A 57,186-nucleotide genomic window follows, 5' to 3' on the forward strand; every position below is an offset into this window, starting at 1 on the left:
GGGGTGCGAGGCGACCTGCGACTTCAGACATTGGCGCGAGTAACGGCAATCCGCCACGGTCGTCAGTTACGGTTTCGTAGGCAATACAGGTTGAGCCGGAAGCCAACAGATCGTTCGTCTGCTCGGGGTCTGGTGCGAGGTGCAAGTATGTGAAGAGCAATTGTCCCTCACGCAACATTTTGCGTTCACCGGACTGGGGTTCTTTTACTTTCACAATCATGTCCGAAGCGTCAAAAACATCGTCAGCGGTTTCGAAGATGCGTGCGCCGGCAGCAACATAGCTCGCGTCATCAAACCCCGCTCCAACCCCTGCGCCAGTCTGAACAACAACCTCGTGGCCGTGATTGACGGCTTCTTGTGCGGCATTGGGCGTGACGCCTACGCGGAACTCTTGCGGTTTGATCTCCGTTGGACAACCAATGATCATATGTTCTCTCCTCCAAAATACTAGTCGAATGGATACAGGAAACAGCGCGCAATATAGTATCAAAGGCACCTCGCAATTTGTGGAATTGTTCGGATATAGTTGCGCAAGTTTTGAGATTCTTCGAAGGATTTTGCACACGTGAGCTTGGACGCAACAGATCGTCGTATTCTTCAGCAATTGCAGCGCAAGGGCCGAATGGCAAACGCTGAATTGAGCGATTCCGTTAATCTTTCGCCCTCAGCATGTCATCGCAGAGTTCAGAGATTGGAAAAAGACGGCTACATACGCGACTACGTGGCGCTTCTTGACGCGCGTAAGATGCGGGTGCCAACGACCGTTTTTGTCGAAATTACTTTGCAAGGCCAAACAGACGAAGTGCTGGACGCCTTCGAAAAGGCAGTACGTCGCATTCCGGATGTATTGGAATGTCACCTAATGGCAGGAAGCGCCGATTACCTTTTGAAAGTAGTAGCCGAGAATACCGAAGACTTTGCACGCATTCACAGGCAGTATTTGGCCCGGTTGCCTGGTGTTGGGCAAATGCAGTCAAGTTTTGCATTGCGCACCGTTTTCAAGACAACGGCATTGCCCGTCTAGGGTTGGTTTTCCTGAACAGCATTTCTCGGCAATTGTTTGACCGTTGGACTATTTGACAAATAGACGGGTCCTTTTTTGAGCGCACCTCTGCAAATCTTAAACTGATACAACTTGCGATTCCAAGTTTTAGATCTCCAACACGCAACAGATCAAGGAAATCCAAGCTCAAGCTAACCCATCCGGGAACTACTGTCAGGGCTGCACTGGTAACGTTAAAATGCGAAGGCACGGCGAGCTAATCTGCCAAGTGTCTTGGGATTTGACCAACGAAGATTGAAACGTGGACACAGACCTCGCCCTACGGTGTTTCAGGTTTTTCGAACGTAGCAAATGGAACCTAGTCCGAACCGTCAAGAATTAGGTTAGGGGCTTTCACGCCAAGTTCGAGTGCTTTGCTCCAACAAAGTGTTTTTTCTGGGCTACTGACTTTCTGGGATGGCAAACAAGCCGCTGGTTCCATTAGCCAATTCTGGATACCTGTTTGTGAACAAACTATCCGCGTTGCATTGATCTCACTTTTTTCGTTTTACAACGGGACCAAAGCGCCTCATGGCTTCGCGCTTGTTTGCGACGCGGCACCTCTTTTGAAGTTCCGGCTTCCAGCTTTTTGGTAACCCAAGTGATTAAGCGTAGATTGGCTCGGCCCTTGCGCTTCTATTTTCTCCTTTGAAAGACTGCGCATTTTGTTAGTTGCAAAGAGGGATGTTTTAGTCGTTTGGTCGCGTCCGAAAATTCAGGTAGCCATAGTCGCAATTGGCCAACGTTCCATCATTTCGTCTAGTCCAAAATACTTGGACCTCGTAAGCGATCCCTATCACCATTCGCGAGCGGCCGCTCACAACTATCTTCAAAAACAGGAACTTTGGGGTTTTGCGTCACAACAGCCAGGATGTATATACGCCAATTTTTTGATTTTAAATGTAAAAATCGCACAGCGGTTGGAATAAATTGAGATCTTTGACAACTAAGGACTCTACGCCAACTCATCCATTGGCAGCATCATTCTGCTTGGGTGCAGCTAGTGCTTTACGTGCTTGATCCGCCGGCATGGGCTTGCCGAAATAAAATCCCTGATACTGGTCGCATGCCAGCTGGTCCAGCATTGTATAGTGGCTCTCAGTTTCAACACCTTCGACGGTCACTTTCATGCCCATTTTGTGACCGAGAATGACAATCGTTTCTATGATTTCGCTGTAACGCTCTTTATCAAAATCGAAGCCCTCCAAAAAAACGCGGTCAATCTTTAACTTGTCAAAGTCATATTTCCAAAGGTAACCCAAACTGGAATAACCAGTTCCAAAGTCGTCCATTGCAATCGAAATTCCGAGTTGTTTCAAGCCAACCAATTGGTCAGAAACGCGTTCTTCATCTGCCATCAACAAGCCTTCCGTGACTTCGAATTCCAGACGGCTTGCAGGAAAGTTAAACTCATTCAAAATGTCAGAGACTTGTTCTACCAAGTCTCCTTGTTTGAATTGCGCAGGCGACAAATTTACGGATACAAAAATATGTTCTGGCCATGTCTTTGCGTTTGTTATGGCGCTGCGCAGCACGAAGGATCCGATTTCTTGAATCATACCGGTTTCTTCGGCTATCGGTATGAATTCATCGGGAGAAATAGGTTCCCCATCCTTCCCATTTAACCGTAGCAGCGCCTCAAAACCGACGATTGTTTTCTTGTTTGGATCGGTGATTGGCTGAAAAACAGCTTCGAATTGCGCGTTTGCCATAGCTTCTCGCATCCGCGCCTCAATTTCCCGTCTCCGGATCATTGCGGTATCAAGCTCTGGAAAATACTCCACCATGGTATTTCTGCCGGTGGATTTTGCGTGATAGAGCGCAAGGTCAGCGGCGTGCAAGGCGTCCTTTTTGGAATCGCTACGTTCGGCAAGATAGTACCCAATACTGACACTTGCTTGCATAGTCGTACCCTTATACTCGAAAGGTGCTCTTGCTTCGCGCAAGATGTTTTGTCCGATACTTTGCATCATTTCAGTATTTGCCTTGCGAACTGCGACAACAAATTCGTCGCCGCCCATGCGACCTGCCAAGTCTCGAGAACCTACGTTTGACAAGATGATTGAACTGATGAATTGCAGATATGCATCGCCAAACTCATGGCCATATTCATCATTCACAGATTTGAACGTATCTATGTCGAGGAAGAAAATTCCAACTACTTCATGGCCACCACGATCAACAAACAGTTGTCTGCATTCTTGCGTCATTGTGTGACGATTGAGCATGCCGGTAAGTTGGTCAAAACGCGAAAGCAGAGCAACCCGTCTGGTACGCGCATGTGCTTGCTCGCGTTTCATCACATAGGCGAGCGCTGGCATAGCATATAAAACTGCACAAAGCACGGGGATGGCCCATCCAAACGCAGTCATTACTTTTGTATAAACAGCAGCGCTCTTGGACTTGTCCAAAAACAGCCCGACCACCCCTATCGGCGTGCCATCTGCGCCGACTGCTGGAACCATTGCTTGAACAAAAACGCTGGGATCGCTGGAGGAGGTCGATCGAGTGATGATTTCGATCAAAGGGGTGCCTAAGCTCAAAACACGCTTCGCATCATCATTCTGGCCACCCTGACTTGATTTTTCGGCAACTCCGAAATCGGTTGAAAAAATCAATCTTCCCTCAGGATCGAAAACGGTGAATGAATGTACTTCGGAATACTTGATCGCAGAATTCACCACCTCTTGCTGACCCGCGGACAGGGCGCCGCGTTCGACGATTGAATCCAGCTCCGTCAGTTCAGCTATGAAGTGCGAAGCCCATACCATTGCGGCGTCTTCTGCTTTTGCAAGGATCGTTTTGCGTACTGCCCAATCCATCGAAGCGTGAACACCGAGCAGTATCAGTGCCGTCAGCATACAAACGAACAGCAGTGGCATTTGGCTGCGTTTCAAAAACGAGCCCTCATTATCAGTAGTTGAATAATATTTTTCGGCTGCCACACCGGACCTCGCGAACACATACTGAGGTCATGTCATAAAGGTGGATCGTTAACAGTGCGTGGTCTCGATCTGAGAGCATGACAGAATTTTAAGCAAAGTTTTATGTTATCTTCTTGGTGTTGCCCAAAAAGAAACCCCCGCATGAATGACACACGGGGGCTTAAACTTTCGACCTATCGGAGCAAATGACTTACATCATTCCTTCGCGTTGGGCCTTTTTGCGCGCCAGCTTACGGGCGCGACGGATCGCTTCAGCTTTCTCGCGTGCTTTTTTCTCGGACGGCTTCTCGAAATGCTGCTTTAGCTTCATTTCACGGAAGACACCTTCACGCTGTAGCTTTTTCTTCAGGGCGCGGAGCGCCTGATCGACATTGTTGTCGCGAACACTAACCTGCATGTGGTTTTCACCACCTTTCTAAGTTGAGTTGCAAGGATTTGCAGGAAGTGGGCATATAGCAACCGTACGCTATCTTGTCCAGTGTAACGCCCGAACAAGCCCCGGAGAAATGACATGACAGTACCTTACGAGACAGCAAAGACACAGCTTTTGGATGCGGCTTTGTCCCATGTTCCATTTGATGGTTGGTCCGAAGCCACATTTCAGGCGGCGATTCGCGATACTGATATTGCGCCCGCTGTTGCGCGGTCAATTTGTCCGCGCGGTGCCATAGATCTGGCCGTGAGCTTTCACCATCGTGGGGATGAGGCAATGCTAGAACGCATTAAGTCAGAGAACATGACGCACTTGAAGTTCAGCGAGAAAGTGGCTGCGGCGGTGCGCTACAGGATTGAAGTTGTCTCTGACAAGGAAGCCGTCCGTCGTGGCACCACTCTGTTTGCTCTGCCCATGCATGTCGCAGAGGGCGGCAAGCTGATCTGGGGCACAGCGGACCATATCTGGAGCGCCCTGGGCGATACATCTGACGACGTGAATTGGTACACCAAGCGCGCCACGCTCAGTGGTGTGTACTCGGCGACAGTGCTGTATTGGTTGGGTGACGACAGTCCCGACAGCAGCGCAACATGGGAATTCCTGGATCGCCGCATCGCTGACGTGATGCAAATCGAGAAATTCAAATCAAGCGTGCGAAAAAACCCTGTACTCAGCCGTCTTTTGACTGGCCCCAACTGGATCATGAGCCAAATCAAGGCACCCGCAAAGATGCCCAAAATGGATTTACCCGGTAGTTGGACAGCGCCGCGCGATTGATCTGCGTTATCGGCAACCACAATGACCGTCGTTTCGGGTTCAACAAGGATTTGCCAGATATGTTAGAAGTCCTTCGGTCGATTTGCCATTTCGGTTGGTCCTGCTACGGATAGGCAATCAAAAAGGACTTCGGATATGGCTCAAATGATGCGCGCGGTAGAAATCACAAGCCCCGGTGGCCCGGATGTGTTGCAACTCACCAAGCGCGAGATACCGGAACCGGCCTATGGGCAGGTGGTGATCAAGGTAGCCTGGGCGGGTGTGAATCGACCGGACGCCTTGCAGCGCGCAGGGCTTTACGCGCCGCCACCCACAGCGAGCGATCTGCCTGGTTTGGAGGCCTCCGGCGAGGTTGTTGCCCTTGGCGCCGGTGTATCAGGTATAACCCTAGGCGATCTCGTTTGTGCCTTACTGCCCGGGGGGGGGTATGCAGAATATGTTGCGACGCCCGCGGCACATTGCTTGCCAATCCCGGATGGGATGGGGTTGAAAGAAGCGGCTTGCCTCCCGGAAACCTATTTTACAGTTTGGTCGAATGTATTCGCCCGAGGTGGCCTGAAAGCGGGAGAGCGTTTTTTGGTGCACGGCGGGTCATCGGGCATCGGAACAACCGCGATTCAACTGGCAAACGCCTTTGGTGCAAGGGTTTTTGCAACGGCAGGTTCATCGGAAAAGTGCGATGCTTGCACGGCTTTGGGCGCAGAAATTGCCATCAATTACCGCGCTCAAGATTTTGTTGAAGTTGTGCGAAGAGAAGGGGGCGCTGATGTAATCCTCGACATGGTCGGGGGCGACTACATTCCACGCAATCTGAAAGCCTTGGCTGATGATGGCAGGCTGGTACAGATCGCTTTTCTGGGTGGTCCAAAAGCTGAGGTCAATTTTGTTACGTTGATGACTCGGCGTTTGACCATGACGGGCAGCACTTTGCGCCCGCAAAGTGATTTGGCAAAGGCGCGGATAGCTGAAGCGTTGCGAGCCTCGGTATGGCCTTTGCTGGCGGCTGGAACGGTCAAGCCGGTGATGGATCAGAGCTTTGACCTGGTAGATGCCAACCAGGCACACGCGCGTATGGAAAGTTCAGGCCATATCGGCAAGATCGTTTTGCAAGTAAGCGGATAGAATTGCCCTGAAGCCACGTTACAACCGATCCTCAACCTCTCGAAAAGGAGACCAAGCCCATGGCAAAAACAGTCATGATCGAACGCAGCGGTGGATCAGAGGTGATGGCGCTTTGCGAGCTTGACATCGGTGCGCCTGATCCGGGCGAGGTGCGCATTGCGCATAAAACCTGCGGACTGAACTTTATCGACATTTATCAACGCAGCGGTCTTTATCCGCTGGAGCTGCCCCATGCGTTGGGTATGGAGGCAGCGGGGGTGATTGAAGCCGTCGGGGCGGGTGTGAACCACTTGAAACCGGGTGATCGTGCGGCCTATGCCGCGACACCTCCCGGCGCTTATGCAGAGGCACGCGTTATGCCCGCCGCGCAGGTGTGCCAACTCCCGGATGGTATTTCCTTTGATGAAGCGGCGGCGATGATGCTCAAGGGCATGACCGTTGAATATCTGTTCCACCGCACCACTCCGATTGCAAAAGGAGACACTGTTTTGTTTCACGCGGCCGCTGGCGGGGTCGGGTTGATTGCTTGCCAATGGGCGCGGTCAGAGGGAATAACGCTGATTGGAACGGCGGGAACGGATGAGAAATGCGCGCTCGCATTGGCGCATGGCGCGACGCATTGCATAAACTACCAGACCGAGGATTGGGCCGCACAGGTGCAAGAACTAACACAAGGGCAGGGCGTTGACGTGGTCATGGACGCAGTGGGTGCCGATACGTTCGAGGGGTCGCTCGACAGCCTCAAGCCTTTGGGAATGATGATCTCCTTTGGCAATGCCTCGGGCCCGGTACGCCCTTTCAATCTGGCCGTTTTGGCGCAGAAGGGATCGTTGAAAATCACCCGGCCGACGCTCTTTGCGCATATCAATGATCGCGCGACCTGTCAGGACATGGCAGATCACCTTTTCAGTAAAGTGTTGTCAGGCGATGTCAAAATCCGCATCGATCAGCGATTTCCACTCCAAGATGTGCGTGCGGCCCATGATGCATTGGAGGCGCGCCGTACCACTGGGAGCACTGTGCTGGAGATATAGGTTTGCTTACCGGACCGGTGTGAAAAGCGCCTTTGTCGCGGTGCAGTCCTTCGCCACATCCGGGCCACAGCCGCGAGGTTCAAGTTCACGCGTCAGGCAAATCCGCGCTTCCTGGATGTGATTATCGCGGCATGTGATGGTGATACCATCCGTGGCCAGATCGGGGTTGTCGCGCAGAAAGGCCTCTTCGACCACAGAAGCAGGCAATCTAACCGCATCCTCCAGCTTGCGAAAAACCTCTGGCCTTTTGATACGCCCGTAGGCTTCGCGGGACAGGGCATAGTAGCCAGACGCGTCCAAGCCGGTGCAGCGGCCGTGTTTCTTCCATTGATGCCAGGCCAGCCCGGATGTGCCCATGATGTCCGTCATGGCGGTGGTCATGCCCCGCGAGGGATTGCGTTCGGACGTGTTGCAATAGGAAGGATAGCCGCGCTCGAACTGTGGCCAAAGCCCGTGCAAGATCCAGCCATGGTCTTCGCGGGAATCGCACTGCGGCGAGTTGCGGGCGTCGCCTTCCAGCACGCACCAGTTCGGCGACCAACTCAGGCTCAGCACATAGTAGTCAAACTCGCCTGGTTTTTCTCCGTCGGCCATTACTGGCAACGCCATCATCAGCCATATTATCACTGTGCGCATTGGGTCTTTCCTTATGTCACGGTCCGACCTATATAAGCCACAAGTTCCCCAACAATGGAAACCGTCCCAGACCACCGGGACAGCCTTTTCAGGCGACGGGAGAATTGCGGGCCAAGGTACAAGAGACAGGAGACCGACAATGGCAAAACCGATCATGGCAAAAGCCACAGCCGTCTGGCTGGTGGATAATACAACCATCAGCTTCAAGCAGATCGCCGATTTCGTCGGCATGCATGAGTTGGAAGTGCAGGGCATAGCGGACGGTGATGTGGCGCAGGGCGTCAAGGGTTTTGATCCGATTGCCAACAACCAGTTGACGCAAGACGAAATCGATGCGGCCCAGGATAGCGTCTTGCACAAGCTGCAGTTGAAGTTTAACGCAGCCGCTCAAGGCGAAGAAAAACGTCGGGGTCCGCGTTACACCCCATTGTCCAAGCGTCAGGATCGACCGGCTTCGATTCTGTGGTTGGTCAAGTTCCACCCTGAACTCAGCGATGGTCAGATCAGCAAATTGGTGGGTACGACAAAGCCGACCATTCAGGCGATCCGGGAGCGGACGCATTGGAATATTTCCAACATCCAGCCAATTGATCCGGTGGCCTTGGGGCTTTGCAAACAAACCGAACTGGACGCAATTGTTCAAAAGGCGGCGGCCAAAAAAGCCGCCGATGCACCGGTCATGAGCGATGATGAGCGTCGCAAACTCGTCAGTACCGAGCAAAGCTTGGGCATGGATGCCGAACCAAAAATACCTACAGCAATCGAAGGGCTGGAAACATTCACACTGTCTGGTAACGACAATGTGGCAGACGAAGAGGAATCGGCTGGCGACTTCTCTGATGCAGATAGTTTTTTCAACTTGCCTGAGGGTACTCACGACGAAGACGAAGAAGAGGCGAAGCGCGACTAACTTCGTGTTTTGAGATTTATGGAACCGGCGTTCTTGAGCGCCGGTTTTGCTTTTGCAAGTTAAAGTGTGCCACCGTTGATAGACATCAGACGTGTCACGTCTTTGGCATGCGGTGACGACAGAAACATTCAGTGATCTATTCGGCTTGCTTCAATCGGGCAGTCATGTGCCTTTGAACCCTTTAGTGCAAAGCAGATCGTTTCGTGGGATTTTCTACGAAATCACGAGGTGCACTCAAACTCATCCGTTTTAAGGCAAGGCCAAAATCCGATGCAAGTGAGGTGATAAGCGGCGCCACATCAGGGCGCACTAAAAGTGTTGCGATCAGCATGGCATCTTCCCGGTCGCCGTAGACTACCGTCGCAATGAAATTCGCAAAGCAAGCTTCGTCGGACCCGAGGCAAGCGCAGGTTACCGAATGCCGCATCAATTGTCTACGGCCGTAGCGCGAACAGGTTTTACATAATTCATCGAATGATTTCAGTGCTTTGCGACCATGAGCAGGGCCGAGAGCCGCAGCCAGATCATTCCACACTTGAGTTTGCGATTCAGGGCCATCGCACCAAAGCCTGAGGTATATGACGGTCGCGGCTTCGATGCCGTCCAATTCGGAAATGAAACCGACGGATGTGCCGCCACGTTTGTCCTGTGCTGTTTTCATGCGCCTGCTTTCAGAGGATCCATTGGTTATTTGCTTCCAAGACTGACTCTTCCAAATCATCTATCCGAGGCCTGCATGTGGGGCTGCAACGGCTTTACCGCTTCGGCGCGAACTGCACAGCTTGGTTTTGACCATAGTCAGGGAACTGCTTGCGGTTGCTCGGAGGGGTCATTTGAGGTCCAGACAGAAGCGTTTGTGTCTGGCTTGCCACGTATTGATGGCGAGTGGCTTGACGGTAATAATTATCTGACAGAAATAGTAAGGAATGTCAATCGTATGTGCCAGGTGAAAATGCGGCAGGGGTATATGATCACAATTCGCTTGACAGCCTGTACGTTTCCTAAAATGCTGCACGTACGTTACCGGTAACTTAAAATCTGGCGACGGGTGGAGGAGAGGACAAAGTCACCAACCGGGCTGTTGTAGCGCGGCCGGTGCAAATGACTGGCGCGTGGCTGTCTGGTTTCTTCCATCGAATGTAATGAAGAGGCAACTTGGGAGCGCCGCAATGTCTGATCCTGCACCTATTATTGAAATGCATGGCATTACGAAACGCTTCGGTGGCGTTACCGCACTGCGCGACGTTGATCTGTCGGCATATGCCGGTGAAGTTTTGGCGATTGTTGGCGACAATGGGGCGGGTAAATCGACTCTGATCAAAGTATTGACAGGCGTATACCAACCCACAGAAGGGCATATGACATTTGACGGAAGCCCGCTGGTTATGTCCAGCCACGCGGATGCGATCAGCAACGGTATTGATGCGGTGTATCAAAACCTTGCCATTGCCGATCATCTGACGCCGGCACAAAACCTGTTTTTGGGTTCTGAGTTAACCAAACGTGTGATGGGCGTTCCGATTTTGGACAATCGCCGCATGACCGAACAAGCGACCGTAGTTCTAAAGGACAGACTGGGTGTGCAACTCAAAAGCATGGATGTTCTGACGGAGAGCCTGTCAGGCGGGCAACGTCAGGCAGTGGCCATTGCCCGCGCCGTGCGGCACGATGATTTGCGAATATTGGTCATGGACGAACCAACGGCAGCTCTTGGGCCGCAGGAAACGGCGCGTACTCTGAAGCTGATCGATGTGCTCAAAAATCAGGGACTCGCCGTCATTGTCATCAGTCATGCGCTCGACGACGTTTTTGAAATCTCAGACCGAATCCACGTGATGCGCCGCGGTGAATGTGCCGGGGTCGTCAAGACAGCAGACACCACGACCGAAGAGGTTCTGGGTCTGATCACCGGTGCAAACCTGACGCAAGGAGGCGCCGCAGCATGAGCGACACAGCAACCCATCCCAGCATAGCATCTCGGATCGAACCCTATATGGGCATTTTAGGGCCTATGGCGATGATCGCTATGATTGCGCTTTTCATGGGTGCGGTGGAGCCCGCCCGATATTTTCGGATGTCCAACATCAACCAGATCCTGTTGGATGCCGCGCTCTATATGCCGATGGCGATGGCGATGACCTTTGTCATCACCCAGCGCGGGATTGATCTGTCGATTGGCTCTGTCGCGGCCTTGTCCGCCATCATGATGGCATTTTTGATTAAACAATATGACTTTCCGGCCTGGGTTGCGGTTCTGATATGTCTCCTGCTGGGGGCAGCCATGGGCTTGATAAACGGACTTGTGATCACCGTTTTTCGGGTGCCGGACTTGATTGGGACACTGGCCATGGACCTGGTTTACCGCGGTTTTGCGCTGGTTTTGGCCAAAGGTCTGGTGCTGGCACGTTTTCCGGATCTGATCACTGAGATCGGGCGCGGACAGGTTTTGCAATTCCTGCCAACACCGGTTGTCATCGGTGTGCTGACCCTGATCGGCGGTTATGTCCTGTTGCGTGCTACACATTTTGGACGCTACACGATCTCAATCGGCTCAAACCCGGAAGCGTCTGAGATGACGGGCATCAGCGTCGATCGTCACCGCGTCTATGCCTATGTTCTGATGGGCACGATGGCCGCTCTGGCGGGCCTGATGTTGACCGGTAAACTGAACGCGGTACAAGCGACATCGGCGCCCTATTTTAACCTGCACGTCATTGCGGCGGTGGTCGTGGGGGGGACATCGCTCTTTGGCGGGCGCGCGTCGATGATCGGGTCGCTGGCGGGTGTTTTGTTGTTGTCGATGATGATCAACGCGCTTGTGACATTGCGGATTGAGTTCTTTTGGCAGTCGGTTGCATCCGGTGTTGTCATCATTCTGTCGGTAGCGATCTACACTTGGCTGCAAAAGAAAGACCGTGATGGCAGCGGCGGTTGGGCAGCGGCGATGGCCAATCCCGACAATCGCAAGATCGGGATCCTGGCGATTGGTCTTTCGGTTGCCATTCTCGCACTCTTGGCGTTCGGCGCGCTCTTTGGAGTGCCTGCCGCCGTCTAAATTATCCATACAACCGGGGAAAATCCCCATTCATCACCATGGGAGGTATCATGATGAAATCTTATCTAAGCATAGCGACTTGCGCAGCGGCTCTGCTGGTCGGCCATATGGCAGTCGCCGACGGGCATCTGCCGCTGAAAACCCTGCCGGACGACGGCGAACGGGACTATTGGGTGCCCGAACAGGTGAATGCAGAGGGTGCGCTCGATGCTCTGCAAGCTGTTGTCGGAGCCGAGGCCGTCCCTTTCAGTGGCAGTCTCGAGAACCCGATCCAGATTGCTCTGATCTACCCTTCGGCGGACACTTCAGATTTTTGGGCCCGCAATTACCTTGCCTTGATCAAACGTTTGGATCAGCTCGGAATAGCGTATGAAACAACTGAATTTGCGTCGCGACAGATCGAACACTCACTGCAATCGACATATGCGTCGCAGGTGGATCAGGACGCGGATCTCTATGATTTTGTGATTTTTGGCCCGTCAGAACTGGCGACGCAGGCCGACAATATCGACAAGCTGTCGGGCAACGCAGATCTGACCACCTTTGTCTGGGCATTCCACACACCGCTGACCTATCTGGAAAACCAGCCGGCGAATTGGTTCGATTTCTCATCTGCATTTGGTGCGCTCAAGATGTGCGACTATATGCTCGAACGTCTGGGAAATGACGTCACCTATGCGATGAACCGGGGCATTCCCGGGATCACGGACAACCAGCGTTCAGGTGATTTCAAGGATTGCGTGGCCGAGAAAGGCAACTGGAATGCGGTCTATGAGCACTATGGCGAGTACCAGCGCGAAGGTGGATTTGAGGGCACCAGCCTGATCTTGCAAGCCTACCCAGAAGCCAAAGTCATCCACAACGCCAACACTGCAATGGCCATGGGGTCTGTTGAGGCTCAGGTTGCTGTAAGCGCTGAAAAAGATGTGTTCTCCACAGGGTGGGGCGGCACGGGTCTGGAGCTAGACGCGATTCGTCGCGGCGAGCTTGATGCGACACCGATGCGTATGGGGGATGACGTTGGCGCGGCAACTGCCGAGGCCATCAAGTATCACCTCGAAGGCCGCGGATCAGAACTGCCCTTCGTATTCCTGGGTCGGATCACCATTGCCCACGATGAGATGAGTGTTGATGAAATCGACGCTCTGGAAAAGGAGGCATTCCGCTTCTCTGGCGTCGGCGCTCTGGATCGTTGATCACAAACTCATGTCCCCGACTTTCGGGTTGGGGACATGCTTGGATAGGTCTGCAAGGTTGTGCGATTAAGGGCTGTTCGAGGCTAAAAGCTACGCCGACCTTATGTCTGTTTTAAATTAGATTCTGGTTTGGCTTCTCACATCGGCTTTTGGGCGAGTCAGGTGGTTTTTTGATTGCCATTGCATCATTGGCTGGTTCATTTGCAAAGCCGATAACCACTGCCGACAACAAGGGGAAAACAGTCACCTTTGTCCCATGGAAACGTTCGTTTTCGATGCTATAGGTTTGTCATCTGAAACAAACCAAAGAGCCATCACATGACAAAAAAACTAATTGCAGAATTCATAGGGACATTCTGGCTGGTTCTGGGGGGCTGCGGCGCAGCTGTTCTGGCGGCAGGCGTCCCGGATGTCGGTATTGGCTGGCTGGGTGTCAGCTTTGCTTTTGGACTGACTGTTTTGACCATGGCATATGCAGTTGGCCATATTTCCGGTGGCCATTTCAACCCGGCTGTTTCCCTTGGTCTCATGCTGGCAGGGAAATTCGAGTCAAAGGAACTGATCCCCTATTGGGTCGCGCAAGTGGCAGGTGCAATTGGTGCTTCGGTGGTTCTATACCTCATCGCTTCGGGTCTACCTGAATTTGCCGCGGGCGGATTTGCTTCAAACGGCTACGGTGACGCCTCGCCACAAGGCTACTCCATGACGGCAGCGCTCGTCACTGAGGTTGTGATGACCGCGTTTTTCCTGATCATCATACTCGGTGCGACATCGGCCGGTGCACCAGCTGGTTTCGCGCCCATTGCGATTGGTCTCGGCCTCACATTGATCCACTTGATCTCGATCCCGGTGACCAATACCTCCGTCAATCCAGCGCGCTCTACCGGTGTCGCACTTTTTGCGGAAGGTCCGGCAATTTCACAACTTTGGTTGTTCTGGGTAGCGCCGTTGATCGGGGCGGCATTGGGCGCTCTCATCTGGCGGGCGATGTCCACTGATGACTAGAGATCTTTGCGCGCGCGCATGGCGGCTGTGATGGTGCCGTCGTCAAGATAATCCAGTTCGCCGCCAATCGGTACGCCTTGCGCCAGTGACGTGAGGCGTACCTGTCCTGCAAGCTGGTCGGCGATGTAATGCGCCGTGGTTTGCCCGTCTATTGTGGCATTCAAGGCCAGAATGACCTCGGAAATATTTTCACCTGGCACCCGATCGATCAATCGCGGAATGCGCAGTTCTTCCGGGCCAATGGCGTCCAGCGCCGAAAGCGTACCGCCCAGCACATGATAGCGGCCCTTGAACACTGCAGCGCGTTCCATCGCCCAAAGGTCGGCGACGTCTTCCACAACACATAACTCGCCGTTTGCGCGTTTCTCGGACGTGCAGATGTCACAGATATCTAGTGTCCCGACATTGCCGCAGTTCAGGCACTCGCGTGCGGTCGCTGCAACGATTTGCATGACATCGGCCAGAGGTGTGAGCAAAAGGCTGCGTTTACGAATGAGATGGAGCACTGCGCGGCGGGCGGAACGCGGGCCAAGACCCGGCAGCTTGGCCATCAGATCAATCAGCGCATCGATGTCCTTGGTGCTGCTCATTTAAGGTAGCGACCGAGTTTGAATGCGGCAGCTCGGAACCGCTTCCGGTGCAGATCTACTGTCAAGAAGTGGCGCTGGGTTCTCACCACAGCCTCGTTAAAAAGGCAGCTTCATGTCTGCGGGTAGGCCCAGACCTTCTGTGAGTTTCCCCATCTCTTCCTGCGCACGCTCGGAGGCTTTGGTTTGCGCATCCTTGATGGCGGCCAGGATCAGGTCTTCCACCACTTCTTTGTCGTCGCCATTGAAGATTGACGGATCAATATCCAGAGTTTTCAATTCTCCTTTTGCGGTGCAGGTGGCCTTGACCAAACCCGCGCCAGAAGAGCCCTCGACCGTGATGCTGGCCATGTCCTCTTGCAGTTGGGCCATCTTGCCCTGCATTTCCTGCGCTTTTTTCATCATGCCGGCCATATCGCCGAGGCCACCTAATCCTTTGAGCATTTTCTTGTCCTTGTTGAGGGTCTGTTTCTAGTTATATGCGGGCTGGTGCGTGCCGGGGCAAGGGGCCCGCGAAAAAGCGCTCAATCATCCTCAAATGGATCCCACTCGTCTTCCACTTCGGGTAGCGCCTCTTGCACGGCTTCGGCCGCGAGCTGGTCAGGTGTTCGAATATCCTTGATCTTGGCCTTGGGAAACTGTGCCAGTACCGCTTGCATCAAGGGATGTTCTTTGGCAGCTGTTTCAAGCGCATATTTCTTGGCGTTGCGCACTTCGTCGATGGTCTTGTCACCGCCCTCGCTGACAATTGTCACTGCCCAGCGGTTGCCTGTCCAGACTTGCAGGCGTTGCCCGAGACGCTGCGCCAGATCGCGAGGGGCGCTCTCGGTCGGCTCGAACTCAATTCTTCCAGGTTGATAAGATGCCAGACGCAGATCGGTTTCAACGTCGGCCAATAGTTTTCCATCCCGATTTGCGCGAATGAGTTCTACAACATGATCAAAGGTGGGAAATCTGGCCAGAGCCTTCTCCACATCAATCGCTTGCGCCGTCGCAGGTCCCGCGCCGCCCATGGCGTTTGTTCGGGCCGGTGCGATGGCTGAGACCTCCCCGCCCGCGGAACGGGCGCCTTGGCTCTGGGTAGTCCCACTGCTGCCATCACGCGGCGCAGGTGTCGCAGGGGGAGTCGATCCCCGCAGTTTGCGCACCAGCTCTTCAGGGCTGGGTAGGTCAGCCACATGGGTAAGACGGATGATTGCCATTTCTGCGGCCATCATCGCATTCGGTGCACTCGCCACTTCGTCCAGTGCTTTTAGCAACATTTGCCACAACCGCGTCAGCACACGCATGGGCAGGGCTTCGGCCATGGTCAAACCGCGATTGCGTTCGTCTGGCGAGACCGTCGGGTCTTCTGCGGCTTCCGGCGTGATCTTGACCACAGAGACCCAATGGGTGATCTCGGCCAGATCGCGGAGCACGGCCATCGGGTCTGCACCTTCTGCGTATTGCGAAGACAACTCCGTCAGTGCCGCAGCTGCATCGCCTTTCAGAATCATATCAAATAGATCAAGGACACGTCCCCGATCCGCCAACCCTAACATGGCCCTTACCTGCAGCGCGGTGGTCTCACCCGCACCATGGCTGATGGCCTGATCCAGCAAAGATGTGGCGTCGCGCGCAGACCCTTCTGCCGCGCGGGTGATCAAGGCCAGCGCGTCATCGGCGATCTCGGCGTTTTCTGATGCCGCGATTTTGCGCATCAAGGCGATCATGACTTCAGGTTCAATACGCCGCAAATCAAACCGTTGGCACCGTGACAGAACGGTCACCGGGACTTTGCGGATCTCGGTTGTCGCGAAAATGAACTTAACATGCGCTGGTGGCTCTTCGAGAGTTTTCAACAAGGCATTGAAGGCACCTGTACTCAACATGTGAACTTCGTCGACGATGTAGACTTTGTATCGTGCGGATGCGGCGCGGTAGTGAACGGAATCTATGATTTCCCTGATGTTGGCGACACCGGTGTTCGACGCAGCGTCCATTTCCATTACGTCAACGTGGCGCCCTTCCATGATCGCTGTGCAATGTTCGCAGACACCGCAGGGCTCTGTGGTTGGACCGCCGGTACCATCCGTCCCGATGCAATTCATGCCTTTTGCAATGATACGCGCCGTGGTGGTTTTACCCGTGCCGCGGATGCCGGTCATCACGAAAGCCTGAGCAATACGATCTGCTTCGAACGCGTTTTTCAGCGTACGTACCATCGCGTCTTGACCCACAAGATCGGCAAAGGTTTCAGGCCGATACTTGCGCGCCAACACCTGGTATTCATCTTTTTTGGTTTCGGTCATGCAATTGCCTTGCGCCATGAGATTCGGCATTTTCGCGACAGGCTAAGCGCAGCGATCAGAGAGGTAAACCAGTGCGATCAGAGAAAGGTACCATTGGAAGACCGATCACCCGGGGGACTGGCGCAAGCAATCGGCGACTTTGATGCGCTTTACATGCACTTTGATTTCAGCAGCTACAAGAAATGTCCTCGGGGGAAAAGGTGGCTTCATGTCAATATTTCTGGCGTAGCGCGCATGATTCAGCTAGTTTTCAGATCCGCTACAAAAGGTCCTGATCGCGTCTTCAAAGTGGTGAGAGGCTGGACAACGACCCAAGCGGGGCTCGTTACGGCTGCTTCCTTCCGGATCTGACCGGGTTGGCGAGGCGCTCGCCCGCGCCAACCTCTCAAAAATTCATATATGCAAGGGTTCGACAATACGCAAGACTCAGATCTAAAGATGCAGGCGCAACCGGATAAACCCATCTGATGAATATCCACAGGCTTCAGGACGCATGGCTGCGATCTCGGCCAGATAATTGAGTGCGTCGGGGGCTGTGTGCAAAAACGCTGTGATGCCGAGATCAGGTTTGAAGCGCCAGGGTACTTCGGCCGACTTTGTATCGCATTCGGGATGGTTCAAATAGTCGATCAACGCCTTGTCGAGTGCCAGTTCTTCTCTGACCACTGTTTCTGTATCATCGAATGGGCGGAAAGGCCCGCCGCCCCCGGCGCGGTGATCGGTCAAAGCAACCATGAACTCCTGATCGGGATGAACCGGTGTTCCGTTCCAGCGGATATCGGAGACTCTGCCTGGTGCGCCGTTAACCGGTCGACCTGCTGCGTCGAAACGCGCAGGCTGCGTAAGATCAATTTCGTAGGTCAGGCCATAAATGGCATCGAAGCGGAAACCGGGGACCTTTGGATCCACTAGCATCTGATCAGGGCATCCCGGATCGAGAACGTTGAAAAGCAGCGCTGAACGTTCCAGCCATCCGGCGAGGCGCGCCCCGGATGCTCTTACCGCCCAAACCTGGTTAGCATAGGGGATAAGACCGGCGATGTGGCGCCGTTCAAGTTGCCCGGCGGGGAGAGAAACGAAATTGTCCGGTCCGTCAAACCCGCCGGTTGCAGTGGTTGCCACTGCCGCAAGAAGCGGGAGTTGTGACTCGTCGGTGCCTGCCAGGACGCGTTTGATTGCCAGTCTCTTGGCCGCAGCCAATATCGACGGGACCAGACTCGGCTGTGCCAGTGCAAAGTAGCTGTGAATGGAATGATCCAGCATTGCCACCGGTTTCGACAGATGCGCACGCGTTTGGTCATGCGCGTCTTTTGCCAGAGCCTCGATCTTTCGGTCGATTTCAATGTCGCGTGCTGCTTTACGCAGGGTCGCGTTCCGACCAAAGAGGTACCACCTGTGGTCATCGGGGGATTGACGCAGGTGCAAATCGATTACGCCAAGTTCCGATGCGCTGCTACCCGGCATTACGACCGGTACATCGCTGATGATGCCCTGCTCGCAATCGACCCCGTTAATGCCTTCATGATCGGGGCCCGGGAAGCGCAAATGCGTATGCCCGGCTACCACGGCATCAATGCCTTCAATTTTGGCAACTTCGGTTATTTGGTTTTGCGCGTCATCACCTTCATCGAATTGAGCAATGCCCATATGAGCCAGTGCGACGACAATGTCAGCGCCAGCGTCTCGCGCATCTGAAGCTGCAGCTTCGAGTGCTGGCAACGGATCATGTATGACTGCTTTGTCTTCCAGTTGATGGCGGTTCCAACTTGCAGTTTGTCGCGGGAGAACAGAGACAATGCCAACTTGCAGTATTGTTTCAACTCCCTGCGCAGTCGTATACTTGCGCTTGAGTAATACGTAGCGCTTAAGCATGGGAAGCTTTGCAGCGTCCAAATTTGCGCAAACAACTGGCGCTTCGGACTGGCTCAGGCAACGGGACAGATGATCTAAGCCATGGTCAAAATCGTGATTGCCTAGCCCAATTGCGTCATAGCCCAGTTCGTTCATTGCAGCGATCATGGGATGCGCCACCGTCGGGTGTTTGGCCAGATAGCCCCCAACCGGTGTGCCTTGTACCGTATCCCCATTGTCTACGAGCAAACAAATGGCCCCATTTGCTTCTGCCTCGACTTTTGTCTGACGAATGACGGTTGCAAGGCGCGCCAGACTATCACCCGTTGTCAATTGATCATTGGCGTAATCATATGCGATCAACTGCATGTGCAGATCGCTTGTCGCCAACAACCGCAGACAAATCTCCGGGCGCGCAGCGGTTGGATCGGACGCGAAGTCTATCTGGATCACCTCTTTAAAGCCTTAAGAATTCTCAACTTCAACACGAACTAGTATGCATCAGATCGCGTGCAAGTTGGCAAGGCCAGAGATGACGAACCTTTTGCTTTGATCTTGCAAGATTGTAAGCCGCATGCCAGTCGTTTCGGCAAAAGCGAGGGAACAGATGAAACACGCGGAGACGGTGACTTTTGGCGGTTCGAATTTGGATCGTGCGGGCGAAATACGTGATAACCCGGACCAGCTTGAAGCCATCCGTCGCAAACCTGATGCCCGGGCCATTCTCTTTTGGCGCGGCAAACCGTTGATTTCGAGCGACACACCAACCAGCCTGGTGCAATTGCCGCTAGACCACCCAGTATTGTCCGAGGCACGTACCGAGACGATTTTCCTTGGTCGTGAAGAGGGCGCTGCACGCATTGCCTTTGATCTGTCAACTTGGGAACCAGATGATCTTGATCCGGACAGTCTGGGTGGTTTTCTGGATCCGTCAGAGCAACTTCACCCGAAGTTGCCGGACACGATGTTTTTTGCTGAATTGCGGCGGGTCATGACCTGGCTGACACCGCGGGACGCGGAACTTGCTGCAACTGGCAAGGCTGTTTTTGGGTGGCATGAAAGTCACATGTTTTGTTCAAAATGCGGTGAGAAATCCGAAATGAGCCAAGGCGGGTGGCAACGCAAATGTCCGGTATGCCGCGCGTCTCACTTCCCCCGAACTGATCCTGTTGTGATTATGTTGATCACTTACGGCAACTCGGTTCTGATGGGGCGATCGCCGGGATGGCCCGAGGGCATGTACTCCTTGCTGGCAGGTTTTGTTGAACCCGGAGAGACTCTCGAAGCCGCCGTGCGCCGCGAGGTCTTCGAAGAATCAGGCATTAGTGTGGGTGCGGTGCGCTATCTTTCCAGCCAGCCCTGGCCCTTTCCAAGTTCGTTGATGTTCGGATGCGCGGGAGAGGCCTTGAACAACAAAATCACCATAGACCCGATCGAGATCGAAGACGCGATCTGGGTCAATCGAGAAGAGATGATGCAGATTTTTGCAAGTGAACACCCAAAAATATTGCCTGCGCGCAAGGGTGCGATTGCCCGCTTTTTGTTGGAAAACTGGCTTGCGGATCGTTTGGATTGACCCGACACTCTCGCGACAGGCCAAAACAGGCGGCAACATGAAATTTTCAACCCAAGAGGATATGGATCGCCCGATTTCGGATGTTTTTGAAATGTTGTCGACGTTTGAAGATCTCGAGGCTGCGGCGGTTCGACGTGGGGCCGCCGTACAGCGCTTGGATGACTTGCCAGTGCCCGGCGTGGGTATGAAATGGCAGACACAGTTCGTAATGCGAGGGCAGGGGCGCGTGTTGGACATGGAAATGATCAAATACGACCCACCAAATGGCATTGTATTGGATATGGTTTCGCAAGGGCTTCAGGGTGAGACCCAGGTCGATCTGACAGCTCTCTCGGAAACCAGGACGCGGATTGCCGTCGGCGTCGAAGTCCGGCCAAAGACGGTGGCCATGCGCCTTTTGCTGAGATCTCTGAAACTGACAAAGGCAAGTCTGGCGCATCGGTTCAAGGAACGCGTGGCACGGCACCTCAAAGATTTGGAACAACAGTACAATAGCAAAGCTTGATCCTTTTCTTTTGTATGGCTGACTAAATTGTCTCAGCGCGCTCGGTGTTGGCTGCCCTTTGTGCGCAATTTGGTGAGCGGGACTTTCGTCTCAAGCACGCCGCGCTTGTGTCGATCAGCTGAAATTCGTTGCGCGTTTTTTACCGGATCATCGGTAAAACGACACTACTATCCATACGAGAATACACGCATTTCAGCATCGCTGAGACCAGCATAAAAACCAGGGTTGCACGCCAATTACACGCTCAGACGGCCAGTGCTGCGGACAGACAAAGTTCAACTGCCTGCGACGTCGCAGCTGCAATCAAAGCGGTGTGGCTTAATTGCGCCCTGGGTCCGCCGGGTAAACGCCCAGAATTTCGATCATGTTGGTGAAGTAATCCAGTTCTTCCAAAGCGCGTTTGACACCCGGATCCTCCGGATGGCCTTCGATGTCTGCGTAAAATTGCGTCGCCGTGAAAGATCCACCCACCATATAGCTTTCGAGCTTGGTCATATTGATCCCATTGGTCGCAAACCCACCCATTGCTTTGTAAAGCGCAGCGGGAATATTGCGCACTTCGAAAACGAATGTCGTGATCATTTTTTCTGACCGACGAGATGTATCTGGCGTTTGTGCCATCAACAAAAACCGCGTGGTGTTGTGCTGCATGTCCTCGATGTCACGGGCAATTATGTCCAGACCGTGCATTTTTGCAGCCACAGCACTGGCCAAAGCTCCGACACCTTTTTCGCCGCTTTGCGCCAATTCTGCCGCGGCACCTGCACTGTCGGCTGCGGCCTCACTGGTGATCCCGTGCTGTTTTAAAAAACTGCGTGCTTGTGGCAGTAAAACAAGGTGGGCGCGAACATGTTTTATATCAGACAGTTTAGTCCCGGCAGGGGCCATCAGGTTGATGCGCACACGAACGAATGCCTCTTCGATGATGTGCAGGCCGGACCTTGGCAGCAGGGAGTGAATGTCCGCTACGCGCCCGTAGGTCGAATTCTCTACAGGGAGCATCGCGAGATCGGCATCACCGCGATGCATCGCCCGAACCACGTCTTCAAATGTCCGGCAAGGAACAGGAATTGCATCCGGCCGCGCATTCAGGCAGGCTTCATGGCTATAGGCACCCAATTCACCTTGAAAGGCGATACGAACAGGAGATGCAGCGTTCATTAAGGGGTCCTTGGTATTTTTCTTCTATGCGAGGTCGATTGGTCGCGGTAAGTACACCTTGCCACCAAGAAGGTGAAGCAATAGATAGCGCGAAGACACTCAGCAACGGACTTAATAGCCATGTTTGATACAATGACCTTCACCAAAGCAGCCGGCGGCATCTGTGGCGCACTGCTTGTGTTACTTCTTGGCAAGTGGATGGGGGAAGAGCTCTTCCATGTCGGCGGCCATGGAGAGGCTTCTTACGTGATCGAAGTCGAAGGTGGTGACGAAGTTGCTGAAGTTGAAGAAGTGGATTTTGCCACAATCATGGCATCTGCCAGCGCCGAAGATGGCGCCAAGGTTTTCCGCAAATGTTCGGCCTGCCACAAGATAGTCGAAGGCGAGAATGGCACAGGGCCTTACCTCTATGGCGTCGTTGATCGTGAAAAGGGCGCCGTTGATGGTTTCAGCTACTCTGACGCATTGGCCTCGATGGAAGGTGCTTGGACGGCAGACAATTTGAACGGTTTCCTCGAAAAGCCGTCTTCTTATGCTCCGGGCACATCCATGAGCTTTGCGGGACTGAAAAAGGTTGAGGAGCGGGCAGACTTGATCGCCTATCTCGATAGCCTGGACGACTAAAATTAACCTGACGTTAACAAAAAAGCCGCTTGCTGGTCCGCAAGCGGCTTTTTTGTTGCGCAGAAGCAGTAATCGTACATCGGATCACGTTTTCGCAACTTGTAACTTGGCAAGGCGTCCCGTTAGCTTACATCCTGAGCGAGCAAGACGCCGGAGCACACGGCGCCAGACCGGAGGATACGCCAGATGATACGCCCGCAGAGCCGAACGCAGTCCATATCTTCAATTACTCACAGACTGTCGTTGAGTTTGGGGCTTCTGGTCTTCACGCTAGTCATAGTTTGGACAACCCTCGCGCGGGCTGAGGAATACATCGTTTCCAGTCACGGTTATTCCTTCTATGGAGATCTCAGCTACCCGCCAAACTATCCACATTTTGACTATGTGAACCCGAATGCGCCGAAAGGGGGCGAGATTTCCTTTTCTGCGCTGGGAACATTTGATTCCATGAACCCCTACACTCGAAAAGGCAGAGGCGGCGCGCTCAGCACAATCATGTATGAAAGCCTTTTGGGGGAGGGCACCGGCGGTACTGTTGCACCTGCAGATGTGTATGCGGAGTACTACGGTCTGGTCGCCGAGCGTCTGGAGTATGATGCGGGCCGTAACTGGGTCATTTTTTACATGCGCCCCGAGGCACGGTTTTCAGACGGTACGCCGCTTACGGCTCATGACGTAGCATTCAGTCAGCAACTCATCTTGGAGCAGGGGCTTCAGTCTTATGCAGATGCGGTCAGCAAACGCATCACCGACATCGAAGTCATTGACGATCATACGATCAAGTACTCGTTCACGCCCGGTATTTCGCGACGCAGCCTGATTGAGGTCGTGGGCGGAATGTCGATCTGGTCGAAGGCATGGTACGAAGAAACCGGCGCTCGGCTGGACGAAAGTCGCCTGACGACTTCGCCGGGATCTGGTCCCTATATGATCGATACAATCGATGTAAATCGCCGGATTGTTTACAAACGAAACCCTGACTATTGGGGCAAAGATCTGCCTTTCAACGTCGGACGAAACAACTTTGATGTTATTCGGGTCGAGTATTTCGGAGATGAAAACGCAGCCTTCGAAGCGTTCAAAGCGGGCGAATATACCTTCCGAACAGAAGGCAATTCGCGCCAATGGGCGTCGGCGTATGATTTTCCCAAGGTAAACGATGGGCAAATCATCAAAAAGGAATTGCCGGATGGAGCGCCCCCGACACCCACGGGTTTTGTATTCAATCTCGGGCGCGAAATCTTCAAAGATCGCCGCGTTCGTGAAGCCGTTGCGCTGGGATTCAACTTTGAGTGGACCAACGAGTCGCTACAGTTTGGCCTTTTCAAACCGCGTGCGTCTTTCACTCAGGACACAGACCTGATGGCCGTTGGCGCACCGGAAGGCGACGAACTGGCTTTCTTGCAATCTTTGGGGGATCTTGTGCCCGAAGAAATGCTGACCTCAGAAGCGCGTATGCCACATACTTCCAGCGCAGATAGATTATTGGACCGGCGCAATCTGCGGCGCGCAATGAAGCTTCTGGACGACTCGGGATGGGCGGTCGGCGCAGACGGGGAAAGGCGCGATGCTCAGGACCAGCCTCTCAAAATTACATTCCTGATCAATTCGGCAGGCTCATCCACATTGCGCGCGGTGGTCGAGAATTTTTTGTCAAACCTTGAAGCCATGGGCATTGAAACAGTGCTGGAAGCGGTCGATGCATCGCAATACACCAGCCGCGAGCGGGATCGGGACTACGATCTGGTTTATGATCAATATATCCCGTTCCTCAGCACTGGAGGCGGCCTGCAACAATTCTATGGCTCTGAGGCGGCAGCGTTCTCGGTGTTCAACCCGGCCGGGCTCGCCAGTCCGCTGGTTGATGAAATCATCGAAGCGTCTCAGCGGATGGAGACCAAGGAGGAAACGGACGTTACCTTGATGGCATTGGATCGCGCGCTGCGATACGAATTCTTTATGATCCCCGCATGGTACAATGACAGCTTTTGGGTGGCCTACTACGATCAGTTCGAACATCCGGAGGAAATCCCGACTTACGCGTTGGGTCAGCTTGATTTCTGGTGGTACAATCAGGACAAGGCGGACGCCTTGCGCGCCGCCGGTGCACTGAGGTAATAGCCAACCATGGGCGCCTATATTGTCAGACGGCTTATTCTGATCATCCCAACACTCCTGGGGATCATGTTGATCAACTTCGCATTGGTCCAATTTGTTCCCGGCGGACCTGTGGAGCAGGCCATTGCCCGCGCGCAAGGTGGCGGCGATGTTTTTGGCGGATTCGCTGGGGCTGGAAACGACGCCGGCAACTCAGAACTGCCCAGCAATGACAGTCAATACGTGGGTGCACGTGGGCTGCCGCCTGAATTCATAGCCGAGCTGGAAAAGGAATTTGGGTTCGACAAACCGCCCGTCGAACGATTTCTGAACATGATCTGGAACTACATGCGGTTCGATTTTGGCGAGAGCTATTTCCGGTCCATCTCGGTCATTGACCTGATCAAGGAAAAGCTACCTGTGTCCATTACGCTCGGGCTCTGGTCCACACTTATTGCCTATCTGGTGTCAATCCCTCTGGGCATTCGCAAGGCCGTCAAGGATGGCAGCCGCTTCGATACATGGACGTCTGCAGCAATTATCGCGGCCTATGCGATCCCGGGATTTCTGTTTGCCATCCTGCTGCTCGTACTCTTTGCGGGTGGATCCTATTGGCAGATTTTCCCGCTGCGCGGTTTGACATCTGACAACTTCGACCAGCTGAGCCCGCTGGGTAAGGTCGCGGACTATTTCTGGCACATCGCCCTGCCGGTGCTGGCGTCGACCATCTCGGCTTTTGCAACGCTGACGCTGTTGACCAAAAACAGCTTCCTCGACGAGATCAAAAAGCAATATGTGATCACAGCCCGCGCCAAGGGCTTGCCGGAACGCGGCGTTCTCTATGGCCATGTTTTCCGCAATGCGATGCTGATCGTGATCGCAGGTTTTCCGGCGGTGTTTATTGGCGTGTTCTTTGGCGGCTCGTTGATCATTGAGACGATTTTCAGTCTCGATGGCCTTGGACGACTTGGATTTGAGGCGGCCGTGGCAAGGGACTATCCGATTGTCTTTGGGACGCTCTTTATCTTTGGATTGATTGGGCTGATTGTCGGGATCATTTCGGATCTGATGTATGTGCTTGTGGATCCACGTATTGATTTTGAGCGGAGGGAAGGCTGATGGCGCTTTCCCCGCTTAATCAACGCCGTTGGCGCAACTTCCAGCGCAACCGCCGCGCGTTTTGGTCCTTGTGGATTTTTGCGGTGCTGTTCGGCCTATCGCTCATGGCAGAATTCATTGCCTATGACAAACCGATCCTGGTGCAGTATCGGGGCGCCTTTTATACGCCGATTTGGAATTTCTATCCGGAGACAGAATTCGGCGGCGATTTCCAGACCGAAGCAGTTTACCGTGACCCGGAAGTCAAATGCCTGATCGAAACCGGTGGTCTTGATCTGTGTTTTGATGACCCTGAAGGCTATTTTGAAGACGCGCAGGACGGCATTGTCGACGGCGAGACGATTGAGAAAGGCTGGGCAATCTGGCCACTGATCCCGTATTCCTACAACACCGCCGTTGACCGCCCGGGCGCTGCACCCTTGCCGCCCAATCGACAGAACGTGCTGGGCACCGATGGCACCAAACGCGATGTGATGGCGCGTGTGATCCATGGCTTCCGACTATCGATCTTTTTCACACTTCTTGTGACCGGCGCTGCGAGCCTCATTGGCATCATTGCCGGCGCTGTACAGGGTTTTTTCGGGGGCAAGACCGATCTGATCTTTCAGCGGATCATCGAGATATGGTCCTCAACTCCTTCGCTTTATGTAATCATCATCATGTTCGCCATTCTGGGGCGCAGTTTTTGGCTTCTGGTCTTCTTGTTGGTGCTCTTCAGCTGGACCTCACTCGTCGGAGTGGTACGCGCTGAATTCCTGCGCGCCCGGAACCTGGAATACGTGCGCGCAGCCCGTGCGCTTGGCGTAAGCAACGTGACCATCATGTTTCGGCACATGCTGCCCAACGCCATGGTCGCAATGTTGACGATGTTGCCTTTCATCATCACGGGCACAATTTCCACGCTGGCGATCCTCGACTTTCTGGGCTTTGGGCTGCCGTCCTCGGCACCGTCACTGGGCGAGTTGACCCTGCAGGCCAAGCAAAATCTGCAAGCGCCATGGCTGGCGTTCACTGCGTTTTTCACCTTTGCCATAATGTTGTCCTTGCTGGTTTTCATCTTCGAAGGCATCCGCGATGCTTTTGACCCTCGAAAGACATTTTCATGATGCAGACCACTGGTAAGCTGGCATGAGCGCTGTTTTGGACGTCAAGAATCTGCGTGTCAGTTTCCGCCAGGACGGATCGCTAACCGAAGCAGTCAAAGGTGTCAGCTTTGCTGTCGAACGAGGCGAGACTGTGGCTCTTGTGGGCGAGTCCGGCTCTGGTAAATCGGTATCGGCTCTTTCGACGGTGTCGCTGCTTGGTGAGAGTGCAGAAGTGTCCGGATCGGTAACCTATGACGGTGAGCAAATGATCGGGGCTACCGAAGCCAAGTTGCGCGCGGTGCGTGGCAATGACATCAGCTTCATCTTTCAAGAGCCGATGACTTCGCTGAACCCTTTGCACACCATCGAAAAGCAACTTGGGGAAAGCTTGGCTCTGCACCAAAGTTTGGCAGGCGCAAGTGCGCGCGCGCGGATCCTTGAATTGTTGGAACAAGTGGGAATTCAAGACGCCGAAACCCGCATTGGCAGCTATCCGCATCAGCTTTCAGGGGGTCAACGTCAGCGCGTTATGATCGCCATGGCGCTGGCCAATGAACCGGATGTTTTGATTGCAGATGAGCCGACAACCGCGCTTGATGTGACGATCCAGGCCCAAATACTCGACTTGCTCAAAGATCTAAAAGACCGCTTGGGCATGGGATTGCTGTTTATTACACATGATTTGGGTATTGTAAGGCGCATCGCCGATCGCGTCTGTGTGATGCAGAACGGCGAAATCGTTGAGACGGGTCCGACGGGAGACATATTCGACAACCCTCAACACGCGTATACCATAAAGTTGCTGGGAGCGGAGCCTTCGGGTGCGCCTGCACCGGTTCCTGCCAATTCGGAAGTGATTGCCAAGACAGAGAATCTCAAGATCTGGTTTCCGATACAGGCCGGGCTGTTGCGCCGCACCGTTGGCCACGTCAAGGCGGTGAATGACGCCAGTCTGACCGTGCGTGCTGGAGAGACAATCGGGATCGTTGGGGAAAGCGGATCGGGCAAAACCACATTGGCGTTGGCGATCATGCGGCTGATCGCGTCCGAGGGTCAGATTGTTTTCATGGGACAGGATGTGCGCCAATGGTCAACACGACAATTGCGTGGGCTGCGCAAGGACATGCAGATCGTTTTCCAGGATCCTTTTGGCAGCCTGAGCCCGCGTATGACCTGCGCGCAGATCATCTCGGAAGGGTTGAGTATTCACAATGTGGATGCCGACCGGGATGCGCGCGAACTCGTGCGCGATGTGATGATCGAAGTGGGTCTCGACCCAGCGACGATGGATCGATACCCGCATGAGTTTTCAGGCGGTCAACGTCAAAGGATCGCCATTGCCCGCGCCATGGTATTGCGGCCCCGACTTCTGGTACTGGACGAGCCGACATCCGCGCTGGATATGACAGTTCAGGTGCAGATTGTTGATCTGCTGCGCAACCTGCAGAAGAAATATGGGCTGGCCTACATTTTTATCAGTCATGACCTGAAAGTGGTTCGCGCCATGTCGCATAAGGTGATGGTGATGAAACGCGGTGATGTGATAGAAGCGGGCGATGTCGATGCCATCTTCGACGCGCCGTCGCATGAATACACACAAACACTGTTGCAAGCGACGGCCTGACATTGCCCGCGCTTCTAATTTCTGATGCGGGATGCACGACAGAAACGCTGTAGGCGTCAAAATGACGGGTAATGATGCGTGCCAGTGGGCGCGCGTCTGGTCTGATGGACAGTCCTTCCTCCGTGCAGCGCACCATATCGCCGAATTGCAGTGACCATGCCTCCAATGTTTTCCTGACATTTGGGCCGGATTGCCGGAATTAAGTGTCGATGTCTTTGAGTGGCTCCTGAAGATCACACATGATCGCCTCGATGATCCGGGCACGTAGCTTGTCATATCCTGCAAAACGATGTCCGCGGGCGATTGCAACTCGTCTTTCAGGATCGCTTTTACATAATCTCATGTCGCGGTCGCATTCTGCGCTTAGCGTTGCGGATACGGCAAATGGCGGTTGCGCCCAACTGGATCAAGGCAGTAACGGAATTATCCGTGGACCGCTGAAAACCGTTTCTCAGTTGCCCGGATTTGCCTGAAGTCATGAGGCTGTCGCCGGGTGCTGCGAAATGATCAATACTTCTCTGATTATAACCACACCATTCGAATATGTGGCGCGCTATTTCAAAGAGCTTCAGTCGTTTTTTCGGAATGGGGAACGTATCACTTGGGATCATGCATTGTCAGCGTGCGATCTGCAGCACATGAGCATACCCCAAAAGCGCATTACAATCGGGGTTCAACGTCATGAACTTTTGGACCGATGTGGCAATTTGCGTTCCTTGCTGGTGCGGGAGACCAAACGGTGTTTCGGCATTCAGGTCGCAGATTTCGGCGGATCGCGCCATTTAAGCGGCACCGCGGGTCACTTCCAAACCTTGACTGCGCCCAATAGAGTGTTGGATTTCCGGATCAAAGCCCTGAATGCCAATGCAGGCCCGCGTCATTCCCGCCTCTGCGAGGGCCTCAACTTGTTTCAAACCGGTCTCCTCGGGATCGATCTCGAGGCAGAATTCAAGGTCTTCGGCAGCGGGCAGGTTTCTGTAACTCGCGACTTCTAAGGCTTTGATTATTTGCGAGGGCATCAAAGTTGGCGTTCCGCGGCTCCAATGCATGTTTCCTGGCGTCAGCTCTTCCGGCAGATTGTCGCCAAGCAACCCGATCTCTTTTGGCAGGACGCCGAGATAGGCTGATTTAGCCGACAAACTACGCGTGCCCTGCATGCGACAGGCGCAAAACAAGCACAATTAGCGACAAAACGGGATATGCGCCTAAAGCGATGCTCGGCTGCTAGGAGGCTGTGCCTCGGCCCACGACTGCATCTGTTCACCGCCAATGCTAGTATTAAGCTGAGGCACATTGAGGTAACTTTTGCAACGCGGGATCATCGCGTCAAAAAGCCCCAGCTTGGGGAGCTTGGACGTTATGTGCATATTGGTGCTATAAGACGCTAAGTGTCATCGATCTTTGACACAGATCAAAATGGAATTTGTACGTGCAAAACGTTGTATCTCCTACCTTAATGACCTGCTCAGATTGTCCAATTCGTCACCGGGCTGTATGTGCCAAATGCGATAGTTCGGAGCTAGAGCTGTTGGAAGACATCAAGTATTACCGCAGTTTTACCGCAGGGCAGACCGTCATGTGGGCTGGTGATCATATGGATTTTGTGGCGTCGGTCGTTTCTGGCGTGGCGACACTGACGCAAACCATGGAGGATGGCAGGACACAAATGGTCGGTTTGCTGTTGCCGTCTGATTTCGTCGGCCGCCCGGGGCGTGGCGCGGCGGCCTATACGGTCACGGCCGCGTCTGACCTGAAAATGTGTTGTTTTCGTCGAAAACCGTTTGAGCAGATGATCAACACAACGCCACATATTGCACACCGATTGCTGGAAATGACACTTGATGAATTGGATGCAGCCCGGGAGTGGATGCTTGTCTTGGGCCGCAAAACGGCACGTGAAAAAATCGCAAGCCTCTTGTCGATCATCGCGCGGCGCGACGCGATGCTGGGAGAGACACCACCCGGCAAAGCCTTGAAACTCGAATTGCCACTGACGCGTGAAGCCATGGCAGACTACCTGGGTCTGACCCTTGAGACTGTCAGTCGCCAAATCTCCGCTTTGAAGCGGGACGGGGTCATCGTCCTCACAGGCAAGCGCATCGTCACAGTGCCCGATATGGACCGGTTGTTGCAGGAGGCCGGTGATGACAGCGACGGTGGGATGTTGAGCTGAGATCAGCTTTGCACGACTCAACCGGCAAAGTGACCCCGCATAGCGCTCAATGCGCCATGAAAACAGGCACAGCGGCGTGCTCGAGCATTTCACGTGTCGCGCCTCCCAAAACGGCCTCGCGGAACCTGGAATGGCCATAGGCACCCATGACGAGCATCTGCGCGTTGGTTTCGGTAACATGTCTGCGCAACCGTTCACTGACCTTGGCGCCGCCGCGCGACATGACCTGAATGTCGCAAGTAACTCCATGACGGGCAAGCATAACCGCGAGCGAACCGCCGGGGTCGGATCGGTCTGCTGCATGCTCTGGTGGGTCAATAATTGCGATATGTACCTCTTGGGCGGTTTTCATCATGGGAATCGCAGCGCGAACCGCGCGCAGGGCTTCCGCACTTTCATTCCAGGCGATGACCATGCGCTCAGGTTGGCCAACAGGATCAGTGTCCGGCGCGACAATGGTCGGACACCCCGCGTCCAGCATCATCGTTTCCAGAATCATGCTTTCTTCAGCGAGGCTATTGTCTCGATAAGGCAGCGTCGCAACGCACAAATCAGCAAACCGCGCGGCGCGAGTTAGGGGCCTGCCTGCGTCTGCAAGGGTCGTAATCGCAGCGGTCGTGTTCCAGCGAAGGTTGGAATTGCTCAGCCAATCAGTGACTTGTGCCTTCACGTCTTCGGCTTGTTTCTGGGCTTGCTCGATGGCCGCCTGCATAATGACCGCATTCGAACCGGCCTCGTAATAGTTGCTGTGCGATCTGTCCACACCGATGCACATTACGTCCAGGTGGGCATCCTGTGCTTCGGCCATGCGAGCCGCTTGTTCCAAGGCGGATTTACTTGTGTCGAACGACGACATAGCGGTGAAAACAGTTTTGAAAGACATGACTCGAGTCCCTTCTTGCAAAGTATGACTGAAGTATAGCTACTGGACTCCAGTGAACCTTGATCAAGGTCAGGCAAAAAGCCCGCAGAACTTGATGCAGATCAATGTTGTTAAGCGCTTTCCGGGCGACATCAGAATTATAACGAACATCCTCGCGTTTTCGCGGGGCAAAGTGGAAGGGACACCGGAACGATGAATACCGGAACACTCAATTACGTGAAGCTGGTCGTATTTGCCATCGCTACGCTCTTTGCGATGATTGCAGCGAGCTACGCGCGCGACATCTCCTACCAGCTCCACATGGTTATTTTCATGATCATTGCTGCGGGTCTGTTTCTGACCACGCTGCGTGCGACGGATGAACCAGTGGCGCCAATCGCAACCAATGAATATTTCGATAGCGTTGTGCGCGCAGGTGTGATTGCCACCGCGTTTTGGGGTGTCGTCGGGTTTCTTGTCGGCGTGGTGATCGCCTTTCAGCTGGCTTTTCCGGAATTGAACTTCAGGTGGGCCGAAGGTTACGCCAACTTCGGCAGATTGCGCCCGTTACACACCTCTGCGGTGATTTTTGCGTTTGGGGGCAACGCTTTGATCGCAACCTCCTTTTTTGTCGTACAGCGTACCTCAGCAGCACGGCTTTGGGGTGGGAACCTGGCATGGTTCGTCTTCTGGGGCTATCAGCTCTTTATCGTTTTGGCGGCAACCGGGTATCTGTTGGGTGGGACCCAATCGAAGGAATATGCCGAGCCTGAATGGTACGTTGATATCTGGTTGACCATCGTCTGGGTGGCTTATCTGGCGGTGTTCCTCGGCACCATCATCAAGCGTAAGGAGCCGCATATCTATGTGGCAAACTGGTTCTACCTGGCCTTCATAGTCACCGTTGCGATGCTGCATATCGTCAACAATATCTCCATCCCGGTCTCAATCTGGGGATCCAAATCTGTACAGGTCTTCTCTGGTGTTCAGGATGCAATGGTGCAGTGGTGGTACGGCCACAATGCCGTAGGCTTCTTCCTGACTGCTGGTTTCCTTGGGATGATGTATTATTTCGTGCCGAAACAGGCCGAACGTCCGGTTTTCTCGTATAAACTGTCAATCATCCACTTCTGGGCGCTCATCTTCCTTTATATCTGGGCGGGTCCTCACCACTTGCACTACACCGCATTACCCGATTGGGCCGCAACTCTGGGCATGGTCTTCTCGATCATCCTGTGGATGCCCAGCTGGGGCGGAATGATCAACGGTCTGATGACGCTGCAAGGCGCTTGGGACAAGCTGCGCACTGATCCGGTTCTGCGGATGATGGTGACCTCGCTGGCATTCTACGGCATGTCCACATTCGAAGGGCCAATGATGTCGATCCGCGCGGTCAACTCTCTGTCGCACTATACTGACTGGACCATTGGTCACGTGCATTCTGGCGCGCTGGGTTGGAACGGGTTGATCACCTTTGGTGCGCTCTATTATCTCGTGCCGGTCCTTTGGAAACGCGAACGGCTTTACAGCCTGAGCCTTGTCAGCTGGCATTTCTGGCTCGCGACCATTGGCATCGTTCTCTATGCCGCATCCATGTGGGTGACCGGCATTATGGAGGGTTTGATGTGGCGCGAGGTGGACGCCAATGGCTTCCTCGTTAACAGCTTTGCCGATACCGTGAGTGCGAAGTTCCCGATGTACGTGGTGCGCGGTCTTGGCGGCGTTCTGTTCCTCTCAGGATCGCTCATCATGTGCTATAACTTGTGGATGACTGTCCGAGCTGCGCCTTCCAAGGCCGGTCTCGGTACAGCTGTCCCCGCTGAATAAGGAGGGAACAGATGTCGATTCTTTCGAAACACAAGTTCATCGAAACCAATGCCACCTTGCTTTTGGTGCTCAGCTTTCTGGTGGTAACCATCGGCGGGTTGGTTCAGATTGTCCCACTCTTTTATCTGGAGAACACCATCGAGAAAGTGGAGGGCATGCGCCCTTACTCACCGTTGGAGCTCACAGGTCGCGACATCTACATCCGAGAAGGGTGTTATGTTTGTCACAGCCAGATGATCCGCCCGATGCGGGACGAAGTGGAGCGATACGGCCACTATTCTCTGGCGGCTGAATCCATGTACGATCACCCGTTCCAATGGGGCTCCAAACGCACAGGTCCCGATCTGGCACGCGTCGGGGGGCGGTATTCGGACGACTGGCACATCGACCACTTGCGTGATCCTCAGTCGGTTGTGCCGGAATCCATTATGCCGAAATACGGTTTCTTGGAACGCACATTGCTTGACGCGGATCATATCGACGAGTTGCTGGCAACCCATGCGCTGGTCGGGGTTCCCTATACCGACGAGATGATCGAAGCCGCTTATGCTGACTTCCGCGCGCAGGCTGACCCCGACAGCGACTATGACGAAATGTTGGAACGCTATCCGGGTGCACAGGTCCGCAACTTTGACGGCCAGCCGGGTGTGTCTGAGGCAGATGCATTGATCGCATACCTGCAGATGTTGGGTACTTTGGTTGATTTCTCGACTTTCACACCTGACGCAAGCCGATAGAGGAGCAAGAAATGGAAACCTATTCACTCCTGCGCGAATTCGCGGACAGCTGGATGTTACTTCTTTTGTTCTGCATTTTTGTCGGAATGGCCTTTTGGGTTTTTCGTCCCGGCAGTCGCAAGTTGCATCAGGACACCGCCAACATCCCCTTTAGAAACGATGACAGACCCGCCCCAAATCAGGAGGCATCAAAATGAGTAAAATACCCCCTAAACAAGAGGGTGACCCCAACACCACCGGCCATGTCTGGGACGGCATTGAGGAGTTCGACAACCCGATGCCGCGCTGGTGGCTCTGGACCTTCTACGCCACAATCATCTGGGGTGTTATCTATACAATCGCCTATCCGGCGTGGCCGCTCGTTTCTTCTGCCACTGCGGGTCTGTTGGGTTATTCTACACGGGCCGAAGTCGCTGCTGAAATTGCAGCCGTCGACGAGGCTAACGCAGGCATTAACACACAATTGGCGTCGGTTGAACTGACCGAGATCTCCGCCAACCCGGAGCTGAACGGCTACGCCGTTTCTGCAGGTGCTGCCGTGTTCCGCACTTGGTGCGTCCAGTGCCACGGCTCTGGTGCCGCTGGCTTTGTGGGGTATCCCAACCTTTTGGATGACGACTGGCTTTGGGGAGGGGACATCGAATCCATTCACACCACAATTGCGCATGGTATTCGCAACGAAGAGGACGATGATGCGCGGTATTCGGAAATGCCTGCTTTCGGCGAGATCCTGGAAAGCGAGGAAATTGCACAGGTCGTGAGCTACGTTCAGCAGCTTTCGGGCGCGGATGCCGATGTGACGTTGGCCGATCCTGGAGCCGAGGTTTTTGCAGATAACTGCTCTGCCTGTCACGGCGAAAACGGGATGGGTGATCGCGAGCAGGGGGCACCTAATCTCACAGACGCCATTTGGCTGTATGGTGGAGATGCGGAAGCCCTGACCGAGACCGTGACCTATAGCCGCTATGGCGTTATGCCACCTTGGTCACAGCGTCTGTCTGAGGCTCAGATACGTGCGGTGTCCATTTATGTGCACCAACTTGGCGGGGGGGAATAAACCCGCCTGCACCATTTTTTCAGTAGGGTGTCGTTGCAAGAAAGCCAGCGACGGCATCGTAATCAAATCGCAAGGACCGCCGTGACCGATCAAGCACCGCCTCCCAGCCTCTACGCTGCGCGTGAGCCGATTTTTCCACGACGTGTCTCTGGGCCGTTTCGAAACTTGAAATGGGTGATCCTCGCCGTCACGCTGGGTATCTATTATCTGGTGCCTTGGATCAGATGGGACCGTGGACCCAGCTTACCGGATCAGGCGGTTCTGCTGGATTTGGCCAATCGGCGGTTCTATTTCTTTTGGATCGAAATCTGGAGCCACGAGTTCTATTTCGTTGCCGGGTTGCTGATTATGGCGGGGTTGGGGCTGTTTTTGTTTACCTCCGCGCTGGGGCGTGTCTGGTGTGGCTATGCCTGTCCCCAAACGGTCTGGACGGATCTTTTCATTTTGGTCGAACGTTGGATCGAAGGGGATCGCAACGCGCGGCTGCGCCTTCACCGCCAGACCAAGATGGATGCGCGTAAACTGCGGTTGCGTATCACGAAATGGCTGAGCTGGTTGTTGATTGCGATTGCCACCGGTGGGGCGTGGGTATTCTACTTCGCGGATGCGCCGACCCTGTTTGTGGATATTTTTACCGGACAGGCTGCAGCGGTGGCCTACATCACGGTTGCAATTCTGACGGCAACAACCTTTGTGTTTGGCGGTTTCATGCGAGAGCAGATTTGCATCTATGCCTGCCCTTGGCCGCGCATTCAGGCGGCCATGATGGACGAAGACACCGTTACCGTGGCCTATCGCGAATGGCGGGGCGAGCCGCGCAAACACAGCGAAGAAGCCAAAACTGAGCCGATGGGCGACTGCATAGACTGTATGGCCTGCGTGAACGTTTGCCCCATGGGGATTGATATTCGCGACGGGCAACAGATGGAATGTATCACTTGTGCTCTGTGCATTGATGCCTGTGATGACGTGATGGATAGGATCGGGAAACCGAGAGGATTGATCGACTATATCGCCCTTTCGGACGAACCAAGTGAGCGCGAAGGCAAACCGGCGCGCTCTGCTTGGGTGCATGTCTTCCGACCCCGTACAATTCTATACACCGCCCTTTGGGGATCGGTCGGGATCGCCCTGATTGTGGCTCTTTTCATTCGCGCCGAGATTGAAATGACCGTTGCCGCAGTGCGTAACCCCACATTTGTGACATTGTCGGATGGGTCTATCCGCAACACATATGACATCCGCTTGCGCAACAAGAATGGCGAAGAACGGCTGTTCCGCATGTTTGTGAAGGGCGATCCTACCCTGCGCATTCAGCTCGAAGGCACGCCTTATGCATCTGTGACCGTCCCTGCGGATACATCCTTTTTGCAACGGGTATATCTGATCGCGCCTTCGGGATCAGATCCCGCAATGGCGGAACGCACCGAATTGCGGTTTTGGGTCGAAGACCTCACCAATGGGGACCGCGCGTATAAAGACAGCAGCTTCAGCGGCAAAGGAGAAGCGGAATGACCACAACAACGCGGGTTTTGACAGGTCGCCATGTGGCGATAATCTTTGTTTCTGCATTCAGCGTGATCATCGGCGTCAATTTGTTGCTGGCCTATAGCGCGGTTAGCACTTTCCCGGGACTGGAAGTGCGCAACTCTTATGTGGCCAGTCAGAATTTTGACGCAAACCGCACAGCACAGACCGCATTGGGCTGGTCGGTTCACGCAGAGGTGCAAGACGGCGAAGTGTACTTGTCGATCACAGATGCGGATGGCCAATCTGTGAAAGTTGCCGCGCTTGAGGCCACGCTGGGCCGTGCGACGCATGTGCGTGACGATCTGACGCCCGCTTTTGTGTTTGACGGCCAGCGCTATGTGGCACCAGCCCAATTGGCAGAAGGCAATTGGAACTTGCGCATGGTGGCGGAGGCCGAGAATGGAACATCCTTTCAGCAACGTGTCATTCTGCACGTGCCCAGAGGTGCCAAGTGACCAGTTTGACTACAAACGCGCCGGTTGCATGCCCCGGTTGCCTTGCAGCGCCAACTGAGGCTGCGGCAAACCCCGTGTCGGATGCTCGATTAATGCTGTCACTTCCGACGATCCATTGTCAGGCGTGTATTGCGAAAGTTGAAAGAGCCCTGAACGCACATTCAGGGATCAAACATGCGCGGGTGAATTTAACACTTAAGCGGGCCTATGTTGACGCCTCGCCAAACGTTACAGCAGCGGAATTGGTATCGCTGGTAGAAGCCGCCGGATTTGAGGTATATGAACTCGATCCCGACGCGTTGAACGATACGGCGACCCGTAAGGCTGGTCATGATCTGCTGATGCGTCTGGCCGTCGCCGGGTTTGCGTCGATGAATGTAATGTTGCTGTCTGTTGCGGTTTGGTCGGGTGCCGCTGACGCGACGCGCGACATGTTCCACTGGATTTCAGCAGCGATTGCGATCCCAGCGATTGCTTTTTCCGCCAAGCCTTTTTTCAGCAACGCTTGGTCCGCGTTGAAGGCAGGCCGCTTGAACATGGATGTACCTATCACACTGGCTATCTTGCTGGCCTTGGCGACATCTCTTTGGGAAACTTGGCTGTCGGGGCATCATGCCTATTTCGACGCAGCGCTAACCTTGACGTTTTTTCTATTGGCGGGTCGGTGGCTGGATGCGCGCGCGCGATCAGCAGCGCGATCCGCTGCTGAAGAGCTCACAGCACTGGAAGTACCGCGCGCATGGCGCATTGAAGAAGGTGCTGCCGTAGAGATATCCGTAGCGAACTTGCGTGTTGATGACCTGGTTTTGGTGCGTCCTGGAGGTAGGGTTCCCGTCGATGGCATCGTGACAGAAGGACGTTCGGAAGTAGATCGCGCTGTGCTAACAGGCGAGACGCTCCCAGAGACGCGCGGAATCGGCGATGTCATCAGCGCAGGTGAAGTAAACCTGACTGGCCCTTTGACGTTGCGCGCAACCGCTGTAGGTCGGGACACGTCCTTACACCGCATAGCGGCGCTTGTTTCAGTCGCGGAGAGTGGCCGGTCGCGATACACTTCACTGGCGGACCGCGCTGCGAAACTCTATGCCCCCGGCGTTCATATACTTTCTGCACTGGCGTTTTTGGGATGGTTGATTTGGTCCGGCGACATGCGTGTTTCGCTCAATATTGCCGCTGCGGTTCTCATCATCACCTGCCCCTGCGCCTTGGGGCTGGCAGTGCCAGCTGTAACCACGGCCGCTTCGGGGCGGCTCTTTTCAAGAGGATTGCTGATAAAGAACGCAACTGCGCTCGAACGCCTGGCGGAAGTTGATACAGTTGTCTTCGACAAGACGGGCACATTGACTACAGGCCAGCCAGTTTTGTCAAACTGGGAAGAGCTCACCGACGTGCAACAATCCGTGGCCTTTGCCTTGGCGGAAGGTTCGTCGCACCCGCTGTCCCGCGCCATAGCGAAAACGGCCAAATCCAAATCATGCAGGCCTGCGGTTTTGCGGGAACTCTTAGAGAGGCCCGGTTTCGGGACACAGGGTCACATCAACAAAAACGTGGTACGGCTTGGGCGGCCCGAATGGATCGGAACGAGTGCTGGCGATGATGGGATTTGCGCTGCATTGGATGCGGGTGATGGCGTGTTGACGACCTTGAAATTCGAGGATCAAGAACGGCCCGGAGCCGCAGAAACCATCGCGGCCTTGGAACGCCTGGGCACGCGTGTTTTGCTTTTGTCCGGCGACAGGCACCATTCAGTTGCGCGGTTTTCCTCCCGAATAGGGGTCACTGAGTGGCATGCGGATATGTTGCCAGATGAAAAAGCGGCGTTTGTGGCGGATTTAACAGAAAAGGGGTGTCGTGTTCTGATGGTGGGAGATGGCTTGAATGATACCGCAGCTTTGGCGACGGCACATGTATCAATCAGCCCTGCCCAGGCTCTGGATGCCGCCCGCGCCGCGTCGGATATGGTGTTATTGGGACAGGACCTGGCGCCGGTTGCCGAAGCCGTACTTGTGGCGCGTCAGGCGACCAAACGTATCAAGGAAAACTTCCGCATTGCCACGCTTTACAACGTTGTCGCTGTGCCTATGGCCATTGCGGGCATGGCCACCCCATTGATGGCTGCCCTTGCAATGTCGACTTCATCTATTACAGTTTCTCTGAACGCATTGCGTGTTAGAGGGCGTGGATGAACGTTCTTGCTTACCTTATCCCTATTTCCCTGATCTTGGGTGGATTGGGCCTCGCGGGGTTCCTCTATACACTCAAGTCTCGACAATATGATGATCCCGACGGTGACAGCCGCCGAATTCTAAGTGAAACATGGGACGATCAGCCTAAACCTTGAAAGGCCAGTGGTCATTACGACGACGGACCCACCATCATGCAGCTCATGTTGCGCGCGGCCAGTCGGCGGCATGCAAGATCGGCACTGTCGCGGGACATTCCCAGAAAATTGGCATCAAACCCACTTGGTTTTTTGACAACTTTTCGTAGAGTGCCTTCCAGTGTTGTCATCTCGGCCAACGCCGTGGTGACAAGGGCGCGTTCCGCTTTGTAGCGGCTTGGATAGCGACCGACGTTTACGCCCCATTGATGACCACCTGATGTCGACAAACGGGTCACCACCTCAGCTTCTTGGGCGTACACGGTCTCTTCTGGTTCGACTCGATCAGTTGGGCGCATAATCGGGCGAATAGTGGCAACAGGTGTGCCGGAAACAGATGTCGTTTTCGGTTGATTGGCTAAAGGTGTCGGCTCTGCGGGGGTTTGCTGCGCTTCAATCAGCGCGCTTGTAATGTCAGTAGATAGAACCCCACTTGTGCTAGCCTGAGCCGCACCGGTTGGTTCTTTACTTGGATCAGTGTCCTGCACAAGCGATGCCACCACCGCTGAGGCGTCAGCAATTGGTCTCAGGCGAGGGCGCATGCTTACACGGATAGGTTTGCTCGCGGCGGAAGCCGTTGTTGAACCGTGTCCCGGAGTATACGCCGGTTTGCGAGGTTTCTTTAGCGCAACACGAGATGGCGCACGCTTAAAGCCCATGTCGAGAAGCTCAGCTACTCGCTTATTCCGCGCGCTGGTGGATGTGCCGCCAAAGACGGTTGCAATAATCCGTTCATTGCCACGCTCTGCAGACGCCACAAGGTTAAATCCGGCGGCACGGGTGTAGCCTGTCTTGATGCCGTCTGCACCGCGATACGCGCCCAGCAACCGGCGATTGGTGTTCGACACGCTGCGCACGCCAGCATCAGTGGAACGGCGCGAGAACAAGTTGTAGTATTCAGGATAATCATAAAGCACATGTCGGCCCAAAATCGACATATCGCGTGCGGTCGACAAATGACCTGATTCTGTCAAACCATGGGCATTTTTGAACGTCGTTCGGGACATTCCCAGTGCTTTTGCAGTTCGCGTCATTCGGCGGGCAAAAGCGGCCTCTGACCCTTCCAAAGCTTCGCCGATGGCTGTAGCGGCATCGTTGGCGGATTTAACGGCGGCCGCACGGATCAGATAGCGAAAGGCAATACGCTGACCTGACTTCAAGCCCAGTTTGGAGGGCGGCTCTGAGGCGGCATGACGCGAGATCTTCACCTTCGTGTCCAGCGTAATCTCACCGCGTTCAATAGCTTGAAATGCAATATAGAGCGTCATCATTTTCGTGAGCGATGCAGGGTGCAGGCGGGTGTCCGCATTGCGCGAATGCAAAACTTTACCAGATCGGGCGTCCATGACGTATGCCGCGTAAGGGGCGGCGGCGGCGCTGAGCGGCAGAACCACCAAAAGCCAAAGCGCTGCAAGTAAAAATAGCCCGTAACGGGCCGGCATAGGGCGCCGAACCTTCATGATAACCTGCCTTATTTCTGCCTCATGCCGCCGATTTGCTCGACTGGCTACTTTATGTGGAGAGGCTAACACAAAAACCGTGTTCGATATAGCCTTTGTTTTAGGGTATTTGCGTTAACTTTCGGTAAAGCGAAACCTACATTTAGCGGTGTATTGGGGCAGGTCACCCAAAAGAGCTATTGTGGCAAAAATGTGCGAGATGTTCTCAGCCAAGTCAGCGAGTCAGCAACCTTCGATCTGGTGAATCAGCCGCGTTAAGCCACCCAGATTTGGCAAAACGTGATACTTGGGGTTTGACTTGGGCGGGGCTGCCTTTTCCAATTCCCATTCATGTCCGTGCGGGACGAACACACCCCAACCCCCGGCATCAATCATTGGCAGGACGTCTGACCGCATAGAGTTGCCAATCATCAGGCCATGCTCGGCACCATCACCATGGCGCGCAAAAATTTCCGCATATGCCTCTTGTGTCTTGTCAGATACGATTTCAACTGCATGAAACATGTCACCGAGACCTGATTGCGCCAGTTTGCGTTCCTGATCAAGCAAATCGCCTTTGGTGATCAAGATGATCCTATGCGTCTCGCGCGCGTTTTCCACGGCAGCCTTTGCGTGCGGCAGCAGATCGACCGGATGACACAACATATCGCGCCCGGCATCGAGAATTTCGGCAATGACACTGGCGGCAACATTTCCGTTTGTGACGTCAATGGCGGTCTCGATCATTGATAGGGTGAACCCCTTTACACCAAACCCATAGTGTCCAAGATTGCGGCGTTCGGCTTGCAACAATCGGTCCATCAGGTTCGCGTGGTCTGTATAGTCGGCCAATAGCGTTGCGAAATGCGCTTGCGTCATCTTGAAGATGCGTTCGTTGTGCCAAAGGGTGTCATCCGCATCAAAACCGATTGCTTTGAGCTTTTGCGCCATTCGACCCTCCCCCTTTTCTAAATGCTCAGACAGGTTATATAGAGCGCTCAACGACTCACCACGACAAAAAGCAGATCAGGAGCAGAAATGCACCGCGACGCATTCATGATGGCAGACCGTTCCGACGATGAGGGTGATACCTCAGTCCTGACCGCGACAAAGCCCAAAACCAAGCGCCCGCCGCTTTACAAGGTCTTGTTGCTCAATGACGACTTCACGCCCATGGAATTCGTCGTGCATGTGCTGGAGCGTTTTTTCGGTCTCAACCACGCGCAGGCTTTCGAGATCATGCTGACCGTACATAAAAAAGGCGTGGCAGTCGTCGGTGTGTTCAGCCATGAGATTGCTGAGACAAAAGTGGCGCAGGTGATGGATTTTGCGCGGCGCCATCAGCACCCGCTTCAATGCACCATGGAAAAAGAAGAATAGGCGCATGATCGATGCCCGATTGTCGCTAGCCCTCAACGGGGGCGGTTTGGCGTGGCCGGACGCGGGGCGCATCGCAGTTTGCCAACCGGCCGCAACCGCAGCGCTGAGCGGTGTTCCGAAAGATCGTGCGCATATATTGCAAGGTTTCAAGCCGGACCATGATGCCTGGAAGATCCGTGGCTATGAGACCGCTGCTGCGCCGGAATGTCGTTACGCAGCCGCCATTGTCTGTTTGCCACGTTCCAAAACCGAGGCACGTGCACTCATTGCCGAGATGATGCAATGCGTAGACGGACCAATTGTGATCGATGGCCAAAAGAACGAAGGTATCGACAGCATCTTGCGCGACATGCGCAAACGCTGCTTGGTCGCGGGGCCGGTCTCGAAATCTCATGGCAAATTGTTCTGGGTTGATGGCGCTGCTACGGAGAAATTCGCCGATTGGGAGGCCGGACCGTCACTTTCTACGGGCGGGTTCTGGACTGCGCCGGGTGTGTTTTCTGCCGACGCAATTGACCCCGCTTCAGCCTTGCTGGTTGATGCTCTCCCCAAAAAAATCGGCGAAACTGTTGTTGATTTGGGCGCGGGATGGGGTTTTTTGTCAGCGCATGTGCTGACGCGCCCGGGTATCGATGAAATGCATCTGGTCGAAGCCGGTCATATGGCTTTGGACTGTGCGCGCCACAATGTCACCGATCCACGTGCGCGGTTTCATTGGGCGGATGCAACAGAATGGAAGCCGGCGCAAAAAGTGGATACGGTTGTGATGAACCCTCCATTTCATACGTCTCGCGCGGCGGACCCGAGCCTTGGACAGGAATTCATGCGCGCGGCTGCTCGGATTTTGCATGCCCAAGGGCAGCTTTGGATGGTTGCCAACCGCCATCTGCCCTATGAAGCAACGCTGCAAACGCTTTTCACCAAAGTGGTCGAGATCGGCGCGGATCCACGCTTCAAGCTCTTTCATGCCAGTCGACCGCTTCGCAAACGTGCCTGAATCGGTCTAGTGTAGGTTTGGGCAAAAGGGGAAATCGATGTCTTTTTCAATAAATGGCAAGACTGCGATCATAACAGGTGCTGCAAACGGCATTGGCCTTGCCATCGCGCGTCAGTTTGCTGACCGAGGGGCCAACGTCATGTGCGCAGATATGGATGAGAAAAAACTGGTTGAGGAGTGGGGGAATCAGGAGGAGGACAGCAACGTTCGGTATTTTGCGGGCGACCTGCGGCAGCGTCTGACGATTGCAAATCTGGTTTCCGCAACGATTGATGCTTTTGAACGCGTGGATATACTGGTTAACGCGTCTCGTCAGGTAATCCCAACCGATGCATTGAATGTCGAAGACACGTCGGTGGCATTGCTGTTGGAGCAAAATCTAATGACATCCTTGCATTTGTCACAACAGGTTGCCAAGCGCATGATCAAACAGGGCGCGGATCAGCCAGAAGGGCAACTCGGGTCCATCATCAACTTGAGTTCCATTGCCTCAAGAAACACCCGGCCCGAGCTTATGGGCTACTCGATCGCGGCTGCGGCGCTGGATCAGATGACACGCTCTCTGGCTTTGGCGCTTGCACCGGAACGCATTCGTGTGAATGCCGTCGCATTCGGATCAGTGATGAGTGCCTCTTTGCGTGCGTCCATTATGGAAAACAGCGAATTGCGTGATGACATCCGGTCACAAACGCCATTGGGTCGCATCGCCGGGCCGACTGAAATCGCAGATTCTGTGCAGTTTCTCGCAGCTGACAGCTCTGCATTCATGACAGGTGAAATCGTTACCGTCGATGGTGGTCGCAGCTTGTTGGATGCGGTTTCAGCGCCTGTGCATTAGGATTTCGCTCTTTCCGCGTCACAAGATTCGGGTTTAGACAGGGTGTCAGCACAAAGTGACACATCGGATGATCTATGACCGGCAGTTTCGAACTTGAAAAAAACCGCGCTTCAACCTGGTTTCGTACCCTGCGCGATCAGATCGTCGCGAGCTTCGAAGATCTAGAGAAGGACCACTCATACGGCCCGCTTGCGGATGCAGCGCCCGGTGTGTTTGACGTGTCTGAGACTCAGCGCAGCAGCGAGGACGGCTCGGATGCCGGCGGTGGTTTGATGAGCGTCATGCGCGACGGTCGTGTATTCGAAAAAGTTGGAGTCAATATCTCAACGGTCTACGGGACGTTGGGCGAGCGGGCACAATTGGCAATGGCCGCACGCAAAGGCATCCCTGGCATGAAGAAAGATCCACGTTTTTGGGCATCGGGTATCAGTCTGGTTGCGCATATGCAGAACCCGCATGCCCCTGCCGTGCATATGAACACCCGTATGTTCTGGACCCCACATGCCTGGTGGTTTGGAGGTGGGTCCGATCTGAATCCTTGCATCGAATATGATGACGATACGGCGCATTTTCATGCCACTCAGAAAACGCACCTCGATCCCCACGGCGCAGATTTTTACCCGCGTTTGAAAGAGTGGGCCGATGAGTATTTTTTCATCCCGCATCGTAATCGAGCGCGCGGTGTCGGTGGCATTTTCATGGATGACCACTGCACAGGCGACTGGGGAAAAGATTTCAAGCTGACGCAGGATATTGGCAAGGCGTTTCTGCCTGCCTATGTTCCTCTGGTGCGCAAAAGACGCGAACAGGAGTGGTCAGACGCGGACAAGGAGGCCCAGCTTGTGCATCGCGGTCTCTATGCCGAATACAATCTGGTGTATGATCGTGGTACAAAGTTTGGTTTGGAAACAGGCCATGATGCGAATGCGGTTTTGATGAGCCTACCGCCGTTGGCAAAGTGGATTTAGGTCAACCGGTAGTGGGTCGCTTTTGGGGCGCCTAATGATCGTCTCAAGCACCGTGCCAGTCGAAGAACCCAGAGCCCGCTCGAGAAAGCAATTCTTCGGCAAGCTCTTTGCCCATGGCTGGTCCGTCCGATATCGGGCCCATGCGGGTGCCGCAAATTGCTCGTGAGCCGTCCGGACGCAACACTTCGCCACGCAAGCGCAACCTGTCGTCCTGAAGCTCAGCGAGCCCGGCGATGGGTGTTTCACAGGACCCATCTAAGGTGAGCAGGAAACTGCGCTCTGCGGCCAGACGCTGGCCCGTTTCGATGTGGTGAATGGCCGCAAGCAATTCAGCGGTGTTTTCATCCGCTTGGCGGCGCTCAATGCCAATAGCACCCTGGGCGACCGCAGGGAGCATTTCAGAGGGTTCAATCGGTGTCGCGGGTACATCCGACATGTGCAGGCGATTCAATCCTGCGGAGGCGAGAAAAGTGCATTCCGCGACCCCATCGCTGAGCTTTTTCAGGCGGGTTTGCACATTGCCGCGAAACTCGACGACTTGCAGATCCGGGCGACGGTTCAGCAACTGGGCTTTGCGACGCAGGCTCGATGTGCCGACCACGGCGCCGGCCGCCAGATCTTCGATGCTGGATAGATTTGGCGACACAAATGCATCCCGTACATCCTCACGGGGCAAATAGGTATCTAGAACCAAACCTTCTGGTTGCACGGTCGGCATGTCCTTCATCGAGTGAACCGCAATGTCAATTTTTCCTGACAGCAAGTCTTCTTCGATTTCGCGGGTGAAAAGACCTTTGCCACCGATGTCTTTTAGAGGACGATCCTGAATGGCATCTCCGGTCACTTTTATGATAACGACATCAAAACAATCCTCTGAAAGATCAGATGCTTGAGAGAGCCTACCACGTGTCTCATAGGCCTGCGCAAGGGCCAGAGGCGAGCCACGTGTGCCGATTTTCAGCGGGGATGCGGGAGAGGGAAGTTTCACTGTCATGGGTCTCTGTTTAAGCGCGTCAATTTATCCTGACAACCCGTCAGTCTCTTGACAACCGCTGCGCTGCGCCCGACCAACAGATCAGAAGAAAATGAGGACACCCATGGCCCCGACAAAAACGATTCTGCGCGCGCTTGCAGGCGAGACCCTTGCCACCCCGCCGATCTGGATGATGCGTCAGGCAGGTCGATATCTGCCGGAATACAAGGCGACACGGGCGCAAGCGGGGGATTTCCTTTCCTTATGCTACAATCCCGATCTTGCAGCGGAAGTTACGTTGCAACCGATACGTCGGTATGGATTCGATGCGGCGATCTTGTTTGCAGACATTTTACTTCTGCCTCAAGCGCTTGGGGCGGAACTTTGGTTTGTAACCGGTGAGGGGCCGCGCCTTTCAACGATCCAGAGCCAGGCAGACTTCGACAAGCTTGGACCGGTGGAAGACATTCATGAAACGCTGAACCCGATTTATGAAACAGTTCGTATCTTGCGCCGCGAATTGCCTGCTGAGACCACATTGATTGGTTTTGCAGGCGCACCCTGGACCGTGGCAACATATATGATTGCTGGCCAGGGCACTCCGGACCAGGGTCCGGCACACGCGCTGCGTCAGGAAAATAACGCGCTCTTTGAGGCTCTCTTGGCACGGATCACCGCAGGCACAATTGATTACCTGGCCGCGCAAATCGAAGCGGGCGCCGAGGTTGTCAAAATCTTCGATAGCTGGGCGGGGTCACTCAAAGGTGAAGCTTTCCAGAAATACGCGCTGGCGCCTGCGCGTGAGATCACCGCTGCATTGAAAGCGCGGTATCCACACATTCCGATTATCGGGTTTCCGCGAGAAGCAGGTGACAATTACATCGGATTTGCAAAAGCAACGGGTGTCGATTGCGTGGCGCTGGACAATTCAGTCAGTGCCGCATGGGCGGCGGAACATGTGCAGGTAGACGGATGCGTTCAGGGCAATTTGGCCAGCCGTCACATGGTAACCGGGGGTCAGGAGCTGGTTGATGAAACGCGCGCCATCGTGAAGGCCTTTTCAAAAGGACCCCACATTTTCAATCTGGGTCATGGTATTACGCCTGACGCTGATCCCGACAATGTGCAGCGCATGATTGACGCGGTGCGGCAGCAATAAACGCGCTTTCTGCCTTGACGGCACAGCGGGGCTGGCATAGTCCACGCTCCGATGGCGTTATAGCTCAGTTGGTTAGAGCGAACGACTCATAATCGTTAGGTCCCTGGTTCAAGTCCAGGTAACGCCACCACATTCAATTGCCGACAAGCATAATACACAAAGTCTTATAGAGCTGCGTCAGTCCCTGGGGGCGGCAATTCGGGTTGGTTGCCAATGCCAATGCAAGTGATTGCAGCGGTCGGCGTGTTGAGCGTGATCTGTCGCTTCAGCATCACGCCGTACGACAAAACAAGGATGGATCATACGATCCGACGGTTGGCGCTTTGCGTCTGGTTTATGAGTTGTTGCAGGCCAATACTACCTTCTCAACTTGCGGTGCGTAGAACCCTGATGCTCGTTTGTAAAAAAGGACCCAGGCGTATGTTGTTGTATCTGGCAGCATCGGGCGTTGCATACGAAATGCTTCGAACGTGGCCTGCGAACTTGAATCTGCAAATTGATTCTGTTCACCCGCCAAAAACTGGCGTTCGCGCTGCTTTTTGATAGATTGGTTCGCGATTTCGCTTCGAGGAAGTGACACACGACAACTGCTGCGACTGATTTAGTGGACCGCAAATCTGTGCCGTGGCTTGCCCCATTTGCATGATCAGTCCAAAGTCTCCCTGTGATCTTGGGGAGGATTCAGTGATCAGTACGACCGAAAATGCGGCCAGTTTTTTTGTCGATCGGCACGTCAAAGAAGGACGCGGGAGCAAGATTGCCTATCGCGAGGCTGTCACAGGACGCAGCCTGAGTTTCCAACAGATGGCAGACGGTTCCGGCGTTGTTGCGGGTGCTTTAATGCGGGCAGGTGTCCGCCCAGAAGAACGTGCGGCACTGCTCATGCTCGACACGATTGAATTTCCTCAGGTTTTTTTTGGCGCAATGAAATGCGGTGTTGTGCCCATTGCGATCAATACGCTGCTGGCGACGCCTGTATATGATGCGATTTTACGCGACTGCCGTGCAGTGGTTCTTTTTGTTTCTGCGCCGCTTTTGGAGATGGTCACGCCGATTCTGGCCGACAATCCCTATGTCCGCGAGGTCGTGGTCATCGGGCAAAGTGATATCGGCGACAGCCACAGCTTCGACAGTTTTGTACAAGGTGCAGATCTTCTGGCACCCTGCGCCGTCTCTGCAGATGAAACGGCATTTTGGCTGTATTCATCGGGCTCTACCGGGCAACCCAAAGGGGTTCAACACATACACTCCAGCCTTAAGGCCACTGCGGATACCTATGGGGCACATGTGTTGGGGCTAACGCACAAAGACGTGGTTTTCTCGGCGGCAAAGTTTTTCTTTGCCTATGGATTGGGGAATGCAATTACATTTCCTTTGGCCGTGGGAGCGACGACGATAATTTTTGCCGGAAGACCCACACCACAGGATATGATCGCAACTCTTAGTGCTGAAAAACCAACCGTATTTTGTGCTGTGCCCACGCTCTATGCGGCTATGGTAGCCGAAATGGATAAAACGGGTAAACCAGCGGCACCCTTGCGAAGGTGTATTTCTGCAGGCGAGGCTTTGCCTGAGGATGTGGGGCTGCGGTGGCAGAAGCATACTGACGTGGCGATCTTGGATGGAGTCGGCTCGACAGAGATGTTGCATATTTTTCTTAGCAATCGAGCAGATGATTTCGAATACGGGACCTCTGGAACGCCAGTTCCCGGCTATCGTGTTCGACTCGTGGATGAAGCGGGCGCTGATGTGGCCGATCACGAAATTGGCGAGATGTTGGTCGATGGGGCCTCTGCGGCGTCCGGTTATTGGAACCAGCGTGACAAAACCCGCACGACCTTCGAAGGGGTTTGGACATGGACGGGCGACAAATACGAACGTCGCGCTGACGGGCGGTATATCTACTGCGGACGCACTGACGACATGTTTAAGGTGTCGGGCATCTGGGTGTCACCTTTTGAAATAGAGCAGGCTCTTGCCAGCCACCCGACCGTCTTGGAAGCTGCAGTCGTCGCAGCACGCGATCCCGAAGAGTTGGAAAAGCCCAAAGCGTTCATTGTTTTGCAGGGAACCGAGACAGAGAATCTCCAAGCGGAACTGATCGAACACGTCAAGAACCGGGTCGGTAAATGGAAATACCCGCGTTGGATCGTGATCGTTGATGAATTACCTAAAACGGCCACTGGTAAGATTCAGCGATTTAAGCTGCGCGATGGGTCCGCGTGATGCCCTAAGGTTTCTGTAACGTGGGTGAGTTCTGATCTGGGCAACACGCTTTCATGCGCTGTGATCGCGCGCCTATGCGTTCAACCGGGAACCAGAAATGGATCCGAAGTTTGATCTAAATCAATGCGGGCTCAAAGCTCGACCATGTAACTGGTGTGCGTCACAACCAGTGGCCCTGATTTTCAAAGGAGACCGGAGAAATGAAGACAGAAGGATCCGAGACGCCGGCAGTACTTAAGCAAAACTGCCTCGGATGTACTGATTGTAACGGATTATGTCGCGACCTATGCGATCTCGCCTTACTGCCCGAATTTGTGTTGCGAAAATCTGCTGTCAATTCTTGACGAACTGTCCTCTCCGGCAAGAAACGGTACATGTCCAGGTCACAACTTCCATCCACTGTTTTGAAGAAGTGCAAAGTGTCCGGAAGAAAGAATGGAACACAGTATTCGCCGTCGCAGCGCGCGCTCAGTCGTTTTATCTTACCCAGGATTTCCAATGTCTTGAAGAAAAAGGTGTTTTTCTGACGCAGCTTTTCGATCGCAAAACATGATGTCAGTGCAGTTGCGTTGAAGGGAAGTTGCAAAGGCAGGAAGTGCGATTTTGGAGGAGATATGCGGCCAAACAAAAGCAGGTATTGATCAACTTGATGTCACCGGTATGCGTATACCGACCGAGAAACATTGCGCTTTTTCGGGATTCTGGGATTAACCCTGACTACAGGCGGAAAGCATACCGTAATGCCTTTTGTCCGACGCTCAAGATCACCGACTTTTACGTCCCGCGACACAGTGCAATTCGATGCGGCACACACTACCGCTGGCAGATGAGAACCATGGTCGCCAGCCCCCAAAGGGTCATTTGGTAGTGTGTATTTTGCGCGTCCTCGTGGCAGAACCAATAGCAAAAGTGGTTCCCGACAATCAGAAACCCGGACCATACGGCGGTAAAACTGGTCGCTCCGGCCAAAGCAAGAACACGACCCGTTTCAGCATTGGAAATGCCTGTAACGCTCAATAACAGAGCAATGGTACCAATCCATAAAAAAATACATGCGACTGCTTCAGCAAATACCACGACCTGGAACAGCAAGCGTTGTGTCCTTCGGTTGGATATGGCGCGATGGGCAACTTTTTTGAACTCTTCAGGGTACTCAGTGCGTAGCCGCGTCATGGCCAGCACTTCGGCGGTGTAGGTTTCATTGACAGAAGGGAACAGCAGGTTATCGCGTAGTCCCAATGTCAACCAAGCAGCGATAGCGCTTGTTGCGATCGTCTGAGCCACCAAAACTGCTGTTTCCATGTTAGATTTCGTTTGTTGAGGACAAAAAAAGGGCCGCGCTTTGCGCGACCCCAAGGCATATCAGACGGATTAGGTCCAAGCCATGCGGGCCGGGTGGTATTCGAAGGCGATGTGATGCCCGGCACCGATCAGCCCCTCTTTGGTGAAGTTATACAGCGATCGCCAATAGGGTTGGATTGTGACACCCTCCTCCTGAATCAACGCCTGCATGTCTTTCATCAATGCGCGGCGCTCGTCTACATCGGCAGTCGCGAGGGCGACATCCAGCATCTTGTCGAACTCAGCATTTGCCCATCCGAATTCGTTCCAGGCTTCGCCGGACCGATAGGCCAACGCCAAAATCTGGACGCCCAAGGGGCGGTGGTTCCAGTTTGTCGACGAGAACGGGTATTTGGTCCAATCGTTCCAAAACGTGGAGCCCGGTAGAATGGTACGTTTAACGTTTATACCTGCGTCGCGCAGTTGCGCCGCTACCGCGTCCGTCGTGTCCTTGCGCCAGGCATCGTCAATCGAAAAAAGCTCATGCTCATAGTCGCCCATGCCTGCTTCATCCATCAGCGCCTTGGCGGCTGCTGGGTCAACTTTGCGTGGTGGCAATTCAGCATAGTCAGGATGCATCGGACCGACGTGGTGGTTTTCCGCTTCAATGCCACGACCGCCATAGCCCAATTCCAAAAGTACGGCATTGTCGACGGCCATGGCAAGCGCCTGACGGACACGTTTGTCCTCGTAAGGCCTTACGCCATCTATTTCGGCCAATTGGTTCGGACGGATCACAATCGTAGCGGCTGTTGCTATCGAATTCTCCACCCAACCATCTAAAGTGGAGAAGATGTCGATGAAATCGCCCTCGATAGTATAAAGCGCATCGATTTCCTCGGCTTCTGCCGCAGCCACGAAAGCGGATGGGTCGGTGCCATAGTCGATGTATTCGAGACGGTCGATGTAGGGTCCACCAAAGATCTCTGTGCCCCACCACGTGTGTTCAGTATTTTTGACGAGAGCACTCTTTACACCCACCTCGAGCATTTCCGGCAAATACGGTCCTGTACCAATTGGATTGTCCAGCATTGTGTCGGCAACGAAGCCAGCTGGCGTTATGGCGGCTGGATAGTCGGCCATGCCTGCGATCAGAGAAATGTCCGGACGGGGTAACATCATTTTGACCGTATGGCTGTCGACAATTGTAATTGCGCCCTCCAGGGCCTGACCTGTCGCCTCGTCGATCAAAACACTGAAACGACCCGCCATTGAGTTGCCTTCCAACCCCTTGTCACACCAGCCGGTAATGTTACGCGCAACATCTTCGGCGGTAAACTCATCACCGTTGTTCCATGTGACACCCTTACGCACATTCAGGGTATATTCGGTCGCGTCATCATTGATTTCCCAGCTTTCCAACAAGGCTGGCGTGAACGTGCCGTCGTTTTCATAGATGACCAGATACTCCAGCCAACCTCTGGTGAAATTCGCGATTTGAGACCAGTCGTAGGTGCGCGGATCTTTCAGCGCGCGCACTTCTTGTTGCATGCGGACCGTGCCACCTTCCTGGTGGCCATCTGCTTGTGCGGGCTGCGCGAGGCCGATCATAGCGTAGGCCGTGGCTGCCGTTGCGCCAAACGCGCTTGCTGTGGCGAGAAACTCGCGGCGACTGACGGCATCCGTGCCCAGTTTCGCGGCAGACGCCACAATTGCCTTCGGCAGTGGTTTGCCGGTACGTGTCAAAAATGTCATTTTCTTCCTCTCTGTTGCTACGCGTCCAGATGGCGCGTGGTGCCGACTATTGGTTTCGGCTTAGGGGCGCAGTTTTTCTGCTTTCTCGTCGCTCTTTAGGAGACCCATGGAGTTTCAATCGTCGAGCGTTAGGCGTCAACCCTATGGCATGGTGTGACTTGTATGAGACCCAAGGGGACACGTTATCATATCATTTCGACCTTCATTAAAGCAGGCACGTAAACGTGTCGTAGTAGTTCGGGTCGACCAAACAATGCCAGATCAGAGATAGAAAATGACAGAATGAGACGCAATTCGGACTCTCTATGTCGTCTATACACCTTGATTTTCGGGCGGTTTGATTGCCGTAGGTTTGACTAATCTGGCTCGAAAGTGGTCGGCGAGGTTCCGCAAACTTTCGTTGAATTGGCAATTGTCAAAATGCGAAACCGGTTGATGAGCCAACTCACAATGTCTCGGGAATCATCTGTCCTAAGAAAATGACCGCCTATTCCCAAAAACCGATTCTCTCGCGGATAGCGTTTACGATCCAATTCGCCAACGCTTAGTCAGATTTGCGAGGGACTTTTCCACATTTGTTCAGCCCACTGGTGTTTTTGCTCGATCGGTTCGATTTCCGGTTTGCTACCAGAGTTTCATTGAGCAATATCAAAACGGCACTCACATCGGAGTTTGAAATGAAGACCCTTTCACCCAAGAGTATTGCGCCGCCATTTGCGCGCTATTCGCACGGCGTCGAGTTGCCACCCGGCGCGCGTATCGTTCGCACGTCCGGTCAATTGGGGATGGCGCAGGATGGCACAGTTCCTTCGGGGGCCGAGGTGCAAGCGCAAATTTGTTTTGCCAATATTCTGGACATTTTGGGAGAGGCGGGTATGGGACCGGCCGAAGTTTTTCACGTGAGCGCTTTCGTGACTGACCGCATGCACATGCAGGGATATATGGCCGCCCGAGATGTTTTTCTGGCGAAGGTAAATGTACTGCCTTCCTCTACACTGATGATCGTTTCGGGGTTCACGCGCCCTGAGTTTGTGGTCGAAGTTGAGGTTTGGGCGGCGATGGCCCCCTAGCGATCATCGGTATATCCTCTTTGGAGAAGCTTTTTGAGGGTCCAGACAAAGGTTCCGCCAAAAAAGACGCTCGCGATCACGACGATTTCGAACATGGCCGCGCCTTGAGGTATCCCGCGATAAAAAAGAGCAGCGACCAAAAGCACCAGCCCCAGCGCTGAGAAAACAAGTCGGAACTGAAGTTCCCCTTTTCCAGGTCCGTATTTGCTCATTGCCAACGCCCTATGGAAACGAAGGGGCCGGAACTACTTTGCCACTGCAAGTGCCGAAACCCACCTTGTAGCCGTTACCCTGCGCATGTCCGGTCAGGATCATCGTGTCACCATCCTCGATGAAACTACGGGTTTGACCGTCTTGCAAGGTGATTGGCTCCTTGCCACCCCAGCTGAGTTCCAAAAGAGAACCACGTTGATCTTTTTCCGGGCCGGAAATTGTACCGGAGCCCAACAAGTCGCCAGTATTCATGGCACAACCGGATGATGCGTGATGGGTCAGTTGCTGAGCTGCCGAATAATACATCTGGTTGTAATTTGTACGTGCAATAACCTCCGGCGCCGCCCCTTGAGGTTCAATCAAAACAGCAAGGTCAATATCAAATAGCATTGGCCCCGGTTCTTTCAGGTAGGGCAACAGTTCCCTTTCTCGCTCGGGTGTTGTGGTCCGGAACGGTTCAAGCGCCGCCTTGGTTACGATCCAAGGGCTGATCGAGGTGGCAAAGGCTTTGGCCTGGAAGGGTCCAAGCGGCTGGTATTCCCAAGCCTGAATGTCACGCGCCGACCAATCATTGAGCAAGACATAACCAAAGATCATTTGATCCGCCTGCGCAACCGTTACAGGCTGGCCCATCTGCGTCGAAACGCCAACTATTGCGCCCATTTCAAGCTCAATATCCAGTCGCTCGCAAGCGCCAAAACTTGGGTTCTCGGCCTCTGGCGCCTTGATCTGTCCGAGGGGCCGGCGAATTTCCGTGCCGCTGACGACCACTGTGCTGGCACGCCCGTTGTACCCAATCGGTAGATGTAACCAATTGGGTGGCAACGCATTTTCCGCCCCACGAAACATGGTGCCGACATTGGTCGCATGATGACGTCCAGCGTAAAAATCGGTGTATTCGGAAACGACCAATGGCATGTGCAATGTGACGTCCGCCATTGGTACCAGGTGCGGTGCGACTTGTGCTCGTTCCGGTGCGTCTTCGCGCAAAAATTCATGGAGCCTTTCGCGCAGTGCCTGCCATGTTTCAGGACCCAACTCCATCAAATCATTCCAATACGGCAAATCAAACACGGGAGCGTTGCTGAGCCTGATAAGTTCAGCGGTTTCCAATGCGGCCATGTCCAGGACTTGATTGCCTATGGCGACACCGCATCGGGCATCGTGCCCGTTGTTGGAAAATACGCCGTAGGGAAGGTTGTTTAGCGGGAAATGGGTCTCGGGATCATTCGCGCTGGCGACCCAGCTCTTCATAAGCGGCATCTAGTCATCCTTTGAGGATCGGTCTCGCTTCTTGCGCGCCTGCAGCCAACGGAACAAGCCGAAAAGGGCGGCCATGAGGCCGATCCAAAACAAAAGATCGATAAGTGCGGTGCTCATGGGTCTTACCTATTTCTTCTCAGGCGTTCCGTCGAACTTTTTCTCAATACTGTCCCAACAATCGATGTAATCGTCCTGCAAAGGGGCTTCATTGGCGGCAAATTGCGTCAAGTGTTGCGGAAAACGGGTCTCGAACATGAACGACATTGTATTGTCCAGTTTCTCGGCCTTGAGCTTCGCGTTCGATGCGCCATCAAAGGCGTTTTTGTCTGGTCCGTGTGGGAGCATCATATTGTGCAAGCTCATCCCGCCGGGGACAAACCCTTTGGGTTTGGCGTCATACTGGCCGTAGATGTTACCCATCAGTTCAGACATGATGTTCTTGTGGTACCAAGGGGGGCGAAACGTATCTTCGGCTACCATCCAGCGCTCCCGGAACAGCACAAAGTCAATGTTGGCTGTGCCTTCAACTCCCGAGGGGGCGGTCAGGACGGTAAAGATCGATGGATCGGGGTGGTCAAACAATACTGCACCCACAGGACAATAGGTCCGCAGATCGTATTTGACGGCAGCATAGTTGCCATGCCAGGCGACCACGTCCAGGGGACTGTGCCCGATTTTGGTTTCATGGAACTGACCTGCCCATTTTATCGTAACGGTGGACGGCGTTTCGCGATCTTCAAAGGCTGCCACCGGCGTTTTGAAGTCCCGCCGGTTGGCCATGCAATTCGCGCCAATGGGACCGCGCCCGGGCAGATCAAATTTCTGGCCGTAGTTCTCGCAGACAAATCCGCGCGCGGGACCTTCCAGCACCTCCACCCGGTACAAAAGACCGCGCGGCAGGATCGCGATTTCCTTGGGCTCAAGGTCAATTAAGCCAAGCTCGGTACTAAAGCGCAGCCGACCTTCCTGTGGTACCACCAGCAATTCGCTGTCTGCGGAATAGAAATAGGCGTCCTTCATCGAGGCAGTGACCAGGTAAATATGTGCTGCCATGCCGACTTGGGTGTTTACATCGCCCGCCGTCGTCATAGTGCGCATACCGGTCAACCATGTCAGGCTATCTCCGCTGTGCGGAACAGGATCCCATCGGTACTGACCCAGCGAAACCACGTTCTGGTCCACGTAAGGCGCAGATTTCCAATAGGGCAGATCGATTTTCTCGTATCGGCTAGAGTGCTTTACAGATGGTCGAATGCGGTAGCACCAGGTACGTTCGTTTTGGTGACTCGGTGCAGTAAAGGCCGTCCCTGACAGCTGCTCGCCATAGAGCCCATAGTTGCATTTTTGTGGACTGTTCATACCCTGTGGCAAAGCGCCCGGCAGCGCTTCGGTTTCAAAGTCATTGCCAAATCCGGGCATATATCCCGAGGTTGTCCCGGCACTGTCCGGGGCCTGCGTCATGTCCGTCGGTATCACTTGCTGGTTCATCGCATGTTCCCTTGCCAAAACTCAGCGTGCTTGTAATAGTTGTTTTTGTAACTAACAAGAGAAGCACATGACTGTGTCTGGCAAAAGCACTTTCGATTTGCAGGGATTCCTACCTTATCTGCTCAATCAAGCCGCCGAAACGAGCAGTTTGGATTTCCAGCGCGTCTACAAGGACCGCTACGGCATGCTGCGCACCGAATGGCGCGTGCTTTTTCACCTGGGGCTCTATGGGAGTATGACAGCCGTCGAGATCGTAAAAGCGTCGAAGATGCACAAAACAAAAATAAGTCGCGCCGTGCATGGATTGATGACACGGCGATTTCTAACCCGAACCCGCGATGCGGTGGACCGCCGAGTGGAACACTTGAACCTGACGCCGCAGGGACGCGTTGCCTATGAAGACTTGCGCGATGTGGCTCGCACCTATGATGAAGCTTTAA

The 57,186-nt window shown here is 54.1% G+C and carries 55 protein-coding genes, 1 tRNA gene and 1 other RNA gene (2 of these 57 cut by a window edge); 34 read left to right on the plus strand and 23 right to left on the minus strand.

From position 1 onward, the window contains the following. A protein-coding gene (ald, locus tag AB8B75_RS08760) for an alanine dehydrogenase (protein ID WP_405361474.1) crosses the window boundary here: on the minus strand, nt 1–427 show its 5' end (the start). It extends 692 nt beyond the left edge of the window; 427 of the gene's 1,119 nt are visible here — the first part of the coding sequence; it begins with the start codon at nt 425–427; the stop codon falls past the left edge of the window. Between the two features lie 138 nt (nt 428–565). Between ald and AB8B75_RS08765 the strand changes: the two genes are divergently transcribed. After that, on the plus strand, nt 566–1,024 hold the full coding sequence (locus AB8B75_RS08765; protein ID WP_405361475.1) for an Lrp/AsnC family transcriptional regulator: 459 nt from the start codon (nt 566–568) through the stop codon (nt 1,022–1,024). 983 nt (nt 1,025–2,007) lie between these two features. On the opposite strand, the gene AB8B75_RS08770 is transcribed toward AB8B75_RS08765, so the two are convergent. Further along, a complete protein-coding gene (locus tag AB8B75_RS08770; protein ID WP_405361476.1) occupies nt 2,008–3,987 on the minus strand; it encodes a putative bifunctional diguanylate cyclase/phosphodiesterase in 1,980 nt (659 codons plus the stop codon). 190 nt (nt 3,988–4,177) lie between these two features. Beyond that, the gene (gene rpsU, locus AB8B75_RS08775) at nt 4,178–4,384 is read right to left on the minus strand and encodes a 30S ribosomal protein S21 (protein ID WP_007118112.1); all 207 of its coding nucleotides are present in this window, start codon (nt 4,382–4,384) and stop codon (nt 4,178–4,180) included. 114 nt (nt 4,385–4,498) lie between these two features. Between rpsU and AB8B75_RS08780 the strand changes: the two genes are divergently transcribed. The 3 genes from AB8B75_RS08780 (at nt 4,499) to AB8B75_RS08790 (ending at nt 7,353) form a co-directional block, all read left to right on the plus strand. After that, nucleotides 4,499–5,197: a COQ9 family protein gene (locus AB8B75_RS08780; RefSeq protein WP_405361478.1), complete on the plus strand. Its 699-nt coding sequence runs from the start codon at nt 4,499–4,501 to the stop codon at nt 5,195–5,197. 135 nt (nt 5,198–5,332) lie between these two features. Then, the gene (locus AB8B75_RS08785; protein WP_405361479.1) at nt 5,333–6,319 is read left to right on the plus strand and encodes an NAD(P)H-quinone oxidoreductase; all 987 of its coding nucleotides are present in this window, start codon (nt 5,333–5,335) and stop codon (nt 6,317–6,319) included. Between the two features lie 59 nt (nt 6,320–6,378). Beyond that, nucleotides 6,379–7,353, plus strand: coding sequence for a quinone oxidoreductase family protein (locus AB8B75_RS08790; RefSeq protein ID WP_405361480.1), 975 nt, complete (start codon nt 6,379–6,381; stop codon nt 7,351–7,353). A gap of 6 nt (nt 7,354–7,359) precedes the next feature. Here AB8B75_RS08790 and AB8B75_RS08795 read toward each other — a convergent pair whose 3' ends face one another. Next, nucleotides 7,360–7,989 carry a ribonuclease T2 family protein gene (locus AB8B75_RS08795; protein ID WP_405361481.1) on the minus strand — a complete coding sequence of 210 codons (630 nt, stop codon included), beginning with the start codon at nt 7,987–7,989 and terminating at the stop codon, nt 7,360–7,362. 139 nt (nt 7,990–8,128) lie between these two features. On the opposite strand from AB8B75_RS08795, the gene AB8B75_RS08800 reads away from it, so the two are divergent. Further along, entirely contained in the window at nt 8,129–8,899 is a 771-nt protein-coding gene (locus AB8B75_RS08800) for a DUF1013 domain-containing protein (protein WP_405361482.1), read from the plus strand. Between the two features lie 181 nt (nt 8,900–9,080). Here the strand turns inward: AB8B75_RS08800 and AB8B75_RS08805 are convergent, their stop codons facing one another. Further along, nucleotides 9,081–9,560 carry a hypothetical protein gene (locus AB8B75_RS08805; protein WP_405361484.1) on the minus strand — a complete coding sequence of 160 codons (480 nt, stop codon included), beginning with the start codon at nt 9,558–9,560 and terminating at the stop codon, nt 9,081–9,083. Nucleotides 9,561–10,068: 508 nt separating this feature from the next. On the opposite strand from AB8B75_RS08805, the gene AB8B75_RS08810 reads away from it, so the two are divergent. From AB8B75_RS08810 to aqpZ, 4 genes are all read left to right on the plus strand, one after another. Then, the gene (locus tag AB8B75_RS08810) at nt 10,069–10,845 is read left to right on the plus strand and encodes an ATP-binding cassette domain-containing protein (RefSeq protein WP_405361486.1); all 777 of its coding nucleotides are present in this window, start codon (nt 10,069–10,071) and stop codon (nt 10,843–10,845) included. After that, a complete protein-coding gene (locus tag AB8B75_RS08815) occupies nt 10,842–11,954 on the plus strand; it encodes an ABC transporter permease (RefSeq protein WP_405361487.1) in 1,113 nt (370 codons plus the stop codon). Before AB8B75_RS08810 ends, AB8B75_RS08815 begins: the two co-directional genes overlap by 4 nt. A 50-nt stretch (nt 11,955–12,004) precedes the next feature. After that, nucleotides 12,005–13,150, plus strand: a complete 1,146-nt coding sequence (locus AB8B75_RS08820) for a substrate-binding domain-containing protein (RefSeq protein WP_405361488.1) — start codon at nt 12,005–12,007, stop codon at nt 13,148–13,150. A gap of 318 nt (nt 13,151–13,468) precedes the next feature. Further along, a complete protein-coding gene (aqpZ, locus tag AB8B75_RS08825; protein ID WP_405361490.1) occupies nt 13,469–14,155 on the plus strand; it encodes an aquaporin Z in 687 nt (228 codons plus the stop codon). Here aqpZ and recR read toward each other — a convergent pair. From recR to AB8B75_RS08850, 5 genes are all read right to left on the minus strand, one after another. Continuing rightward, nucleotides 14,152–14,745, minus strand: coding sequence for a recombination mediator RecR (recR, locus tag AB8B75_RS08830; protein ID WP_405361491.1), 594 nt, complete (start codon nt 14,743–14,745; stop codon nt 14,152–14,154). The two genes, aqpZ and recR, sit on opposite strands and share 4 nt — an antisense overlap. A 96-nt stretch (nt 14,746–14,841) precedes the next feature. Then, nucleotides 14,842–15,186 carry a YbaB/EbfC family nucleoid-associated protein gene (locus AB8B75_RS08835; RefSeq protein ID WP_405361493.1) on the minus strand — a complete coding sequence of 115 codons (345 nt, stop codon included), beginning with the start codon at nt 15,184–15,186 and terminating at the stop codon, nt 14,842–14,844. An 80-nt stretch (nt 15,187–15,266) separates the two neighbouring features. Next, complete coding sequence (locus AB8B75_RS08840; RefSeq protein ID WP_405361495.1) at nt 15,267–17,033, minus strand: DNA polymerase III subunit gamma/tau; 1,767 nt, start codon at nt 17,031–17,033, stop codon at nt 15,267–15,269. 289 nt (nt 17,034–17,322) lie between these two features. Then, an RNA gene (gene ffs, locus AB8B75_RS08845) (signal recognition particle sRNA small type) lies at nt 17,323–17,421 on the minus strand. Between the two features lie 44 nt (nt 17,422–17,465). Continuing rightward, nucleotides 17,466–19,337: a 5'-nucleotidase C-terminal domain-containing protein gene (locus AB8B75_RS08850; RefSeq protein ID WP_405361497.1), complete on the minus strand. Its 1,872-nt coding sequence runs from the start codon at nt 19,335–19,337 to the stop codon at nt 17,466–17,468. Between the two features lie 154 nt (nt 19,338–19,491). Here AB8B75_RS08850 and nudC point away from each other — a divergent pair, with 154 nt between their 5' ends. Then, nucleotides 19,492–20,460, plus strand: coding sequence for an NAD(+) diphosphatase (gene nudC / locus AB8B75_RS08855; RefSeq protein WP_405361499.1), 969 nt, complete (start codon nt 19,492–19,494; stop codon nt 20,458–20,460). Nucleotides 20,461–20,497: 37 nt separating this feature from the next. After that, entirely contained in the window at nt 20,498–20,965 is a 468-nt protein-coding gene (locus tag AB8B75_RS08860; RefSeq protein WP_405361501.1) for an SRPBCC family protein, read from the plus strand. Between the two features lie 318 nt (nt 20,966–21,283). On the opposite strand, the gene AB8B75_RS08865 is transcribed toward AB8B75_RS08860, so the two are convergent. Beyond that, nucleotides 21,284–22,126, minus strand: a complete 843-nt coding sequence (locus tag AB8B75_RS08865; RefSeq protein ID WP_405361502.1) for a prephenate dehydratase — start codon at nt 22,124–22,126, stop codon at nt 21,284–21,286. Nucleotides 22,127–22,246: 120 nt separating this feature from the next. Here AB8B75_RS08865 and AB8B75_RS08870 point away from each other — a divergent pair, with 120 nt between their 5' ends. The 5 genes from AB8B75_RS08870 to AB8B75_RS08890 all read left to right on the plus strand — a co-directional run bounded on the left by AB8B75_RS08870 (nt 22,247) and on the right by AB8B75_RS08890 (nt 28,675). Then, on the plus strand, nt 22,247–22,750 hold the full coding sequence (locus AB8B75_RS08870) for a c-type cytochrome (RefSeq protein WP_405361504.1): 504 nt from the start codon (nt 22,247–22,249) through the stop codon (nt 22,748–22,750). A gap of 186 nt (nt 22,751–22,936) precedes the next feature. Further along, nucleotides 22,937–24,868 (plus strand): extracellular solute-binding protein, encoded by a 1,932-nt coding sequence (locus AB8B75_RS08875; protein ID WP_405361505.1) that lies wholly within the window; start codon nt 22,937–22,939, stop codon nt 24,866–24,868. A gap of 9 nt (nt 24,869–24,877) precedes the next feature. Further along, entirely contained in the window at nt 24,878–25,966 is a 1,089-nt protein-coding gene (locus tag AB8B75_RS08880) for a microcin C ABC transporter permease YejB (RefSeq protein ID WP_405361506.1), read from the plus strand. Further along, nucleotides 25,966–27,072 (plus strand): ABC transporter permease, encoded by a 1,107-nt coding sequence (locus AB8B75_RS08885; RefSeq protein ID WP_405361507.1) that lies wholly within the window; start codon nt 25,966–25,968, stop codon nt 27,070–27,072. The genes AB8B75_RS08880 and AB8B75_RS08885 overlap by 1 nt, the downstream gene beginning before the upstream one ends. A 22-nt stretch (nt 27,073–27,094) precedes the next feature. Further along, nucleotides 27,095–28,675, plus strand: a complete 1,581-nt coding sequence (locus AB8B75_RS08890) for an ABC transporter ATP-binding protein (RefSeq protein WP_405361508.1) — start codon at nt 27,095–27,097, stop codon at nt 28,673–28,675. 199 nt (nt 28,676–28,874) lie between these two features. Here AB8B75_RS08890 and AB8B75_RS08895 read toward each other — a convergent pair whose 3' ends face one another. The 3 genes from AB8B75_RS08895 to AB8B75_RS08905 all read right to left on the minus strand — a co-directional run bounded on the left by AB8B75_RS08895 (nt 28,875) and on the right by AB8B75_RS08905 (nt 29,856). After that, nucleotides 28,875–29,018: a hypothetical protein gene (locus AB8B75_RS08895; RefSeq protein ID WP_405361509.1), complete on the minus strand. Its 144-nt coding sequence runs from the start codon at nt 29,016–29,018 to the stop codon at nt 28,875–28,877. A 274-nt stretch (nt 29,019–29,292) separates the two neighbouring features. Beyond that, nucleotides 29,293–29,457 (minus strand): hypothetical protein, encoded by a 165-nt coding sequence (locus AB8B75_RS08900; protein WP_405361510.1) that lies wholly within the window; start codon nt 29,455–29,457, stop codon nt 29,293–29,295. Next, nucleotides 29,458–29,856 carry a radical SAM protein gene (locus tag AB8B75_RS08905; protein ID WP_405361511.1) on the minus strand — a complete coding sequence of 133 codons (399 nt, stop codon included), beginning with the start codon at nt 29,854–29,856 and terminating at the stop codon, nt 29,458–29,460. Between the two features lie 275 nt (nt 29,857–30,131). Between AB8B75_RS08905 and fnrL the strand changes: the two genes are divergently transcribed. Next, on the plus strand, nt 30,132–30,848 hold the full coding sequence (gene fnrL / locus AB8B75_RS08910; RefSeq protein ID WP_405361955.1) for a transcriptional regulator FnrL: 717 nt from the start codon (nt 30,132–30,134) through the stop codon (nt 30,846–30,848). A 46-nt stretch (nt 30,849–30,894) separates the two neighbouring features. On the opposite strand, the gene AB8B75_RS08915 is transcribed toward fnrL, so the two are convergent. Then, entirely contained in the window at nt 30,895–31,731 is an 837-nt protein-coding gene (locus AB8B75_RS08915; protein ID WP_405361512.1) for a universal stress protein, read from the minus strand. Between the two features lie 192 nt (nt 31,732–31,923). Here AB8B75_RS08915 and ccoN point away from each other — a divergent pair, with 192 nt between their 5' ends. The 8 genes from ccoN (at nt 31,924) to ccoS (ending at nt 39,657) form a co-directional block, all read left to right on the plus strand. After that, nucleotides 31,924–33,537 carry a cytochrome-c oxidase, cbb3-type subunit I gene (ccoN, locus tag AB8B75_RS08920; protein ID WP_405361513.1) on the plus strand — a complete coding sequence of 538 codons (1,614 nt, stop codon included), beginning with the start codon at nt 31,924–31,926 and terminating at the stop codon, nt 33,535–33,537. A gap of 11 nt (nt 33,538–33,548) precedes the next feature. Beyond that, entirely contained in the window at nt 33,549–34,274 is a 726-nt protein-coding gene (gene ccoO, locus AB8B75_RS08925) for a cytochrome-c oxidase, cbb3-type subunit II (protein ID WP_405361514.1), read from the plus strand. A gap of 11 nt (nt 34,275–34,285) precedes the next feature. Then, nucleotides 34,286–34,471 (plus strand): cbb3-type cytochrome c oxidase subunit 3, encoded by a 186-nt coding sequence (locus AB8B75_RS08930; RefSeq protein ID WP_405361515.1) that lies wholly within the window; start codon nt 34,286–34,288, stop codon nt 34,469–34,471. After that, the gene (gene ccoP / locus AB8B75_RS08935) at nt 34,468–35,331 is read left to right on the plus strand and encodes a cytochrome-c oxidase, cbb3-type subunit III (protein WP_405361517.1); all 864 of its coding nucleotides are present in this window, start codon (nt 34,468–34,470) and stop codon (nt 35,329–35,331) included. The genes AB8B75_RS08930 and ccoP overlap by 4 nt, the downstream gene beginning before the upstream one ends. Nucleotides 35,332–35,412: 81 nt before the next feature. Further along, nucleotides 35,413–36,846: a cytochrome c oxidase accessory protein CcoG gene (ccoG, locus tag AB8B75_RS08940; RefSeq protein ID WP_405361518.1), complete on the plus strand. Its 1,434-nt coding sequence runs from the start codon at nt 35,413–35,415 to the stop codon at nt 36,844–36,846. Further along, a complete protein-coding gene (locus tag AB8B75_RS08945; protein WP_405361520.1) occupies nt 36,843–37,316 on the plus strand; it encodes a FixH family protein in 474 nt (157 codons plus the stop codon). Before ccoG ends, AB8B75_RS08945 begins: the two co-directional genes overlap by 4 nt. Next, complete coding sequence (locus AB8B75_RS08950) at nt 37,313–39,502, plus strand: heavy metal translocating P-type ATPase (protein ID WP_405361521.1); 2,190 nt, start codon at nt 37,313–37,315, stop codon at nt 39,500–39,502. Before AB8B75_RS08945 ends, AB8B75_RS08950 begins: the two co-directional genes overlap by 4 nt. After that, a complete protein-coding gene (ccoS, locus tag AB8B75_RS08955; protein ID WP_405361523.1) occupies nt 39,499–39,657 on the plus strand; it encodes a cbb3-type cytochrome oxidase assembly protein CcoS in 159 nt (52 codons plus the stop codon). Before AB8B75_RS08950 ends, ccoS begins: the two co-directional genes overlap by 4 nt. A gap of 14 nt (nt 39,658–39,671) precedes the next feature. On the opposite strand, the gene AB8B75_RS08960 is transcribed toward ccoS, so the two are convergent. Next, the gene (locus tag AB8B75_RS08960; protein ID WP_405361524.1) at nt 39,672–41,156 is read right to left on the minus strand and encodes a serine hydrolase; all 1,485 of its coding nucleotides are present in this window, start codon (nt 41,154–41,156) and stop codon (nt 39,672–39,674) included. 222 nt (nt 41,157–41,378) lie between these two features. After that, nucleotides 41,379–42,086: an HAD family hydrolase gene (locus tag AB8B75_RS08965; RefSeq protein ID WP_405361526.1), complete on the minus strand. Its 708-nt coding sequence runs from the start codon at nt 42,084–42,086 to the stop codon at nt 41,379–41,381. Between the two features lie 87 nt (nt 42,087–42,173). Between AB8B75_RS08965 and clpS the strand changes: the two genes are divergently transcribed. The 4 genes from clpS (at nt 42,174) to hemF (ending at nt 45,318) form a co-directional block, all read left to right on the plus strand. Then, on the plus strand, nt 42,174–42,515 hold the full coding sequence (gene clpS, locus AB8B75_RS08970; protein ID WP_405361528.1) for an ATP-dependent Clp protease adapter ClpS: 342 nt from the start codon (nt 42,174–42,176) through the stop codon (nt 42,513–42,515). A 4-nt stretch (nt 42,516–42,519) separates the two neighbouring features. Then, the gene (locus tag AB8B75_RS08975; protein ID WP_405361530.1) at nt 42,520–43,512 is read left to right on the plus strand and encodes a class I SAM-dependent methyltransferase; all 993 of its coding nucleotides are present in this window, start codon (nt 42,520–42,522) and stop codon (nt 43,510–43,512) included. Nucleotides 43,513–43,549: 37 nt separating this feature from the next. Then, nucleotides 43,550–44,350 carry an SDR family NAD(P)-dependent oxidoreductase gene (locus AB8B75_RS08980; protein ID WP_405361532.1) on the plus strand — a complete coding sequence of 267 codons (801 nt, stop codon included), beginning with the start codon at nt 43,550–43,552 and terminating at the stop codon, nt 44,348–44,350. A 74-nt stretch (nt 44,351–44,424) separates the two neighbouring features. Then, nucleotides 44,425–45,318, plus strand: a complete 894-nt coding sequence (gene hemF, locus AB8B75_RS08985) for an oxygen-dependent coproporphyrinogen oxidase (protein ID WP_405361534.1) — start codon at nt 44,425–44,427, stop codon at nt 45,316–45,318. Between the two features lie 43 nt (nt 45,319–45,361). Here the strand turns inward: hemF and hemC are convergent, their stop codons facing one another. Beyond that, the gene (gene hemC / locus AB8B75_RS08990; RefSeq protein ID WP_405361536.1) at nt 45,362–46,312 is read right to left on the minus strand and encodes a hydroxymethylbilane synthase; all 951 of its coding nucleotides are present in this window, start codon (nt 46,310–46,312) and stop codon (nt 45,362–45,364) included. A 103-nt stretch (nt 46,313–46,415) separates the two neighbouring features. Here hemC and hemE point away from each other — a divergent pair, with 103 nt between their 5' ends. From hemE to AB8B75_RS09005, 3 genes are all read left to right on the plus strand, one after another. Beyond that, nucleotides 46,416–47,450 carry a uroporphyrinogen decarboxylase gene (hemE, locus tag AB8B75_RS08995; protein ID WP_405361538.1) on the plus strand — a complete coding sequence of 345 codons (1,035 nt, stop codon included), beginning with the start codon at nt 46,416–46,418 and terminating at the stop codon, nt 47,448–47,450. Nucleotides 47,451–47,503: 53 nt separating this feature from the next. After that, nucleotides 47,504–47,580: transfer RNA gene (locus AB8B75_RS09000), tRNA-Met, on the plus strand. A 554-nt stretch (nt 47,581–48,134) separates the two neighbouring features. After that, nucleotides 48,135–49,676: a benzoate-CoA ligase family protein gene (locus AB8B75_RS09005; RefSeq protein WP_405361540.1), complete on the plus strand. Its 1,542-nt coding sequence runs from the start codon at nt 48,135–48,137 to the stop codon at nt 49,674–49,676. A gap of 813 nt (nt 49,677–50,489) precedes the next feature. On the opposite strand, the gene AB8B75_RS09010 is transcribed toward AB8B75_RS09005, so the two are convergent. Further along, the gene (locus tag AB8B75_RS09010) at nt 50,490–50,978 is read right to left on the minus strand and encodes a DUF2165 family protein (protein WP_405361542.1); all 489 of its coding nucleotides are present in this window, start codon (nt 50,976–50,978) and stop codon (nt 50,490–50,492) included. A 69-nt stretch (nt 50,979–51,047) separates the two neighbouring features. After that, the gene (locus AB8B75_RS09015) at nt 51,048–52,712 is read right to left on the minus strand and encodes an ABC transporter substrate-binding protein (RefSeq protein WP_405361543.1); all 1,665 of its coding nucleotides are present in this window, start codon (nt 52,710–52,712) and stop codon (nt 51,048–51,050) included. 677 nt (nt 52,713–53,389) lie between these two features. Here AB8B75_RS09015 and AB8B75_RS09020 point away from each other — a divergent pair. Beyond that, nucleotides 53,390–53,782: a RidA family protein gene (locus AB8B75_RS09020; protein ID WP_405361545.1), complete on the plus strand. Its 393-nt coding sequence runs from the start codon at nt 53,390–53,392 to the stop codon at nt 53,780–53,782. On the opposite strand, the gene AB8B75_RS09025 is transcribed toward AB8B75_RS09020, so the two are convergent. The 3 genes from AB8B75_RS09025 to hmgA all read right to left on the minus strand — a co-directional run bounded on the left by AB8B75_RS09025 (nt 53,779) and on the right by hmgA (nt 56,746). Beyond that, nucleotides 53,779–53,994: a hypothetical protein gene (locus AB8B75_RS09025; RefSeq protein ID WP_405361547.1), complete on the minus strand. Its 216-nt coding sequence runs from the start codon at nt 53,992–53,994 to the stop codon at nt 53,779–53,781. The two genes, AB8B75_RS09020 and AB8B75_RS09025, sit on opposite strands and share 4 nt — an antisense overlap. A 10-nt stretch (nt 53,995–54,004) precedes the next feature. After that, nucleotides 54,005–55,258, minus strand: coding sequence for a fumarylacetoacetase (gene fahA, locus AB8B75_RS09030; RefSeq protein ID WP_405361548.1), 1,254 nt, complete (start codon nt 55,256–55,258; stop codon nt 54,005–54,007). 126 nt (nt 55,259–55,384) lie between these two features. Further along, the gene (hmgA, locus tag AB8B75_RS09035; RefSeq protein WP_405361550.1) at nt 55,385–56,746 is read right to left on the minus strand and encodes a homogentisate 1,2-dioxygenase; all 1,362 of its coding nucleotides are present in this window, start codon (nt 56,744–56,746) and stop codon (nt 55,385–55,387) included. A 67-nt stretch (nt 56,747–56,813) separates the two neighbouring features. On the opposite strand from hmgA, the gene AB8B75_RS09040 reads away from it, so the two are divergent. Beyond that, nucleotides 56,814–57,186 carry the 5' portion of a MarR family winged helix-turn-helix transcriptional regulator gene (locus AB8B75_RS09040; RefSeq protein WP_405361551.1) on the plus strand. 95 nt of this gene lie beyond the right edge of the window, so the window shows 373 of its 468 coding nt (coding positions 1–373); it begins with the start codon at nt 56,814–56,816; the stop codon falls past the right edge of the window.

Source organism: Roseobacter sp., assembly GCF_045106495.1.
In the GTDB taxonomy this organism is placed as follows: Bacteria; Pseudomonadota; Alphaproteobacteria; order Rhodobacterales; family Rhodobacteraceae; genus Roseobacter.

Bases quoted from the DNA above. Each gene is read 5' to 3' on its own strand.
- hmgA (WP_405361550.1), bottom strand. From the start codon at position 56,746: ATGAACCAGCAAGTGATACCGACGGACATGACGCAGGCCCCGGACAGT.
- ccoP (WP_405361517.1), top strand. From the start codon at position 34,468: ATGAGTAAAATACCCCCTAAACAAGAGGGTGACCCCAACACCACCGGC.
- AB8B75_RS08810 (WP_405361486.1), top strand. From the start codon at position 10,069: ATGTCTGATCCTGCACCTATTATTGAAATGCATGGCATTACGAAACGC.
- AB8B75_RS08865 (WP_405361502.1), bottom strand. From the start codon at position 22,126: ATGAACGCTGCATCTCCTGTTCGTATCGCCTTTCAAGGTGAATTGGGT.
- AB8B75_RS08930 (WP_405361515.1), top strand. From the start codon at position 34,286: ATGGAAACCTATTCACTCCTGCGCGAATTCGCGGACAGCTGGATGTTA.
- AB8B75_RS08795 (WP_405361481.1), bottom strand. From the start codon at position 7,989: ATGCGCACAGTGATAATATGGCTGATGATGGCGTTGCCAGTAATGGCC.
- AB8B75_RS08870 (WP_405361504.1), top strand. From the start codon at position 22,247: ATGTTTGATACAATGACCTTCACCAAAGCAGCCGGCGGCATCTGTGGC.
- AB8B75_RS08790 (WP_405361480.1), top strand. From the start codon at position 6,379: ATGGCAAAAACAGTCATGATCGAACGCAGCGGTGGATCAGAGGTGATG.
- nudC (WP_405361499.1), top strand. From the start codon at position 19,492: ATGAAACACGCGGAGACGGTGACTTTTGGCGGTTCGAATTTGGATCGT.
- AB8B75_RS08915 (WP_405361512.1), bottom strand. From the start codon at position 31,731: ATGTCTTTCAAAACTGTTTTCACCGCTATGTCGTCGTTCGACACAAGT.
- AB8B75_RS08880 (WP_405361506.1), top strand. From the start codon at position 24,878: ATGGGCGCCTATATTGTCAGACGGCTTATTCTGATCATCCCAACACTC.
- AB8B75_RS08895 (WP_405361509.1), bottom strand. From the start codon at position 29,018: ATGAGATTATGTAAAAGCGATCCTGAAAGACGAGTTGCAATCGCCCGC.
- AB8B75_RS09015 (WP_405361543.1), bottom strand. From the start codon at position 52,712: ATGACATTTTTGACACGTACCGGCAAACCACTGCCGAAGGCAATTGTG.
- clpS (WP_405361528.1), top strand. From the start codon at position 42,174: ATGCACCGCGACGCATTCATGATGGCAGACCGTTCCGACGATGAGGGT.
- AB8B75_RS08805 (WP_405361484.1), bottom strand. From the start codon at position 9,560: ATGAAAACAGCACAGGACAAACGTGGCGGCACATCCGTCGGTTTCATT.
- AB8B75_RS08960 (WP_405361524.1), bottom strand. From the start codon at position 41,156: ATGAAGGTTCGGCGCCCTATGCCGGCCCGTTACGGGCTATTTTTACTT.
- AB8B75_RS08900 (WP_405361510.1), bottom strand. From the start codon at position 29,457: ATGGCGCGATCCGCCGAAATCTGCGACCTGAATGCCGAAACACCGTTT.
- AB8B75_RS08980 (WP_405361532.1), top strand. From the start codon at position 43,550: ATGTCTTTTTCAATAAATGGCAAGACTGCGATCATAACAGGTGCTGCA.
- AB8B75_RS09010 (WP_405361542.1), bottom strand. From the start codon at position 50,978: ATGGAAACAGCAGTTTTGGTGGCTCAGACGATCGCAACAAGCGCTATC.
- AB8B75_RS08800 (WP_405361482.1), top strand. From the start codon at position 8,129: ATGGCAAAACCGATCATGGCAAAAGCCACAGCCGTCTGGCTGGTGGAT.
- recR (WP_405361491.1), bottom strand. From the start codon at position 14,745: ATGAGCAGCACCAAGGACATCGATGCGCTGATTGATCTGATGGCCAAG.
- hemC (WP_405361536.1), bottom strand. From the start codon at position 46,312: ATGACAGTGAAACTTCCCTCTCCCGCATCCCCGCTGAAAATCGGCACA.
- AB8B75_RS09020 (WP_405361545.1), top strand. From the start codon at position 53,390: ATGAAGACCCTTTCACCCAAGAGTATTGCGCCGCCATTTGCGCGCTAT.
- AB8B75_RS08885 (WP_405361507.1), top strand. From the start codon at position 25,966: ATGGCGCTTTCCCCGCTTAATCAACGCCGTTGGCGCAACTTCCAGCGC.
- AB8B75_RS08835 (WP_405361493.1), bottom strand. From the start codon at position 15,186: ATGCTCAAAGGATTAGGTGGCCTCGGCGATATGGCCGGCATGATGAAA.
- AB8B75_RS08965 (WP_405361526.1), bottom strand. From the start codon at position 42,086: ATGGCGCAAAAGCTCAAAGCAATCGGTTTTGATGCGGATGACACCCTT.
- AB8B75_RS08860 (WP_405361501.1), top strand. From the start codon at position 20,498: ATGAAATTTTCAACCCAAGAGGATATGGATCGCCCGATTTCGGATGTT.
- rpsU (WP_007118112.1), bottom strand. From the start codon at position 4,384: ATGCAGGTTAGTGTTCGCGACAACAATGTCGATCAGGCGCTCCGCGCC.
- AB8B75_RS08840 (WP_405361495.1), bottom strand. From the start codon at position 17,033: ATGACCGAAACCAAAAAAGATGAATACCAGGTGTTGGCGCGCAAGTAT.
- AB8B75_RS08785 (WP_405361479.1), top strand. From the start codon at position 5,333: ATGGCTCAAATGATGCGCGCGGTAGAAATCACAAGCCCCGGTGGCCCG.
- hemF (WP_405361534.1), top strand. From the start codon at position 44,425: ATGACCGGCAGTTTCGAACTTGAAAAAAACCGCGCTTCAACCTGGTTT.
- AB8B75_RS08890 (WP_405361508.1), top strand. From the start codon at position 27,095: ATGAGCGCTGTTTTGGACGTCAAGAATCTGCGTGTCAGTTTCCGCCAG.
- fnrL (WP_405361955.1), top strand. From the start codon at position 30,132: ATGACCTGCTCAGATTGTCCAATTCGTCACCGGGCTGTATGTGCCAAA.
- ccoO (WP_405361514.1), top strand. From the start codon at position 33,549: ATGTCGATTCTTTCGAAACACAAGTTCATCGAAACCAATGCCACCTTG.
- AB8B75_RS09025 (WP_405361547.1), bottom strand. From the start codon at position 53,994: ATGAGCAAATACGGACCTGGAAAAGGGGAACTTCAGTTCCGACTTGTT.
- fahA (WP_405361548.1), bottom strand. From the start codon at position 55,258: ATGCCGCTTATGAAGAGCTGGGTCGCCAGCGCGAATGATCCCGAGACC.
- AB8B75_RS08975 (WP_405361530.1), top strand. From the start codon at position 42,520: ATGATCGATGCCCGATTGTCGCTAGCCCTCAACGGGGGCGGTTTGGCG.
- ccoS (WP_405361523.1), top strand. From the start codon at position 39,499: ATGAACGTTCTTGCTTACCTTATCCCTATTTCCCTGATCTTGGGTGGA.
- AB8B75_RS08820 (WP_405361488.1), top strand. From the start codon at position 12,005: ATGATGAAATCTTATCTAAGCATAGCGACTTGCGCAGCGGCTCTGCTG.
- AB8B75_RS08875 (WP_405361505.1), top strand. From the start codon at position 22,937: ATGATACGCCCGCAGAGCCGAACGCAGTCCATATCTTCAATTACTCAC.
- AB8B75_RS08945 (WP_405361520.1), top strand. From the start codon at position 36,843: ATGACCACAACAACGCGGGTTTTGACAGGTCGCCATGTGGCGATAATC.
- AB8B75_RS08815 (WP_405361487.1), top strand. From the start codon at position 10,842: ATGAGCGACACAGCAACCCATCCCAGCATAGCATCTCGGATCGAACCC.
- aqpZ (WP_405361490.1), top strand. From the start codon at position 13,469: ATGACAAAAAAACTAATTGCAGAATTCATAGGGACATTCTGGCTGGTT.
- ccoN (WP_405361513.1), top strand. From the start codon at position 31,924: ATGAATACCGGAACACTCAATTACGTGAAGCTGGTCGTATTTGCCATC.
- hemE (WP_405361538.1), top strand. From the start codon at position 46,416: ATGGCCCCGACAAAAACGATTCTGCGCGCGCTTGCAGGCGAGACCCTT.
- AB8B75_RS08780 (WP_405361478.1), top strand. From the start codon at position 4,499: ATGACAGTACCTTACGAGACAGCAAAGACACAGCTTTTGGATGCGGCT.